Here is a 57,671-nt window from a genome sequence, read left to right on the forward strand (position 1 = left end):
ATGCTTTGGACGGACTGCTTAAATCGCCTGCGACAAGAGCTCTCTGGAAATGTCTTTACCATGTGGATTAGACCATTGGTGGCAGAAGAGCTCACAGACACTCTCAGATTATATGCACCTAATCCTTACTGGACGCGTTACATTCAAGAACATCATCTGGAACTGATTACGATTCTGGCAGAACAGTTGTCTGAAGGACGGGTACGCAAGGTCGAAATTTTAGTTGATTCCCGTCCCGGTGCGATTTTATCGGCCAGTGAACAGCCCGCGACCACCACGGCAGCCCTGACCTCAACCCCGATGCCGGTACCAAAACCGAAAAAAGAAAAAGAAGAGACGGCTAAAAATAGCCGCAAACGTCAGTTAAACCCGTTGTTTACCTTCTCGCTGTTTGTAGAAGGTCGTTCCAACCAGATGGCGGCTGAAACCTGTCGCAAGGTGCTGACCCAGCTGGGTGCTTCACAGCACAACCCGTTATTTTTATATGGACCAACCGGTTTGGGTAAAACCCACTTGATGCAGGCCGTAGGCAATGCACTGCTGCAAGCCAAGCCGAATGCTCGCGTGATGTACATGACGGCAGAAAGCTTTGTACAGGATTTTGTCAGTTCCTTACAGCAAGGCAAAGTGGAAGAGTTCAAGAAAAACTGCCGTTCGCTGGATTTGTTGCTGGTGGATGACATCCATTTGCTGGCCGGCAAAGAAGCTAGTCTGGTAGAGTTTTTCTACACCTTCAATGCGCTTTTAGATGAATCCAAGCAGATTATCCTGACCTCGGATCGTTATCCAAAAGAGCTGACAGAGCTGGATCCACGTCTGGTTTCACGCTTTTCCTGGGGCTTGTCGGTGGGTGTGGAACCTCCCGATATCGAAACCCGAATTGAAATTCTGCTGAAAAAAGCCGAAAGCAACCAGGTCGATTTACCACGTAACTGCGCCCTGTTTATTGCCCAGCAGGTGGTGGCCAATGTGCGTGAACTGGAAGGTGCATTGAACAAGGTGGTGGCGATCTCTCGTTTTAAAGGCACACCGATCGATCTGGATGTAGTACGTGAATCCCTGAAAGATGTACTGGCGATTCGTGCCCGGACCATCAGTACGGAAAATATTCAGCGCGTGGTCAGCGAATATTTCCGCATTCCCTTGAAAGAGATTGTCGGCCCGAAACGTACCCGAATTTATGCCCGTCCACGTCAGTTGGCGATGGGGTTGGCACGTGAGCTGACCGGTGACAGTTTCCCGGAAATTGGCATGGCCTTTGGCGGCCGTGATCACAGTACCGTGATGCATGCCTGCGAGAAAGTACAGAGCCTGCGTGAGGAAGATCCGATCTTTAACGAAGACTATAAAAACCTGCAACGTCTGTTGCAAAGTTGACCTAAATCGCTCAAATTCTATTCTTGCTATGCGGCTGCTTTTGCCGCATAGTAAACCGTTAAAAATTCACTTTTTCTATATTAATCTTCAGCTTTAGAGGAATGCACCGTGCGTTTAAAAATCGCGAAAGAAAGCTTACTGAATGTTCTCTCACATGTCGTAGGAGCGGTTGAACGTCGCCATACCTTGAATATCTTATCTAACCTGAAAATTCAGGTGACTGCGCAAGCATTGACGGTGACCGGTTCTGACCTGGAGGTTGAACTGGTGGCCAGTACCGCGCTGGCTGAAGGTGCATGTTTGCAGGCCGGGGAGACCACGGTTCCGGCGCGTAAGCTGATTGATATCTGTAAGTCACTTCCTGCCGCGGCATTGGTGGATTTGCATATTACTGAAGATCAGCGCTGCATTCTCAAATCAGGTAACAGCCGTTTTGTGCTGGGCACCTTGCCGGCTGATGATTATCCGTTACTGAATACTGAAAACACCCAGGGCACGCAAGTAACGGTGACCCAGCGTGAGCTGAAGCGTTTATTCGAGAAAACTGCCTTTGCCATGGCCGTGCAGGATGTACGTTTTTACCTGACCGGTACCTTGCTGGAAATTGATGCCAATCAGCTGCGTGCTGTGACCACCGATGGCCATCGTCTGGCGCTTTGTGAAACTGTTGCACAATCTACTGCAACCCAGCCTATTCAGGCGATTGTGCCACGTAAAGCGGTTGCAGAATTGCAGCGTTTATTGAGCGTCGAAGATGAACAGTTATCATTGTTGATTGGCCGTGAACTGTTAAACGTGACCATCAACATGCCAAGCCGTGACAAGGAACAGGCTGACATTACCGTACGTTTTACTACCAAACTGATTGATGGTAAATTCCCGGACTATCGTCGTGTGATTCCACGTGGTGGTGACAAAGTGGTGATGATTGCGCATGACGTATTCAAGCAGTCTTTACAGCGTGTTGCGATTCTCAGTAATGAAAAACTCCGTGGTGTATTCCTGAATTTTAATGCCGATTCTTTGCAGCTGCGCGCCAATAACCCGGAGCAGGACGAGGCGATTGAAGACCTGGCAATTCAGTATGCAGACTCGCCGCTGGAGATGTCGTTCAATGCGCAGTATCTGATTGAAGTACTGGGTGTACTGGATGGCGATGATGTATCAATGACCATGACTGAAGCCAACCAGTCTGTACTGGTACAGGATCCGGCACATACCGATCAGACTTATGTCGTGATGCCGATGCGTGTCTAAGCGGCTAGAGATACTCGTATAAATCATGCATATAACGCGTTTACATATTGAGCGTGTACGGAATTTAAAGACGGTTGCTCTCCACGGATTGCAGCCGTTTAATGTTTTTTATGGCCAGAATGGTTCAGGAAAAACTTCGATTTTAGAGGCCATTCATTTGCTGGCTGCCGGTCGTTCCTTCCGTACCCATATCCCGAAAAATTATATCCAGCAGGGTGCACAGGATGCGATTGTGTTTGCACAGTCGGCCACTGAAAAAATCGGCATGCAGAAAATGGCCAGTGGCGAGCAGCTGATCAAGGTCAATGGCGATCTGGTTGCTACCCAGGGTCAGCTGGCTAAATTATTGCCCTTGCAGCTGCTTGACCCGCAAAGTACCGATATTATTGATCATGGCGCCAAGCCGCGACGTCAGCTGTTAGACTGGTTGATGTTCCACGTGGAACCTGAGTTTTATCATGCCTGGCAATATTATTCGCGCGCCTTAAAACAGCGTAACAGTCTGCTGAAAAGCAAACGCTTTCTGAGCCTGTCTGATCTGGAACCCTGGAACCAGATGCTGAGCGAATATGGTGAGTTGCTGCATTCGCAACGGGTCGGCATCGTGGAACAGTGGAAGCCATTTTTTGCGGATGATCTGCAGCAGTTATTGCCCGATTTAGAGATTAGTGTGGAATACAGTCCCGGTTTTCATGCTGATACAGGCCTGCTCAACGATCTGACCAACCAGCATGAAAAAGACTGTGAGCGACGCTATACCGAATACGGCCCACATCGCGCAGATTTGCGTTTAAAGACCCCTTTGGGGGATGCCGATGTGATCCTGTCACGCGGACAGAAAAAGCTGCTGATGATGGCGCTAAAACTGTCGCAAATCGCAATGCTGCATTCTTGTAATAAGGAAACTGTGGTATTATTAGATGATGTGACAGCAGAATTAGATTTAACCGCACAACAACGTTTAATTGAGCGATTGAGCCAACTTGGTAGTCAAGTTTTTATTACCACCTTAGACCATGAATCAGTACAAAAGCACTTACATGATTTGTCTATCTCATATCAGTTATTCAATGTTGAAAACGGTACAGTTCAGGTTGTTGTGCAATAGTATTTTTTTAGTTTTACCCATCTTGGGATAGACCTATTTTTCACTAGGGAGAAACCATGAGTTCAGAAGATCAAGCTGCTTCTCAAACAGAACAAACCATTGGAAAGGCTTATGATTCCTCTAGCATCAAGGTATTACGTGGTTTAGACGCAGTGCGTAAGCGTCCGGGCATGTACATTGGTGACACAGACGATGGTACAGGCTTGCACCACATGGTGTTTGAGGTAGTCGATAACTCGATTGATGAAGCCCTGGCAGGCCACTGTGATGAAATTTTAGTGACGATCCATGAAGATGAATCGGTTTCAGTTTCTGACAACGGCCGTGGTATTCCGACCGATATTCACCCTGAAGAAGGGGTGTCTGCAGCAGAGGTGATTTTAACCATTCTGCATGCCGGCGGTAAGTTCGATGACAACAGCTATAAAGTCTCTGGCGGTCTGCATGGTGTTGGTGTTTCAGTCGTCAATGCGCTGTCTGAAAAACTCCTGTTGAATATTCGTCGCGCGGGTAAAACCTATGAACAGGAATATCGTCATGGTGATCCGATTTATAAGTTACGTGAAACAGGTACGACTGAAACATCGGGTACTACCGTTCGTTTCTACCCAAGCGCTGAAACTTTTAGCCAGACCATATTCAATGTCGATATTCTGGCGCGTCGTTTGCGTGAACTGTCGTTCCTGAACGCCGGTGTACGTATCGTGCTTCGCGATGAGCGCGTCAATCTTGAACATGTTTATGACTATGAAGGTGGTCTGTCGGAATTTGTTAAATATATTAACGAAGGCAAGACGCACCTGAATGATATTTTCCATTTTACTGCTGCACAGGCTGATACCGGGATTACGGTAGAAGTGGCATTACAGTGGAACGATTCCTATCAGGAAAACGTGCGCTGCTTTACCAATAACATCCCGCAAAAGGATGGTGGTACGCATCTGGCCGGTTTCCGTGCGGCGCTAACCCGTGGTTTAAACAACTACATGGACAGCGAAAATATCCTGAAAAAAGAAAAAGTTGCAGTGTCCGGTGATGATGCGCGTGAAGGTTTGACTGCGATCGTATCGGTAAAAGTGCCTGATCCGAAATTCTCTTCGCAGACCAAAGAAAAACTGGTCTCGAGTGAAGTGAAAACTGCGGTTGAGCAGGCCATGAACAAGGCTTTTTCTGAATATCTTCTAGAAAATCCACAAGCAGCCAAATCGATTGCCGGCAAAATTATTGATGCCGCACGTGCGCGTGATGCGGCGCGTAAAGCCCGTGAAATGACCCGCCGCAAGAGCGCACTGGATATTGCCGGTCTACCAGGAAAACTGGCAGACTGTCAGGAAAAAGATCCAGCACTGTCTGAACTGTACCTGGTCGAAGGTGACTCTGCGGGTGGTTCTGCCAAACAGGGCCGTAACCGTAAAATGCAGGCGATTTTGCCGCTGAAAGGTAAAATCCTGAACGTGGAACGTGCCCGTTTTGATCGCATGATTTCGTCTGCCGAAGTGGGTACTTTAATTACCGCCTTGGGCTGTGGTATTGGTCGTGAAGAATATAATCCGGACAAGTTGCGTTATCACAAAATCATCATCATGACCGATGCTGACGTGGATGGTTCGCATATTCGTACGCTGCTGCTGACTTTCTTCTTCCGTCAAATGCCGGAACTGGTCGAACGCGGTCATATCTATATTGCCCAGCCACCTCTCTACAAGCTGAAAAAAGGCAAGCAGGAACAGTACATCAAGGATAATGATGCACTGGAAACTTACCTGATTTCTAATGCGATTGACGAACTGGAACTGCATATCAGTGCTGAAGCGCCTGCGATCCGTGGTGAAGCACTGGCCAATGTGATTGCCGATTATCAGACTTCACAGAAGAGCCTGGCGCGTTTGACCCAGCGTTATCCGGCAAGTCTGCTAGATGCTTTGTTATCACTGGAAGGCTTTAAACTCGATCAGCTTGAAGATAAAAGCTATGTGGAGACTTGGGGTGAAAACCTGCGTGCAGCGATTGAAGTAATTCAGCCGACGCTACGCCCTGAATTAACCCTGGAATCTTTTGAGAAAGAACTGGCAGATGGTCAGAAAACTCAAAGCTGGTTGCCACGAATCACCATCTATGTGCATAACCTGCCGCATAGTTATCTATTAGACTCTGTGCTTTTAGGTTCAAGTGAATATGCACGTTTATTAAAGAATTCGAAGAGCTGGTTTAGCCTGCTTGAAGAAGGTGCTTATTTGCAAAAAGGTGACCGCAAGATTCAGGTCAGCAATTTCCATCAGGTCTGGCAGCATATTCTGTCTGACTCACGCCGCGGCATGATGATCCAGCGTTATAAAGGTCTGGGTGAGATGAATGCGGAGCAGTTGTGGGAAACCACCATGGATCCGGACAACCGCAACATGTTGCAGGTAACGGTAACCGATGCGATTGAAGCAGACCGCATGTTCTCTTGTTTGATGGGCGATGATGTAGAACCACGTCGTGCCTTTATCGAAGAGAATGCCTTGAATGCAGACATTGATACCTGATTGAGATAAGTTAAAAAAGAGCGCCTTTCGAGGCGCTTTTTTAATGCAAATTTGATGTGAATATGCTCTGAGTCATACAGAATTTCTTGTAATCCAGAACATATTTTAAATACCAGATGAGCTGCTTTTAGTTATTAAAATATTGAATTAAGCGGGAGCTAGGCGGCCTGAAACAAAGCATTGTCGATGAGTAGCCAACCTGAAGACAAGGGTCAGATCTGCATAAAGGTACTTTCTCATGCTGATGACAATATATTGCTGGCTCTATGAAAATGAAGATTTGAGTGCGGGTGAGAGCTGTGGTCGCTGTAATGATCCATGCTATATACGCTACAGCATGGCGTATAGAGAGCATTTAAATCAGGATGGGCATATAAAGAATATCAGTGCAGCCAAGACCAGGTTGCATGACGCAGCCTGATTAAACTGAAAAATAGTAAATAGCAGCAGATTGAATTGCAAAGACTGAAGTCATCATTTTTCAATGACTTATTACAAGATCTGTCTTTGGTTAAATACTATGTGAATAGTGTTCTTTTTGAATCTGCTATAAATATGATCAAACGTGTGGATAACTATCAAGTTATCCCTATTAAATTATGTGAATAAGATATTATTTATCCACAAGTGATTTTCTCAGAACCCCGTTCTTGTTTTTAAATTTAAAATGAATGCCTTATAGCTTGTGGATAAATGCTTTTGAATTTAAAATGGGGTTTTAAATTTAAAGTATTGTTTAGCTTTTTAGCTTTATATTTTTGCTGTTATACAGCACTACAAAAATCGATAACGACGCATTATTCTGGTTGGTTGGTTATTTTTATCCAATATTAAAAAAAGAATTTTAAATTAATTATTTATATATCCATTGTAGTTTTATTTAATAGTAAGCGTGGAACATATTCCGGTTGGAAATTAGGAGTTGTAGTTAAACTACACAATTGATTTAATAATCAAGTGAATCTTCATTTTTTAATTTGAAATCATCAGGTTATACCTGCTGTTTAGATCAGGCTAGGAAGGGACATGCAGATGTTCTAGGTTGAAAATAGAAAAAATAGCCTTGATAAAATGCTGTAAAAAAAAGCGCCTGATGGCGCTTTTTTAGCGCTTAACGCTCTATGGTGTCAGGATAATCTTGCGGCAGTCTTCTTCACGTTTATCAAAAATACGATAGCCTTCCGCTGCTTGTTCCAGCTTCATGCGGTGAGTAATAATCAGGTCTGGTGAAAGATCACCATTTTCAATATGTTCCAGTAATTGTGGCAGGAATTTATGTACGTGGGTCTGTCCCATTTTAAAGGTCAGACCTTTATCAAATGCATCGCCGAACAGGAAACCATGAATTGGACCGGCATAAACTCCCGGCACACTGACCACACCGCCACGGCGCACTGCTGCAATACATTGTCTCAGGACAGAACCACTCGAGCCTTCTAATTTTAAGTTGGTCATTACAGTTTCCAGCATGCTGCCTTTGGCTTCGAAACCTACGGCATCAATTACCGCATCGACCCCCCGATAGCCTGCCGTATTTTGGATAATAAATTCGGCTGCATCTACTTCATCAAAGTTGACCGGAATCGCGCCATAGGTCTGATGAGCAAAGCGCAAGCGGTAAGGATGATGGTCGACCATAAAGATCTGTTCGGCACCGAGCATTCGCGCGCAGGCAGCCGCAAGCAGACCGACAGGACCGGCACCATAAATGGCCACACTGGAACCCCGACCAACTTGGGCATTGGTCACGGCCTGCCAGGCGGTTGGCAGAATATCGGTCAGGAATAATACTTTTTCATCAGGCAGGGAACCTGGTACTTTAAAGGGCCCGACATTGCCTTTGGGAATGCGTACATATTCGGCCTGACCGCCCGGCACCCCGCCATACAGATGGCTATAACCAAACAGTGCTGCCCCCGGTGGAATCTGTTTTTTATTAATAATTGCACCGCGTCCGCTATTGGTATTTTCGCAGGCTGCGGTGAGTTCATGCTCACAGAAAAAACAGTGTCCGCATGCAATCACAAAGGGAATAATCACCCGGTCGCCTTTTTTCACCGATGTGACTTCAGGGCCGACTTCTTCAACCACGCCCATAAATTCATGACCGAAAATATCGCCTTGTTCGGTTGCTGGAATTTTCCCACGATAAAGATGCAGATCTGAGCCACAGATGGCGGTGGCCGTTACTCTAAGAATGACATCATCTGCTTCCTGAATGACCGGATCAGGAACGGATTCAACTCGTACATCGCGAGTACCGTGATAAGTAAGAGCACGCATGCGGATTTCCTCTCTCTAGTTCAACATTAAACAGACTCAAATCAAGACTGCTGAAAATTAAAAAACACTTGTATTAGAGCCCCAGGATGCAAGCTGACGCTGTAAATTAATGTATGAAAAAAGCCACTCGACTGTTTAAAAAATAAACTTATATTGGATTTGCGTAATTCGCTTCAAAATGTGTCGAATAGGCAGGAGAGAACAAGATCAAAGAACCATCTAGAAATAGATGAAAAAATACAGACAAGAAAAAACAGCTGAAAACATCAACAACAGGGAATAAAAAAAGAGATGAGTAACACTACTTACTCATCTCTCTGGTCTAGGATTTTACTGAAAGCGCTTTAGAAAGACTGCTCTAGCGTTTCCAGTTCCATCATCAGTTCCAGCATCTGTTCCTCGGCTGTTTCCAGTTTGGCCTTTAGCTCGGTTTGTTCATTCATCAGTTTCAGCAAGTCATTTTTACGTGAGGCATCATATAAGGCACTGTCTCCAAGCAAGCTTTCAATTTCAGCCAGTCGCGGTGTCAGCTTTGCAATCTGTACTTCGCATTTTTCAATATTCTTGCGAATCGGGCGGCTCAGTTCCCGCTGGCGTGCAGCTTCCTTACGCTGTGCTTCTTTATCCAGTTTGGAAATGCTTGCTTTGACTTCAACCTGAGATTTCACCGGTTCGGCCGGCTTTTGCCCATTTTTGATCATTTCGATCCGGGCCTGGCGTAACCAGTCGGCATAAGCGCTCAGATCGCCATCAAATTCACGGCACTGGCCATTATGTACCAGCAGCAATTCGTCACAGACGCTGGCAATCAGTTGGCGTTCATGCGACACCAGAACCACAGCACCCTGAAAATCCTGCAAAGCCATGGTCAGCGCATGACGCATATCCAGGTCTAAATGGTTGGTTGGCTCATCCAGAATCAGCACGTTTGGACGCTGCCAGACAATCAATGCCAAAGCCAGACGGGCACGCTCACCGCCCGAGAAACTTTCACTCGGGGTGTCCATACGTTCGCCGCTAAAACCGAAGCTACCCAGGAACGACCGCAGGCTGGCCTCACTGATTTTCTTGTCGGCAATACGGGCCAGTTGTAACATCGGGCTGGCAGTGCCATCCAGGGCATCCATCTGATGTTGGGCAAAATAACCAATATTGAGCAGTTCCGAGTCTTTGCGCAGACCCTGAAGCAATTTTAAGTCACCGACCAGCGATTTAATCAGCGTCGATTTACCGGCGCCATTCATCCCGAGCAGGCCAATCCGGCTGCTTGGCGTGATCTGTAAATTGACATTGGTCACAATCAGCTTGTCGCCATAACCAATATCGGCATGTTCCAGTTGCAATAAGGGTGAACTCATTTTGGTCGGTTCACGGAAACTGAAGGTAAACGGCGTATCGACATGCGCAGCAGACAGTTCCTGCATCCGTTCCAGCTGTTTGATCCGGCTTTGTGCCTGTTTGGCCTTGGTGGCTTGTGCTTTAAAACGGTCAATATATTTTTGCAGATGTGCACGGGTTTCCAGCTGCTTTTCATAAGCCTGTTGCTGCTGCGCCAGACGTTCACTACGGGTACGTTCGAAGGTCGAGTAGTTACCGGTATATAAAATCAGTTCCTGATTTTCGATATGTAAAATATGGTCGGTAATTGCATCGAGGAAATCCCGATCATGCGAAATCAGCACCAAGGTGCCTTCATAGGCTTTGAGCCAGTCTTCAAGCCAGAGAATTGCATCCAGATCCAGATGGTTGGTCGGTTCATCGAGAAGCAAGAGGTCTGAACGGCTCATCAGGGTACGTGCCAGATTTAGGCGCATGCGCCAGCCACCAGAAAAACTGGAGACATCCAGTTGTGACTGATGTTCAAAGAAGCCCAGACCGGCCATCAGTTGCGAGGCTTTGGCCGGTGCAGAATAGCCTGAAATTTCATCAAAACGGCCATATAAATGGGCCAGTTCGGCATCATCCAGCTGATCGGGTTGATCCAGTTTTTGCTGGATATCCCAGTATTCTTCATCGCCGGACAAGACGAAATCAATGGCTTTCATATTTAAGGCTTTAATTTCCTGCGCCATATGTGCCACGGTCCATACCGCCGGACGGGTCAATGAACCGGTATCCGATTCCATACCGCCGAGCAAGGCTGAAAACAGGGTCGATTTCCCGGCACCATTGACACCGGTTAGGCCAATCTTCCATCCTGGGTGTAACTGCATCGACGCTTTTTGAAATAAAACACGTCCACCGCGACGTATAGATAACTGGTCTAACTGAATCATTGAGAAATCAAGGCTAAGAAATAAGATGCGCCTATTCTAAAGGAAAGCCCTGTGAAAATGAAAAATCTTGCGGCTTTTACTGAAATGAGTCGGTTTTAAACTTTTTTAATTTATATATTATGAACATATAAATTGACTATTGGCTCTATTTTCATTCTGCACAGTTGTTTATAGTAGAAGCTGAATAAGCAAAAAATATAATAGAGTAAAATAAAAATGAAAAAGGGATTTTTAGTTTTATCTGCACTGGGTTTACTGGTCTCGACTCCAGCTTATGCCAAAGTAAATATCTGTGTGTTTGATCTGCTGGGCAAGTCTGGCGAATCTTTTAAACTCATGGAGGAATGGGCCTTGGCTGCAAAAAACTGGGGAGCAGAGATTCAACTGCTGAGTTATCAGGATGAAGCCAAAGTTGATCAGGATGCCAAGGCCGGAAAATGTGCCGGCTTCTATATGACCTCCATGCGGGCACGTGCCTATAACAAGTTTGCCGGCTCCATCGATGCGATTGGCGGGGTGCCGAATAACGACATTGCCATGAAAGCCATCAGCTACGTGCTGGACAAACGCAACAGCAAGCGCCTGACTACCCAGATGGGCAAGGAAAAATTTGAAGTGGCCGGTATCGGACAGATTGGGCCGGCTTATATTTTTGTTCGCGATCGTGGGCTGAATAAACTGGAACAGGTAAAAGGCAAGAAATTTGCTGTACTGCATTATGACTATGCACAAAAAATCATGGTCAACCGGATTGAAGCAGTACCGGTAATGTCGGAAATTTCCAATTTCATCCGCAAGTTTAATCAGGGTGAAGTCGATATTGTGGCGGCCCCGGCCTATGCCTTTAAACCGCTCGAACTAGAAAAGGGTCTGGGCAGTAAAGGCGCCATGATTAATTTCCCGGTAGTGAATGTTACCGCCGACCTGATCATTCGTCAGGATCATTTTCCTGAATCCTTCGCAGTGCAATCCAGAGACTGGTTCGTGAAACAGTTGCCGCGCAGTTTTGCCATGGTGAAGCGGATGGAAGCGGAAATTCCAAATAAATATAAGTTGAACTTGAGCCGTGAAGATCGCATTGCCTATCAGAAGATTTTACGCGAAGGCCGTATCGATTTAACCCGGCAGGGAATTTATGATCCCGACATGATGACGGTATTAAAACGTGCCCGCTGTACTGTAGAAAGAACCAATTTTGAATGTTCAATTGGGGGTGAATAAGGCTTAATGATGTATATCTTTGTAACTCTAACCAATTAAATGTAATTATAAGAAACAGCAGCCAAATATTAAAAATTTGATATTTAAGTGAATTTTATAATGTAACTGAAGCATCATTAGCCGATTTATCTTTATAGGCCAAAATACTGCATTAAATTGGAGTAAATGCTCTATTTTTTTTAATTAAACTTGCTTAATATTTGAGCCGTGTATGGACACTCAGCAAACAACAAGATTTCAAAGGATAATACAATGAAAAAAGCACTCTTATCATTGGCTGCATTTTCTACATTTGGTTTTGCTAATGCAGTGCATGCAGAAAAAGTCGATATCTGTGTGTTTGACTTACTCGGTAAATCCGGCGAGTCGTTCCAGATGGCGCAAGAATGGGCATTGGCTGCCAAAGGCTGGGGCGCAGAAATCAATCTGATTGCGCGTCAGGATGAAGCTGTGGCCGACAACGATTTTAAGGCCGGCAAATGTGATGGCGTATTTATGACGGCCATGCGTGCCCGCCAATACAATAAATTTGCCGGTTCTATCGATGCACTGGGCGGTGTGCCGAGTAATGCGATTGCCCAGCGCGCGATCAGTTTTACTTTGGACAAACGTAATGCCAGCAAAATGGTCAGTAATATAGGCGGCAAAAAATACGAAGTTGCTGGTATTGCGCCGCTCGGTTCAGCTTTCATTTTTGTCCGTGATAAGAGCATCAGTTCGATTGAAAAAGCGGCAGGTAAAAAATTCGCGGTACTCGGCTATGACGATGCCCAGAAAATCATGGTGCAACGTGTCGGTGCACAGGCAGTAATCTCCGATGTATCCAATTTTGTGGCCAAATTTAACAATGGCCAGGTAGATATGGTCGGGGCACCAGCCTATGCCTATAAACCGCTGGAAATTTATAAAGGCATCAGCAATAACGGTGCGATGTTCAATTTCCCGGTGCTGCATGTGACCTCTGATTTTGTTATTCGTCCGGAAAAATTCCCGGACGGTTTTGGACAAAAATCACGTGACTGGTTTATTAAAAACCTGCCAAAGAGCATGGCCATGATCAACCGTCTCGAAGCCGGTATTCCGTCAAAATATAAAATGAATCTGAGTGCTGAAGATAAACTCAAGTATCAAAAAATGTTGCGTGATGGCCGCATGGACATGACCAAACGTGGCATCTATGATGCCAGCATGATGTCGGTGTTAAAACGCGCACGCTGTTCTGTCGATAAAGCCAACTTTGAGTGTTCATTGCCGGGCGAGTAATTTGATTTTTAAAGAAAAAGCTTAGACAAGTCTAAGCTTTTTTTTATGGTTGAAGCGGGGCAGATCAGCCATTGTAGCGCTGATAAAAAAGCTTAAGCTTGATATAAAAGGTTGATATAAAAACAATTTGATATAGCTGAACATCGTAATAACAAAAACAAGGCATAAGGACATTAGAATGATGCAGAAAACATGGAAAATACTGGCATTGGCTACAGCGACATTTGCTGTTTCAGGTCTGGTGCAGGCCAAACAGGTGATGTGCGTATTTGATCTGGTGGGCAAAAATGGTGATGTGTATAGCGTCATGAAAGATTATCAGCTGGCAGCGAAAAACTGGGGCGCTGATATTGAGCTGCGGGTCAATACCAATGAAGCCGTCGTTGCAGAAGACTTTAAAGCCGGTAAATGTGATGGAATCAGTGTCACCGGAATGCGCGGGCGTCAGTTCAACAGTTTTACCGGTTCACTGGATGCAATTGGGGCAATTCCAGATCTCAACCTGGCGGTTAAAGTCATGCAGGGACTGGCGAGTCCGACTTTTGCCAAACATATGCTAAATGGTAAATATGAAGTGGTGGGGGTCATTCCTGTCGGTGATGCTTTCCTGTTGGTGAATGACCGTAGTATTAATACTGTGGCTAAAGCCGCAGGTAAAAAAATCGCGGTACTCGACTATGATGAAGCACAAAAAATCATGGTCCAGCAGGTCGGTGCTCAGGCGGTCAGTGCCGATGTTACCAACTTTGGTGCCAAGTTTAACAATGGTCAGGTCGATATCATTGGTGCACCTGCTGCGGTATTTAAACCGCTGGAGCTGCATAAAGGTTTAGGAAGCAAAGGCGCAATTGTGAATTATCCGGTGTTGCAGGTCACGGGCAATATCATTATCCGTCCCGATAAATTCCCGGCAGGCTATGGACAAAAATCACGTGAATGGGTGAGAAGCCAGTTGCCGCGTGCCTTTGGTATTTTGGGTAAAATGAAAGCCGATATTCCTGCAAAATACTGGATGGATATTCCTGCTGCAGATAAACCGGGTTATCAGAAAATGATGCGTGATTCCCGCATCAATCTGACTCAGCGCGGTGTTTATGACAAGCGCATGATGAAACTACTATGGCAATTCCGCTGTAAACAGAATCCACAAAACTTCGAATGTGCATTACAGGATGAGAACTATAAATAATCCTGATAAAATTACTCTGATTTGACTTTTAATCTGTAGAGACTGACCATATATTGAGTATGCTATACTTCAATATGGTCTTTTCTTTTTAAAGACATGCCATTCAACAGAGGAATCCGCCATGAATGCTCAAGCGCTTGTGCTCACCGACAATGCCGCAAATAAAGTACGCCAGTTGCGTGACAGTGAAGGTAACCAAGACTTAATGCTCCGTGTCTATGTGACCGGTGGCGGCTGTTCAGGTTTCTCTTATGGTTTTAACTTTGCAGAAAGCCAGAATGAAGATGATGCAGAATTTGCCAACGGCGATGTCAAAGTCCTGGTCGACTCACTCAGCTACCAGTATCTGGTCGGTTCGGTAGTCGATTATTTAGAAGGGCTGGAAGGTTCACGCTTTGTGGTGCAAAACCCGAATGCAACCACCACCTGTGGTTGTGGATCTTCCTTCTCGATCTAGACAAGCGCAACAAAAAAGTCCTCTTGATGAGGACTTTTTTTATATCTGCAGCGTACTTAGCTTTCCAGTTTTACCGCTTCGAGCAAGTCAAAGATGACGCTCGTTACATCCTGACTCAGATCGCGATTATTAAAAATTTCATAGGCGCTAATGGTGATATCGGTATCACTTGGCAGCAGACGCTGTTCTTCTTCAATCAGGTCATTGATCGGCAATAGGGTCTGTTTGACTTCCAGATGTAAAATATCTTTATATTCCACATTTTCATCGTCCAGTTCAATCAGCTGTTCATTGAAATACGGCAATAAAATCGCATGAAGATGCGGTTGCAGGTTCTCGATATCAAAGATCTCGATATCACGAGTTTCATCAATCGTACTAATGTGGTCATTTACTTCAATTAAAATATGGTAGTAACTCACATGAATCTCCAAAGATGGCCTGAACGATGTAGCCGTTCACAATAACATGAAATCAGAATAGAGTGTTTTTTATAACACTTATATACTTAAATTAATTAAGGGATTAGCAGGGAATAGCTTAACGGTTATAAAGCAGGGTCTTGTCTGCTGGTCTTAACTGGAACTGTTGCAGGTTTTGTTGTGCCAGTACCGGATACATCAGAGCCTCAGGATCATCGTGATGATACAGGCCCAGGGCATGTCCGAGTTCATGGGCCAGCGTCAGGCGCAGATCATCTTCTGCATCAAACTGGTAAATATGAATTTGATGCCCCATAAATACCCCTTTATGAAATTCGCGCGCAGGAAAACGTTGCTGGGCCTGAACGATATTCTGCTGATGATTTTCAAGATTGTGCTGGTATCTGGAAACATCCAGATTAAAGGAGTGTTGCTGTTCCTGGAAATACTGCGCTTCCCGTTTAAAATTTTCCGATTTACGCTGTAAAGCCTGAACTTCATAGTCTAACTGTTGATGTTCATTCGCCGATAAATTCGGCTGCCGGCGTCGTTGTTCTAAGCTCTGAAATTCATGATGAATCTGATCTCTTTGCTGGATCAGGCGTTGCTGCTGGCTGACCAGATGCTGATGGGAGGCTTCCAGATTTTTGACCTGGCGATGATACTGGGCTTCATCTGCCAGCAACTGTTTTTCGACTTTCTTTAAGGCATCATATTCCTGTTGCCGTTGATCATAAATCAGGTGAATACTCAGTTGAGCATTTTCATCATAGACCATCAAATCATCACGATTCGTTCCCTGATGCCAGATCTCGATGGCTTCCTTGCTCAGTTGAATGACCTGATCTTTACTCAGCCCAAAGCCTACATCCACCTGTTCGACCTTGAAGCGTAAGCGTGTGTCAAAAGGATGGCTGAGCCGGTCTGCCAGCGAGTTGTAGCGCAATTGTGGATGGGTTTTGATCTGCATCTGCATATAGGCAGACACGATTAACCCAACAATGACCAGACAGAGTAGAAGGCGCATATTGTTATCAAGATGCTTATTTTTAAAAAATATAGCTTAATTTTAAGGCATTTCCCATGCTTATTTGCCTTCCTGCTCAGCTTTTGGATAAAGTCCTAATTCGGCCAGAGCCTGCTGCAAAATTTTCAGGCGAATTGCCGGATCCATATGACTTTGCATTTGCATATTCAGGGAAAATGCCACGCTGTCAGCTTGGGGTGTTTCGATCCAGCCGGTGAGCCAGCCGACTTGCGGTTCTAGATCCATACCCCAGCCGGATTTGGCATAGAGTCGATAACCCTGTGTTTCCTGTAGCAGTAACATGGCTTTCACCTGCTGCTGAACCTGAGGATCAAAGGCCAGTTGTTCCCGGGCCAGAGCAGCGGCAAATTCGACTTGCTGTTTCGGGGTAATTTTTAAAGGGCCGACCAGCCAGAAGTTGTCGACCTGCTGCCCAATCTGCTGATTGCCGAATTTGATCCGTTGCACTTCCTGTTGCATCAGTTCCAGACCAATACGACGCGCCAGTTCCTGATAGACCGGTACAGCAGAGGCCTGCATGGCTTCGGCCAGGGTCATGTCTTTTTCCCAGGCGGTAAAACTGCGTTTTTTGCCATCCCATTTAAAGATTTCATTGGCAGTGGCTTTGCCATGTTGCAGACCAATCAGGGCATTGAGCATTTTAAAGGTAGAGGCGGGTACATATTCGCTATCGGCACGACTTAAATCATTACCATAGACCTGGATTTGCTGATCACGTTGAATCAATAAAACCCCAGAACTTTGTGCCTGATCAAATAATCTGGCAATCGCCTGTTTAGATTGCATTGCAGTCGTTTGAGATGCAGCAGGTACCACAGGCAGGCTGCAGGCGGTCAGGCTCAGGCTAATGAGTAAAGGCAAAAAAATTAGAATTTTCATGGTTGATGCTATTGTCATGTTGGATTTAACTTAAACAGCTTTGCCTGAAAATACGATCGATTTTTGGTAATTTTACTTTTATTCTTTCAAATTTAGGCATAAAAAAACCGCGCTTTCGCGCGGTTTTTCAGTTAAAGCGACAAATTATTTTTTGTCATCTTTTACTTCAGTGAATTCAGCATCTACAACGCCGTCATCAGCTTTTTGCTGTTGTTGACCAGCATCACCACCGAATGCATTCGGGTCAAAACCTTGCGCACCGCCTTGGCCTTGCGCTGCTTCATACGCACGTTGCGTGATCGGCATGATGATGTTTTGCAACGCTTCAGTCTTCGCTTTGATTTCTTCAACGTCATTTTCTTTAGTTGACGCTTCAAGCTCAGCAACCGCAGTTTCAATTGCAGTTTTTTCCTCTGCAGTCACTTGTTCACCAAGATCTTTTACTGCTTTTTGAGCAGAAGAAACCAGTGCATCCGCTTCATTACGTGATTTTGCCAGTTCTTCAAACTTGCGGTCTTCTTCAGCATTCGCTTCAGCATCACGGATCATCGCTTCAATTTCAGCATCGCTCAAACCTGAGTTTGCTTTAATTTGAATTGATTGTTCTTTACCTGTGCTCTTGTCTTTCGCAGACACTTTCAAGATACCGTCAGCATTGATGTCGAACGATACTTCAATTTGTGGCACACCACGTGGCGCAGGCGGGATATCGCCCAACTGGAAATTACCCAACAGTTTGTTTTGCTGAGCCATTTTACGTTCACCTTGGTAAACCGAAATGTCTACAGCAGGCTGGTTGTCCGCAGCAGTTGAGAACACTTGAGATTTCTTCGCAGGAATCGTGGTGTTTTTCTCGATGATTGCTGTTAACACGCCGCCCATGGTTTCGATACCCAGTGTCAACGGTGTTACGTCAAGCAGAAGTACGTCAGTTTTGTCACCTGAAAGTACCGCACCTTGAATCGCAGCACCCATTGCAACTGCTTCGTCCGGGTTCACGTCTTTACGTGGCTCTTTACCGAAGAATTCTTGTACTTTTTGTTGTACAAGTGGCATACGTGATTGACCACCTACCAAAATTACGTCAGAGATGTCAGAAGTCGAAAGACCAGCATCTTTAAGCGCAATCTTACATGGCTCAATAGTACGCGCAACCAGGTCAGCAACCAGGCCTTCTAGTTTCGCACGTGTTACGTTGATCACTAAGTGTTTAGGACCAGTCGCATCAGCAGTGATATACGGCAGGTTGATTTCAGTTGCATTCGAAGATGAAAGTTCGATCTTCGCTTTTTCAGCCGCTTCTTTTAAACGTTGAAGTGCAAGAGGATCTTGTTTCAGGTTGAAGTTTTGTTCTTTTTTGAACTCTTCAACCAGGAATTCGATTAATGCGTTATCGAAGTCTTCACCACCCAGGAAGGTATCACCGTTGGTAGACAATACTTCGATTTGCTGGTCGCCATCAAGATCCGCGATTTCAATGATTGAAACGTCGAAAGTACCACCACCCAAGTCGTAAACCGCAATTTTACGGTCGCCTTCTTTCTTGTCCATACCGAACGCAAGTGCCGCAGCAGTTGGTTCGTTGATGATACGTTTAACTTCCAGACCTGCAATTTTACCTGCATCTTTAGTCGCTTGACGCTGCGCATCATTGAAGTAAGCAGGAACTGTAATCACCGCTTCAGTCACTGTTTCGCCCAGGTAATCTTCCGCAGTTTTCTTCATCTTTTTCAAGATTTCAGCAGAAACCTGTTGTGGCGCCAGTTTCTTGTCATTAACGTCTACCCACGCATCACCATTGTCAGCTTTGATGATTTTGTAAGGAACCAAACCGATATCTTTTTGTACTGCTTGGTCTTCATAACGACGACCGATCAAACGCTTGATTGCGAACAATGTATTTTTCGGATTTGTCACTGCCTGACGTTTTGCAGATTGACCAACCAGAATCTCGCCATCTTTGTAGGCAATGATTGATGGGGTAGTACGCGCGCCTTCAGCGTTTTCGATTACTTTAACTTTGTCGCCTTCAAGTACTGCAACACATGAGTTTGTAGTACCTAAGTCAATACCAATGATTTTAGCCATTTGGATGTTTCCTCAAAAATTCTTTTATTCCCAAATTTTTCCCTTTATCAAAGGGAAGTTAAAAGGGATTTACTTGTTATCCGATATGAGAGCCGTTCGACTTTTTTCAAGTAAAATTTTTAAAAAATTTCACAAACTCCCGAATTTATTTGGCTTAAGCGCCAACCATAACCATGGCAGGACGCAATAAGCGACTATTCAGCGTGTAACCTTTTTGCAAAACAGTCCCAATTTCATTGGCTTTGGCATTTGGATCAATTCCGACAGCCTGATGCAGGTCAGCGTTAAAACCGTTATCGGTATCTACTGCCACCACCCCAAATTTCTCTAAGGTATGCAATAAAGATTTTAGGGTCAGTTCCACCCCTTCACGTAATGGAGTTTGCTCATCACCTGCCGCAACAATTGCACGTTCCAGGTTGTCGACGGTTTCTAAAAGCTCTTTAGAGAACTTTTCTAAAACTGTATCTTTATGCTTTTCAGATTCACGCTGAATACGTTCCACACTTTTCTGTGCTTCATAGACTGCATTGGCTGTACGTGCTTTTTCTAGCTTTAAATCGCCTTCAAGTTGCGCAATCTGCTCTTGCAAAGATTCAACGGAAACTTCTGCCTGCTCGGTTTCAGCTTGAGTTTGCGCTGTATCCTGTTCCGCTTGCTCTTGCTCAAGTTGTTGAGCTTGCTCGTTTTGCTCAGTCGCCATTGATTTACTCCGTTTAAATGGGTTCTTAAACATGTACAGTCCTTAGGCCTCAGTGTTCACTGCGTTAATGCTGAACTGCCATGGTTGTGAAGTTCTTGATTACCTAAAGAAATCGGGGCAGGGTGTAAAAATTCAAGCGTCGACCCAGATTAAATTTAAGATTTATGCGAAATCTTCACTAAAGCGGGTAGGTCAAGCAGACAACAGCAAGCGGTTTAACCAGAAATCTACTGTACTGCCTAAAAAAATCAGGCTCAGCTGAATCCAGAAAAAGCCATATTTTTAGCTTTATGAGCTTGCTTGGGTGTAAATGTAGAAGCTTAATAGATTGAAAATAAATATAAAAAATTAAAAATCGTATTTTTGAATAAATTTAATAATTTTAATCTGTTTTAAATATTGGTAAAAAAACGACATGATGTTCCTATAAACAGCGACCTTGTTCAGAAGAGAGAGCCGAACCAGGTTGCTGTTGCCCTATTTAAGCTTGCTTTTTCAGGCTGAGTTCCCCCAAGACTCAGCTTTTTTTTGCCTGAATATTTATTAGACATAAAAACGATTAATATCTAAACAATAAAGTATTTCTCAATAGGTGAAATTTTGATTAATATTTATTCCAGATTCTATCGCTGTAGTTTCTTCTTATTTTGAAATGTGTTTTCGTGGCTTATCTTTTTCTCTAAGATAAGCCTTTTTTTTAGCTAAAATTTAGCATTGCTGATCGGCTGAAACTGAAAATTATGGCTTGGCGGATAAATCCGCTATGTATATAAAAATACTGGTGACCAAATCAGCTTGATGAAATTTTTCCATAAAAAAAAGCCCGATACAGGCTTTTCAGTAGAAGGTTGTGCTAAGGAATCAGTCGCGACGATCACGTGGACGTTGTTGCTGCTGTTGCCGTCGGTTTTCGTTCCAGCGTGAGTTAGGTGAACGGTTTGGCTGTGCTTTTTTTGCACGCTGATCGCTTGCACGTTTACGGTCTTGCTCTTGGCGACGTTTGCGTTCTGCTTCAGCCTGTTTTTGCCGTTGGCTCATGATGTTTTTACGCTGCTGTTCCTGACGTTGACGCTCCAGCTGGCTTTTACGTCGGTCCAATTCCAGCTGTCTTTTACGATCCTGCTCCCAGTTACGACGTTGTACTTCCTGTTTACGTCGATCCAGTTCAAGGCGTTTACGCTGTTGTTCATATTCCCAACGCTGCCGATCATAGCGACGCTGTTGCTCATAACGCCGATCCTGTTCATAGCGACGGTCATAACGCTGATCATAACGGCCGTCATAATAGCCACCATCTTCAGGAAAAGCGACACAGCCTACAGCCAAAAATGCAGTTGCCAACGACAGAGCTATAATTTTACCAGCCATAGGCAGTCTCCCAATTTACAATAAAAAAAATATACTTAAGCTCGCAAAAGTGCGTCAAAAATATCATTTAAACTGTCAATGACATCTTCTATAAAGCAGGGTAACGTATTGGCTAAAACTGTATGTACATAGATATTGAGACTTCTATAAGAATATGGTCACTAAAATACTAATCGTGTAGAAACTATGAAGAATTAAGAGAATAAGGACTAAAAATAATGACTCTGAATCATCCAGTACTGAAAACTGTAATGGAAAAAGGACAAGGGCCGGCAGCCCGGATGCTGGACCGCTTACCTGGTATTGCACAAGATGCATTGGTTAAGGCCCTGGATTATCCTCATCTCTATCCTGATTTAGATCCCATGGTCAAATGCCTGATGGCAATCCAACTTAAACAGGGGCATGGCAGCTTCTTGAGTGAAGATGTTGCACAGGCACGGACTGTATTTGATGCCCGCATGAAAACTATTCAGGCCAAGCCGACTGCAGTTAAAATGGTAGAAGACCTGCGTCTGCCTTTACAGAGCGGTACTATTTTTGCCCGGCATTATCATCCTGCACCGCAGAAAAAGTTACCGATGGTGATTTTTTATCATGGCGGGGCCTTTATGGTGGGTGGTCTGGACAGCCATGATGAATTCTGCCGGTTACTGGCAGTACACGCCAAAGTACAGGTACTGAGTGTGGCCTATCCGCTGACTCCGGAATTCAGTCCGCTGCAGATCGTGCAGGTCTGTGAAGATGCCTTGGCCTGGGCGCATCAACATAGCAAACAGCTGAAAGTCTATAAAAACCGGATTGCTGTGGCGGGAGACAGTGCCGGTGGCAATCTGGCGACAGTGGTGGCCCAGCGCAGTGCCGGAAAATCCTATGCGGCACATGCCCAGTTGCTACTTTATCCGGCAGTTGATTTTAAAAGCCGTCATCCATCTTTCTATGCTTATAAAGATGGTCTGGTCTTGTCCGAGCAGGATATTGATCTGGTGACTTTGATGTATGCAGAAACCCACCAGATTGCACTGGATGACCCACTGATTTCACCCACTTATGGTGAATTACGTAACTTGCCACCTGCCTATGTGATTACTGCACAGCATGATGTTTTACATGATGAAGGCTCTATCTATGCACATAAATTACGTCAACATGGGGTAAGGGTGCATTATGCTGACTATACCGATCAGGCGCATGGTTTTATCAATTTAACCCCTATTTCCCGTCGTGCTAAAAAATATGTAATCGAGATCAGCAAGGGCTTTCGTAAATTTTGGGATAAACGTAACTAAAGCCAGCGCATTGATGCAAAAGGGTGTTGCTCATCATTGCAACCCCTTTTTATAGCTGGCTTGATTGCCTGTTAGGACTTGGTTGCAATCTTTGCTTCAGGAAAAATCAGGTTAAATTTGGGTACATAAAAGCTTTGTAGCAACTTGGCCTTAGAAAAGTCTGGAAATATATTATCGGCATCTTGCCATTCTACCTGGGACAGCTTGGACAGGTGGCCGCGAAACTGTGGACTGAACTGAAAGCGCTGACCTTTCCAGGCTTGCTGGATCTTGAGCATAGAGGCTGGAATATGATGACTATTAATATAGAACTTGCGTGCAGATTTGGTTTTTTTTAGCCGGATACTCATGCGCTGGTGCTGATGCTGAACATGACACAGCACTTCCTGATCCTTTTCCTGCCATTCAAATTGCGCATGTTCTTTGGGAATTCCCCATAAATGCTGGCCATGTACTACAGATTCGTGGGTAGATACATAAATTTTAGCAATAGAACTCAAACGTCGTTTACTAATTAAAGGATGATCCAGGATCAGCAGTTCATCATAAGGGCCAATCGGCGACGAGTGATAACGCACCAATAACACTTGAATCATACGACCCAGTGGAGACGGGGCGATACGGAACTGTTTGGCTTGTTCAATAAAACCTGGGGTCAACCAGTAATTCAGAATAAATCCCTCACCTTGTAAATGCCAAGGGGGAAACTGGTGGATAGTTTGCTCCTGTAATGTATGTTCCATTCTTATTCTCTTGTGTTTAGTCAGCAGGTCACTGCATTATGGGCTATAAAAGATTAATATATAGTCATTCACAACCATTACTTGTAAGTAGATGAGTTAAAAAATGTTAAAGAAATCATTATATGCGATCGCAGTTGCTGCAATCAGTTTGCCCAGCTTTGCCGCCAATACCATTATTGAGATGAAGACTTCATCAGGAAATATTGAAATTGAGCTGTTCAATGACCAGGCACCAGTCTCGGCAAAGAACTTTGAAGACTATGTAAAAAGTAACTTCTATAAAGACACCATCTTTCACCGGGTGATTCCAGGTTTTATGGTGCAGGGTGGTGGCTTTGATGTAAACATGCAGGAAAAGGCCAATACAAAAGCCCCAATCAAAAATGAATCGTCAAATGGTCTGCAAAATAAACGCGGTACTTTAGCCATGGCCCGTACCAATCAGCCAGATTCTGCACGAGCTCAGTTTTTCGTGAACCTGGTCGACAATAACTTTCTGGATCGTTCTGCCCGAAATGCCGGTTATGCGGTATTTGGTAAAGTCACTAAAGGTATGGACATTGTTGATCAGATTGCCAAAGGACCAACTCGCAACTATGGAATGCATCAAAATGTGCCGGTGACGCCAGTAAAGATCAACAGTGTGAGTATTAAAGCACCGGTTGTAAAAAACTAGCTATAGAATAAAACAGAAATATTTAATTTATATTTCTGTTTTAAAAATATGTACTTATGTAACAATTGGTATAAAATTGAACCAATTTGGTGCATAAAAATAAAACAGTCGTGATCGCTGTGCGTTAAAAGCGCTTGCACGTGTAGGAAATTGCCCTATAATGAGCTCATACCGACGAGATAGACGGAAACGAACGAAGCACGAAGTGCTGAGTTGTTGAGTTTGTCGAAGTCCAGCTTCTGGCACTGACGAGGTGTTAGAAAGATCATTAAGAGATTATGAAGAACAACTTGTGTGGATTTTTACTGGTTGATCGATCGAAATTATTTTCATTGATTGATGGTAGAAATTACTCGAAGTTTATTTGAGAAATATTTGTCAGAAAATTGATGAGCCAAGATTGGTACCCTTTAAAGGTACTACTGATTTTAAACTGAAGAGTTTGATCATGGCTCAGATTGAACGCTGGCGGCAGGCTTAACACATGCAAGTCGAGCGGGGAAAGGTAGCTTGCTACCTAACCTAGCGGCGGACGGGTGAGTAATGCTTAGGAATCTGCCTATTAGTGGGGGACAACATCTCGAAAGGGATGCTAATACCGCATACGTCCTACGGGAGAAAGCAGGGGATCTTCGGACCTTGCGCTAATAGATGAGCCTAAGTCGGATTAGCTAGTTGGTGGGGTAAAGGCCTACCAAGGCGACGATCTGTAGCGGGTCTGAGAGGATGATCCGCCACACTGGGACTGAGACACGGCCCAGACTCCTACGGGAGGCAGCAGTGGGGAATATTGGACAATGGGGGGAACCCTGATCCAGCCATGCCGCGTGTGTGAAGAAGGCCTTTTGGTTGTAAAGCACTTTAAGCGAGGAGGAGGAGCTCTTGGTTAATACCCAAGATGCTTGGACGTTACTCGCAGAATAAGCACCGGCTAACTCTGTGCCAGCAGCCGCGGTAATACAGAGGGTGCAAGCGTTAATCGGATTTACTGGGCGTAAAGCGCGCGTAGGTGGCCAATTAAGTCAAATGTGAAATCCCCGAGCTTAACTTGGGAATTGCATTCGATACTGGTTGGCTAGAGTATGGGAGAGGATGGTAGAATTCCAGGTGTAGCGGTGAAATGCGTAGAGATCTGGAGGAATACCGATGGCGAAGGCAGCCATCTGGCCTAATACTGACACTGAGGTGCGAAAGCATGGGGAGCAAACAGGATTAGATACCCTGGTAGTCCATGCCGTAAACGATGTCTACTAGCCGTTGGGGCCTTTGAGGCTTTAGTGGCGCAGCTAACGCGATAAGTAGACCGCCTGGGGAGTACGGTCGCAAGACTAAAACTCAAATGAATTGACGGGGGCCCGCACAAGCGGTGGAGCATGTGGTTTAATTCGATGCAACGCGAAGAACCTTACCTGGTCTTGACATAGTAAGAACTTTCCAGAGATGGATTGGTGCCTTCGGGAACTTACATACAGGTGCTGCATGGCTGTCGTCAGCTCGTGTCGTGAGATGTTGGGTTAAGTCCCGCAACGAGCGCAACCCTTTTCCTTATTTGCCAGCGGGTTAAGCCGGGAACTTTAAGGATACTGCCAGTGACAAACTGGAGGAAGGCGGGGACGACGTCAAGTCATCATGGCCCTTACGACCAGGGCTACACACGTGCTACAATGGTCGGTACAAAGGGTTGCTACCTAGCGATAGGATGCTAATCTCAAAAAGCCGATCGTAGTCCGGATTGGAGTCTGCAACTCGACTCCATGAAGTCGGAATCGCTAGTAATCGCGGATCAGAATGCCGCGGTGAATACGTTCCCGGGCCTTGTACACACCGCCCGTCACACCATGGGAGTTTGTTGCACCAGAAGTAGGTAGTCTAACCGTAAGGAGGACGCTTACCACGGTGTGGCAGATGACTGGGGTGAAGTCGTAACAAGGTAGCCGTAGGGGAACCTGCGGCTGGATCACCTCCTTAACGAAAGATTGACGATTGGTAAGAATCCACAACAAGTTGTTCTTCATACGATGTATCTGAGGGTCTGTAGCTCAGTTGGTTAGAGCACACGCTTGATAAGCGTGGGGTCACAAGTTCAAGTCTTGTCAGACCCACCACTCTGCAAACTTACAGAAATCAGAAACATTGACTTATTGATAAGCTGGGGACTTAGCTTAGTTGGTAGAGCGCCTGCTTTGCACGCAGGAGGTCAGGAGTTCGACTCTCCTAGTCTCCACCATCATTTAAGACTAAGTTGCTAGATTATAGAATTTAGTAAGTTTAAGCTTATTAACTTCTGTGATTTATCACAGCGTCTAGACCTGACGAAGGCTAGATCAATCATTAACAGAATATATTTGAGTTGAAATAAATTGTTTAAGGCTCAGAACTAAATTGATATTTAAGTATGACACGCAAGTGACATAGTTGAATGGAGATGAAGAACTGAGAAACTAGCGATTAACTGAATCAAGCGTTTTGGTATATGAATCTAATTGAAGCTGTACAGTGATTAAGTTCACGAGACACTAAACTGAATGTTGGTTGATCTACTTGTAGGATCAAGCGACTGTTTGGGGTTGTATAGTCAAGTAATTAAGTGCATGTGGTGGATGCCTTGGCAGTCAGAGGCGATGAAAGACGTGATAGCCTGCGAAAAGCTCCGGGGAGGCGGCAAATATCCTGTGATCCGGAGATGTCTGAATGGGGAAACCCACTTACCATAAGGTAGGTATTGCAACATGAATACATAGTGTTGCAAGGCGAACGAGGGGAAGTGAAACATCTCAGTACCCTTAGGAAAAGAAATCAATTGAGATTCCCTCAGTAGCGGCGAGCGAAAGGGGAAGAGCCCATTAAGTCATATAAGTTCTAGTGGAACGCTCTGGGAAGTGCGACCGTAGACGGTGATAGTCCTGTACACGAAAGGGCTTATATGATGATGTCGAGTAGGGCGAGGCACGTGAAACCTTGTCTGAATATGGGGGGACCATCCTCCAAGGCTAAATACTCCTGACTGACCGATAGTGAACCAGTACCGTGAGGGAAAGGCGAAAAGAACCCCTGTGAGGGGAGTGAAATAGATCCTGAAACCGCATGCATACAAGCAGTGGGAGCCGGCATTGTGTCCGGTGACTGCGTACCTTTTGTATAATGGGTCAGCGACTTATATTCAGTAGCAAGGTTAACCGAATAGGGGAGCCGTAGGGAAACCGAGTCTTAATAGGGCGTTTAGTTGCTGGGTATAGACCCGAAACCAGGTGATCTATCCATGAGCAGGTTGAAGGTTGGGTAACACTAACTGGAGGACCGAACCCACTGTCGTTGAAAAGCCAGGGGATGACTTGTGGATAGGGGTGAAAGGCTAATCAAACTTGGTGATAGCTGGTTCTCCCCGAAAGCTATTTAGGTAGCGCCTCGGACGAATACCATTGGGGGTAGAGCACTGTTTCGGCTAGGGGGTCATCCCGACTTACCAAACCGATGCAAACTCCGAATACCAATGAGTACTATCCGGGAGACAGACTGCGGGTGCTAACGTCCGTAGTCAAGAGGAAAACAATCCAGACCGCCAGCTAAGGCCCCAAAATTATAGTTAAGTGGGAAACGATGTGGGAAGGCATAGACAGCTAGGAGGTTGGCTTAGAAGCAGCCACCCTTTAAAGAAAGCGTAATAGCTCACTAGTCGAGTCGGCCTGCGCGGAAGATGTAACGGGGCTAAAACTATATGCCGAAGCTGCGGATGCATAATTTATTATGCGTGGTAGGGGAGCGTTCTGTAAGCCGATGAAGGTGGATTGAGAAGTCTGCTGGAGGTATCAGAAGTGCGAATGCTGACGTGAGTAACGACAAAGCGAGTGAAAAACTCGCTCGCTGAAAGACCAAGGGTTCCAGTCCAACGTTAATCGGGGCTGGGTGAGTCGACCCCTAAGGCGAGGCCGAGAGGCGTAGTCGATGGGAAATTGGTTAATATTCCAATACTTCTGTGTAATGCGATGAGAGGACGGAGAAGGTTAAGTCAGCCTGGCGTTGGTTGTCCAGGTGGAAGGTTGTAGGCATGCATCTTAGGCAAATCCGGGGTGCTCTATGCTGAGAACTGATAGCAAGCTGTACTTGTACAGTGAAGTGGCTGATACCATGCTTCCAGGAAAAGTCTCTAAGCTTCAGTTACACAGGAATCGTACCCGAAACCGACACAGGTGGTCAGGTCGAGTAGACCAAAGCGCTTGAGAGAACTCTGCTGAAGGAACTAGGCAAAATGGTACCGTAACTTCGGGAGAAGGTACGCTGCTTTTGGTGATGGAACTTGCTTCCTGAGCTGAGAGCAGCCACAGAAACCAGGCCCCTGCAACTGTTTATTAAAAACATAGCACTCTGCAAACACGAAAGTGGACGTATAGGGTGTGATGCCTGCCCGGTGCTGGAAGGTTAATTGATGGGGTTAGCGTAAGCGAAGCTCTTGATCGAAGCCCCAGTAAACGGCGGCCGTAACTATAACGGTCCTAAGGTAGCGAAATTCCTTGTCGGGTAAGTTCCGACCTGCACGAATGGCATAATGATGGGGGCGCTGTCTCCAGCAGAGACTCAGTGAAATCGAATTCGCCGTGAAGATGCGGTGTACCCGCGGCTAGACGGAAAGACCCCGTGAACCTTTACTGCAGCTTGACATTGAACTTTGATCTTACTTGTGTAGGATAGGTGGGAGGCTTTGAAACCGAGACGCTAGTTTCGGTGGAGCCAATCTTGAAATACCACCCTGGTAATATTGAGGTTCTAACTCTGCTCCATAATCTGGAGCGAGGACCATGTCTGGTGGGTAGTTTGACTGGGGCGGTCTCCTCCTAAAGAGTAACGGAGGAGTACGAAGGTGCGCTCAGCGTGGTCGGAAATCACGCGTAGAGTATAAAGGCAAAAGCGCGCTTAACTGCGAGACCCACAAGTCGAGCAGGTACGAAAGTAGGTCTTAGTGATCCGGTGGTTCTGTATGGAAGGGCCATCGCTCAACGGATAAAAGGTACTCTGGGGATAACAGGCTGATACCGCCCAAGAGTTCATATCGACGGCGGTGTTTGGCACCTCGATGTCGGCTCATCTCATCCTGGGGCTGAAGCAGGTCCCAAGGGTATGGCTGTTCGCCATTTAAAGAGGTACGCGAGCTGGGTTTAGAACGTCGTGAGACAGTTCGGTCCCTATCTACCGTGGGCGTTGGAAATTTGAGAGGATCTGCTCCTAGTACGAGAGGACCAGAGTGGACGAACCTCTGGTGTACCGGTTGTGACGCCAGTCGCATCGCCGGGTAGCTATGTTCGGAAGGGATAACCGCTGAAAGCATCTAAGCGGGAAGCCTACCTCAAGATAAGATTTCCCCAGGACTTTATGTCCTCTAAAGAGCCGTTGAAGACTACGACGTTGATAGGTTGGATGTGGAAGTGCAGTGATGCATGAAGCTGACCAATACTAATTGCTCGTGAGGCTTGACTATACAACACCCAAACAGTTGTTGTATAAAGCATCAATTGATTCGATATTCAGCAAAACGACTTGATTCAGTATCTCGTTAGTAAGACAATGTTCAACTCAGATGTACCTGTTAATAACTCATTTGGAAAAAGCATTGGCATACACTGAAAAGTGACTAGATAAGACCAAAGCAAGTATCCATAAACAGTTGTGCTGGCGACAATAGCAAGAGTGAACCACCTGATCCCTTCCCGAACTCAGAAGTGAAACCTCTTAGCGCTGATGGTAGTGTGGGGTTACCCATGTGAGAGTAAGTCATCGCCAGCTCATTATTCGAAACACCCCCTGCATCAGCAGGGGGTGTTTTTTTATGTGCGGGAAAAAGAAAAATAGCGGAAATTATAAATAAAGGTCCAAACTAATGCGCTCTACAACTTTTAAAATATATCCATTTACCTTTCTCTGCTGAATTTAGCTCAAAAACTCTGTATCTTGATTTTAATTTGAACAATAAGTCAGTATGGAGAAGATAATGTTATCGCAATTTAAAATAAAAATTTTACTCAGTTGCTGTGCCTTGGCATTTACTGCCTGTCATGCAGAAAATTCATCTTCTAGTTCTAGTAGTGCTCAACAGGCGACTACAGCAGCCAGCTCTCCTGATTCAGTCTCTTCGCATGTGCAAAAATATAAGGTTGAACAGGTTGCTCAATTTAATGAACCTTGGGCAATAACTACTTTGAATGATGGCCGGCTGCTGATTACTGAGCGCAAAGGAAAATTGCAGCTTTTTGATCCAAAAACCCGGAAAAAAATCGAAGTCAAAGGCATTCCTCAAGTGGCTTATGGTGGGCAGGGTGGCTTAGGTGAAGTGGCTTTACATCCGGATTTTGCAAAGAATCAATGGCTCTATCTGAGTTATGCTGAACAAGGTCAGGGTGGTTATGGTGCTGTGGTGATTCGGGGTAAACTAGATTTAAATCAGGCTACCCCGCAGTTGACCCAAATTGAGCGCATCTGGACTCAAGTACCTAAATTTTCAGGGCAGGGGCATTATGGACACCGCATCGTGTTCGGGCCGGATGCGAAACTCTGGATCAGTTCAGGGGAACGTCAGCAGTTTGATCCTGCACAGGATATGCAGTCTAATGCCGGTAAAATTATTCGCCTGAATCAGGATGGTTCAATTCCTGCAGATAATCCATTTATGAATCAGGGCAAAATTGCTCAGCAGGTCTGGAGTCTTGGACATCGTAATCCTTTAGGCATGGCTTTTGATCCACAAGGACAGCTCTGGGTGATTGAAATGGGTCCCAAAGGTGGCGATGAACTCAATAAGATTATCAAGGCTAAAAACTATGGCTATCCAGTGGTATCTAATGGAGATCACTATGATGGCAAGCCGATACCCGATCACAATACCCGTCCAGAATTTGAAGCACCCGTACTGGATTGGACACCGGTGATTTCTCCTTCAGATCTATTGTTTTATACAGGAAATGTATTCCCACAATGGAAAAATAAAGCGATTACGACCGGTTTATCTTCCAAGGCGATTGTGATTGTAGATACCCGCCCATCTACAGCCAAAGAAGTTCAGCGTCTGGATATGAAAGAGCGGATTCGTGGGGTTGCTCAGGCACAGGATGGTACATTGTGGGTGATTGAAGATGGTTCACGAGCTGGCCTGTTAAAGATGACTGCACCTTAGTCTGTTGCTTGAAAGCTTGTCCTTTAAACAATAGAACTTAAAAGTAGAAGGGTGATTTTAATCACCTGGCTTGATAGCATTTTTTAATATGATCCTGACATAAAAGAAAAGGCCTCCACATACTGTGAAGGTCTTTTCCTATTCTGGCAAAGGTATAATGACTGTTATAGCGATCAGCATCCTGCTCTATGAAGTTTTTTATTTTTCTTAGCAGACTTCCTGTCTGGGTGTGATCTGAATATAGCCTGAAGTAATGCCGCTCAATAGGGCTGTTTGACTGCACCACCTGTAAGTCAATGTCGACATACAAGCTCACTAAAATGGGTTAAGCGTGATGATTCAAGTAAAGCCGAGGCTAAGCTTATGCCGTATTTGAGAAAAATATTATCTTGATTATCATCATCAAGTCATTTGAATAGAGCTGCTATAAAATAATAAACAGGGCATTCTATGTTGAGCATTGAAAGCCTGATCTGAGCTTTGTATTTATCTGTGTACATATAAAGCTATTTTGCCTGTTCTACAAAAGTGTTTGGGGAACAGGGAGAGGAATCTGCTAGAGAGCTGCCCGTGATGTCAACTGAGGAAGCCGAATGATAGTTTGATGCATCCAGATCTTGACCCATGCCTAAAACAAAAAAGCCTCAACATCCTGTTGAGGCTTTTCTGGATTTGCTTCTCAGATCTGACTCCTGTCTAATCTGTCAACGTCCTGTCGATTTGCGCTTTTTATCGTTGTAGTATCGCTTTGCAGACTTCCTGTCTGTCTATGCACTTACTATAGCCTGGTAGAAAAATAACGCATAGCGGCTAAACTCTGCGCTCCATGTAGGCTAAAACCTACACGGCTGTCATCTAGCCATTAAGCACTGACATATTGAATCAGTCTATCCACCACAGTTTTTAAATTTTTATTATCAAATTCATTACCCTGGAAAGAATAATCTTGGTTACGTGCAAAAATGTCCCGAATTTCAATCACGGCATTGGTATCTACTAATCCAAGTTGAGTCCCCACTTGACGAATCTGGTCAATCGAACGTGAACCGTTGGTTGCACCATAGCCAATATAAGCTGCCGGTTTGCCTTGCCATTCTTTGCCCAAATAATCCAGGGCATTTTTCAGGGCAGGGCTGTAGCCATGATTATATTCAGGGGTAATAAAAATAAAGGCATCGCCCAGCGCAATCTTGTCTGCCCAGTCTTGCTGTTTGGGCTGATCATAAATCCCGGTTAATGGCGGATGAGCACCGCTAAAAAGTGGCAGATCCCACTCTTTTAAATCAACAATTTCAATTTCGAGTGTACTAAAAGCATAGCTTTTAATTTCCTGCAGAACCCAGTGGGCCACTTTGAGTGCAGTACGCCCCTCACGTATACTGCCCACCACAATATAAATTTTCATGTTTTATCCTTTGTTCAGGTCTTATCATCAAATTAAATTAATCAGATTTCAGAGAGGTGACTAGACATGATTTGTATCCGGAATATAAAAAAGCTCCCGAAGGAGCTTTTTTAAAATCAGGCAATTAGCGGATGCTTTACATCAGTTTAATGCCTTGCTGACCGGCAGGGGTGACTTTAAAGATTTCTACTTCAAAAGTAATATTCTTGCCTGCCAATGGATGGTTAAAGTCCACTTCGGTAATGTCATCATTGACTGAACGAACCACACCATACAAGGTCGCTTTGGCTTTATCTTCAAACTCGATCATGTGGCCTTCGATCGGACGTTCTCCGAACTTTACCGTGTCAAATTTCTGGATATTTTCCGGATTCCACGGACCAAAAGCATCTTCAGGAGGCAGGCTCACGGTACGGCGGTCACCGGCACGCAGGCCAAACAGGGCTTTTTCAAAGCCCGGTAATAAATTGCCATCGCCAATCGTGAGGCTGACTGGTGCTTCACGGCTACGGGTATTGTCAATTTCTACGCCATTTTCGATCGCGACAGAAAAGTGCAGCTCGACTTTAGAACCGTCTGCAACCCGGGTTTCTTCGTTAGGATGAATAAAATCAGTCATGTTGTGCTTGCGCCCGTTGAATTCGATGTTTTTCTAGGAAAAAAGTATCAATCAGCATCAGAATCGTGCCTAAGGTAATGGCACTATCTGCGATGTTGAAAGCAGGGAAGTGGCTGTTCTGATAATACACATGAATAAAATCGACCACATAGCCGAGACTGACCCGGTCGATTAAATTACCGATTGCACCGCCCAGAATCAGGGCAATCGCCAGCGGTAAAATCTTGATGTCTTTTGGCATACGCATCAGCCAAAAGACAAAAATTAGCGACACTAAACCTGCCAGTGAAGTAAAGAAATAGCGTTGCCAACCACTAGCATCAGACAGAAAACTAAAGGCAGCGCCATAGTTATGCAGCAGTGTCCAATTTAAAAAGGGCAGCACAGGGACAGGATCTGCATAATTCAGATTCGTCACTGCAATCCATTTGGTCCACTGATCCACAATGATCGCCACAATGGCCAGACCTATCCACCATAAATTATGTGGATAGAACTGGAATAAGCCCTTTTTAGTGTTGGGATTAGGCATATTTTCTCTCTTCGCCTTGGCCTGTAGGAAGGTTAATAATACAACGGCCACAAAGTCCTGGATGTGATGCATGTGTATTCACATCCGGAAGCACATGCCAGCAGCGTACACATTTTTCGCCATCTGCCGCAGAAACTTTCACATTCAGACCTTCAAGATCCGAAGCTTCACCTTGTGCTGCATCAAAGTCATTCACGATCACTTGTGAAGTGATCAGTACGAAACGTAATTCGTCATCAAGGCGGTCGAGAACAGTTTTCAGTTCGGCTGTGGCCCAAAGTTCAACTTTCGCCGACAGGTTTGAGCCAACTGTTTTGGCACCACGTGCAGTTTCAATGAACTTGTTCACCGCAGATTTCACGTTAATCAGAGTTTGCCATTCTGCTTCTGAAATTACATTGGCGGTTGAAGCCACTGGAATGTCATACCATTCCGCAGTAAAGACATATTTCTCTGACTGCTCAGGAATCAGTGGCCAGGCTTCTTGAGCGGTAAAGCTCAGGATTGGTGCCATCCAGCGGACAAAAGCCTGTACCAGGTGATACAACGCAGTTTGAGCCGAATGACGCGCTTTTGAGTCCGCTTTGGTGGTGTACTGACGGTCTTTGATGATGTCGAGATAGAAACCACCAAGGTCATTAATACAGAAGTTGGTTAAGGCGCTGGTGACGATATGGAAGTTCATATCTTCATAAGCTTGCTGAACAGTTTTCTGAACTTCAGCCGCACGTTGCAGGATATACTGATCCAGTGCAATCAGTTGGTCGACTGGCAAGGCATCGGTAGACGGTTTGAAGCCATTCAGGTTGGCCAGCAAGAAACGCAGCGTATTACGGATACGGCGGTAACCATCAGAGGCACGGCTAAAGATTTCTTTACCTGCGGTCATTTCATAACGGTAATCCGCAGAAGCGATCCAGAAACGTAAGCCATCTGCACCCATATCTTTAATGATGTCTTGCGGTGTGATCACGTTACCGATCGATTTCGACATCTTGCGGCCTTTTTCATCGACCACGAAACCGTGTGTGAGCAAGCCTTTATACGGTGCACGTTCATTAATCGCAATCGAGGTGAGTAATGAAGACTGGAACCAGCCACGGTGCTGATCTGAACCTTCAAGATACAAATCGGCAGGATCAGTCAGTTCTTCACGTTCACGCAGCACGGCAAAGTGGGTTGTACCCGAGTCAAACCAGACGTCCAGTGTGTCACGGACTGCGTTGTAGTGTTCAGCATCATCACCGATAAACTCAGAGGCATCACGGTTATACCAGCCGTCAATCCCTTCCTGTTCAATCAGTTTAGCAACTTCTTCAATTAACTCAGGCGTACGAGGATGCAATTCGTTGGTGTCTTTATGCACGAAGAACGGGATCGGCACGCCCCACGTACGTTGACGTGAGATACACCAGTCCGGACGACCTTCAATCATCGCCTGAATCCGGTTTTTACCCCAATCCGGTACGAAACTGATGTCGTTTTCAATAGCGTTGAGTGCACCTTGACGTAAACCCTTCGCATCCATGCTGATAAACCATTGTGGCGTGGCACGGAAGATAATCGGGGTTTTATGACGCCAGCAATGTGGATAGCTGTGTTTGATTGGCTTATGCGCCCAAAGCTTGTTAGCTTCACCCAGTGCTGCAATAATTTGCGGATTGGCTTTATAAATGTGTTCGCCTGCAAATAGTGGCGATGTTGGTAAATACACTCCATTCCCGCCGACCGGGTTTTCAACTTTCAGGTTGTACAACAAGCCCACTTTATAATCGTCCACACCATGGCCCGGTGCGGTATGAACTGCACCGGTACCGCTGGTGGCAATCACGTGTTCGCCCAAGATCACTGGTACTTGACGATCGTTAATCAGTGGATGTTGTAGAATCAGATTTTCAAGTGCGCTACCGCTAAAGTCAGCAAGAACTTCAATGGTGGTGAAGCCATAACGTTCAGTTGCAGATTCCACCAGGTCTTTGGCCAAGATGAAGTTTTGTGCTGCTTTTTCGTCACCACGTGCTTTCACCAGTTGATATTCGATATCGGCATGTACAGCAACGGCCTGGTTGGCAGGTAGGGTCCACGGCGTGGTGGTCCAGATCACGATGTCTGTAGCATCAGCCACCTCTACACCCACACGTTTCGATAAATCTGCTAAATCGACAACAGTGAAACCAACATCAATCGCATCGGATTTTTTATCTTCATATTCAACTTCAGCTTCAGCCAGTGATGAACCACAGTCCAGACACCAGTTCACAGGTTTCAGACCTGGCTCGATATGACCGGCTTTGGCGATCGCACCCAGTGAACGAACGATGTCGGCTTCCTGTTTGAAGTTCATGGTCAGGTATGGATTGTCCCAATCACCGAACACGCCCATACGCACGAAATCTTTCTTTTGCAGTTCAACCTGGGTGTAGGCATATTCACGGCAAGCTTTGCGGAAAGTAGAAGCATCTACTTTTACGCCGACTTTACCGACTTTTTCTTCAACTTTAAGCTCGATTGGCAAACCGTGACAGTCCCAGCCCGGTACGTACGGTGCATCAAAACCATCCATGACACGGCTTTTGATGATGATGTCTTTCAGGACTTTATTGACTGCATGACCCAAATGGATTTGACCGTTTGCGTACGGAGGGCCATCGTGAAGCACATATTTTTTCTTGCCAATACGCGACGCACGAATCTGCTGATAAATGTTGTCGGCATACCACTCTTCTAACCATTTCGCTTCACGTACTGCCAAATTTGCTTTCATTGCAAATTCAGTACCTGGGAGGTTTAGCGTGGCTTTATAGTCCACTGCATTTTCAGGAGTTTGCTTATCGCTCATGCAAGTCGTCTTCCAATCTAATCAGTATGTCACTGACACGTTTTACAATAAAAATATGGGATATTAAAAGGGAAATGTCGGATGATTTCGACGAAACTCAAGCAGTTTCTCGACATCATCATCAATTCCGGCTTTTAGCGCTTCAAGCGAAGGATAGTCCTTTTCGCCATGTAAATAGTTTAAGAACGTCACCCGCATTAACAGGCCATACAGATTAGCAGAAACATCTGGAAAATGTACTTCTAATCGCCATTCTGGATCGGCTTGTTTGATGGCTGGGCGTGTGCCGACATGACCTGCACCAAACAGGGCAGTCGGGTCATAACCCGCAATACCCGTTTTAGTCGGATGGTCCTGTCTGACCTTATCTTTAAGGGATTCGGTTTCACAAATGACTTCAACCCCATAAATGCCATTCAGGCAGGGTTTATGCCGGTTTAGCCGTACATTAATGGTCGGGAAATCAATGGTTCGGCCAATCTGGTCACCGTATTGTACCCGTCCGGTAATACTATAGGGACGGCCGAGTAATTTGGCAGCAAGGGCCAAATCGCCTGCTTGTAAAGTCTGGCGAATCCGGGTGGAACTGACCCGTTCACCATCTAAAGCAATGGTGGTTAAATTGGTGACTTCGAAACCATAATTGCGCAGGAATTCGCTATTGCCCTGGCGGTTTTTACCAAAGTGAAAATCATCACCGAGTACCAGATGCTGGGCATTGAGTTTTTGTTTTAAAATGTTGGCAAATGCTTCTGCGGTCAGGCTACGAAAAGTATGGTCAAATTTCGCCACCGCAATATAGTCCACACCCAGTTCAGTCAGGTATTCGACTTTTTCACGTAAGGAGGAAATGCGTGGTGGTGCTTCATAAGCTTTAAAATATTCAAGCGGTTGCGGCTCGAAAATCATCACCACAGATTTTAAGCCCTGTGCTTTGGCCACCTGTTGCAGCTGACGGATCATGGCCTGATGACCCAAATGCACGCCGTCAAAATTACCGATCGTCACGGCAGTTTTGGGTAATTCAGAATGTGACGCTAAAGCATTTAGACGGAGCAGCTGCATGGGCAAATCGAGTGCTTGTAAATATCGAGAGGCTATATATTGCCATAATCTCGCGCTTTCGTCTTGTTGTTGTGTTTTTATGCAATATTTTTCTTGAATATTCCTTTTCCACAACATCAGGCCAGATTGTTTTTTGATGCTTTAAATGGATCGGATCAGCGCATTCCTGCTTTTCATTACACGGATTTTGTTTTCTAATGTCAGCAATTTTCTGTGTATTCGAGATTTTGAATGTCCGATCTGGCGCTTATCATGGCATTAGCCAATGAATCCAAAGGCTTGTTTGAAGCTCAAGGCATAAATGTGCATTACAGCGGGATTGGTAAAGTCAACGCGGCCTTTAAAGCCTTTGAAGTAATTCAAAAAACCGGTTGTAGTACCTTGCTGAATCTGGGTACAGCCGGCAGTTCGCATTTTAATGCTCATGACCTGATTGAAGTGACTCAGTTTGTACAGCGCGATATGGATGTATCACCACTCGGCTTTGAGGTCGGTGTTACCCCGATGGATCAGGATTATCCTGCCGCGATTGAACTGGAGGCTTTTTTTGAACATTTACCCAAAGGGATTTGTGGGACAGGCGACAGCTTTGAAACCGGGATTTCGAAAGTGGCGTGTAATCTGGTCGATATGGAAGGTTATGCTTTGGCAAAAGTCTGTAAAAAGTTGGGTGTTCGCCTGATTTCAGTCAAGTATATTACTGATGGGGCCAATGAAACTGCGCATCTGGATTGGGAAGAAAATCTGCTATTGGGTGCGCAAAAATTATTATCTTTATATCAAATGGTAAAATAGTAGATTAAGTCAAGCTTGCTCGGCGACCATAGCAGCTATGGTCGTATGCCAATCAGAAGCTAGCGCTTATTTATCCGGACGCGGGATCACGCCATATAACATCATGTGTACCGTATGCTGGATAATGCGCTGCTGCATGCTACGATTACGCAAGGTTTTTCCAGTGACCATTTCCATTTGAGTGGCAAAATCTGCATAGTTCTGGGTAATCGCCCAAATATTCAGAATCAGTAACTCAGGATCGATATCTGCGGAAATCTTGCCCTGTTCCTGCCAGTTAGAAATGACTTTGGCTTTACGCTTTACCAGTTTCTTTAGCGGACCTTTTAAAATTTCCAGTATATGCGGTGCGCCCTGAATTACTTCCAAAGCAAACAAGCGCGATGCTTTTGGCTGGGTGCGCGACACTTCAATTTTTTGCATTAAATAATTGGTAATCGCTTCTTCAGGCTCCAGTTCGGCCTCAAGTGTTTGTAAAGGTGCCAGCCATTTTTGTAGAACGGTGGTCAATACCTCGACATAGAGAGCTTCTTTATTTTCATAATAATAGAAAATATTCGATTTATGCATTTCTGCAATCTGTGCAATTTCATCTAGACTTGCCCCATTAAAACCGTACAGGGAAAATACATCTAGTGCAGCATTCAGCAGCTGGTTGCGTTTTTGAGTACTCTTTTTTTGTTCCATTAGCAAATATAAAAAACAATGAAAAAATGGGAATCCTCAATTGTACGGCAAATCATCAGATTTGTGCACACAGTCAATGTCTAATTTTTTGAATAATGATGATTTATTCTCTAGATCGACCTTTAAAAACAGCATAAATGCACCCTAACAGAATAAGGTTACAAGTTTGTGAAAATGCTTGAATTATTAAGTTTTTTTATTTTAAAGAGCATGAGAAAATTAACGCTTTTATGACCGGGATATAGCTGCAGTTTAAATCCGGTTCAGGATTTAGTTCCCAGATGAAACCCGGAACAGCCATATTCCGGGTTTTATCTATAGTTCAGGTTGCCAAAATTGCTTGCAGTACCTGCTGTTCCAGTTCTGTAAATTTCACACTTTTTTGGCGAGGACGTGGTAAGTCGACCTGAAATTCTTTGGCAATATGGCCTTTATCCAGCAGGATAATCCGGTCGGCCAGCTGCACTGCTTCACTGACATCATGCGTGACCAGAATGGCGGTAAAGCCTTGCTCGGTCCATAAGCGTTCGATCAGGCTTTGCATCTCCAGACGGGTCAGGGCATCCAAAGCACCAAGCGGTTCATCCAGCAGCAGAATACGCGGCTGATGCGATAATGCACGTGCCAGAGCGGTACGTTGACGCTGACCACCCGACAATTGTGATGGCCACAATGCGGCTTTTTCTTTTAAGCCCACTTTTTCCAGCATTTGCGAGGCTTTGGCATGCTGGTCTTTGGCCAGACCCAGTTGCACATTCTGTTCGATGCTACGCCATGGCAGCAGACGCGGGTCCTGAAACATGACCCGGATATCATCTGCAGTAATTCCTTCACGGATATGCCGCGCGGACTTGAACTTGATTTCGCCATAGCTCTGTTTTTCCAGATCGGCAATCAAACGCAGCAGGGTACTTTTACCACAGCCACTACGCCCGACAATCGCCAGAAATTCGCCCGGTTGAATATGCAGATCCAGATCTTCCAGAACTTTAACGGAACCATAAAACTTGTGCAGCTGTTCAATAATAATTTCGGCACCAAGCACCGCATTCGGGTTGATATCTGCCGCAGGTTGCCCGGATGGCGCAATAGGCTCATTGGCATGACGGCCTAAACTGAGATCAGTCATCAGATGCTCCTTATTTTAAATTATTTTTGATAACCCGCATGCCAACGCAGCAGGAATCGTTCTAAGGCCACCGCCAGGACATCGGCCAGTTTGCCGAGTAGGGCATACAGTAAAATACCGACTAAAACGATATCGGTTTGTAGGAATTCGCGTGCATTCATGGTCATATAGCCAATACCCGACTGGGCAGAAATGGTTTCTGCAACGATCAGAAGCACCCAGACCAGACCCAGAGAGAAGCGTAGTCCAACCAGAATCGACGGCATTGCTCCCGGCAGAATGATCTCTTTATACAGCTGCCAGCGCGTAAGCCCATAGCTTTTCCCCATTTCGATCAACTGCGGATCGACTGAACGGATGCCGTGATAGGTATTGATATAAATCGGGAAAAATACCCCAATTGCAACGAGAAACAGCTTGGCAGATTCATCAATCCCGAACCAGAGAATCACCAATGGAATCAGCGCAAGCGCAGGAATGTTGCGGATCATCTGCAAGGTGGTATCGAGCAGGGTAGAGGCAATTTTGGATGAACCATTTAACAGCCCTAGTAACAGGCCCAAACCGCCTCCAACCAGCAAGCCACTGATAGCACGTCCTGCACTGACTTGTACATGCGTCCACAGCTCACCGCTTAACAATAATTTCCAGAATGCCAAAATCACTGCACTTGGTGCAGGCAGAATCCGGCTTTCCAGCAGACCAGTGCCAGAAGCAATTTGCCAAATGGCAATCAAGAAAATCGGAACCAGCCAGGGCAGCAAATGCCGCCCCAGAATTGTTCCACGTGAAACCTGCTTTTGTGCCAGGGTTTCAACGGAAACGACTTTCGACATTAAGCAGACTCCTGAACTTTCTCAGCTTTCTTGTTTTCATCCGGAGTGTAGTTGTTCGCTACGATTTCACCGAATGGACCTGTCAGGTTCGGTTGAGCCAGTTTTTTCTGGGTTTCCAGTGGAAGTAATGGGAACACCAGTTCAGCAAAACGGATGGACTCTTCCAGATGCGGGTAGCCAGAGAAGATAAAGGTACTGATTCCCAGATCCGCATATTCCTGAATACGTGCTGCGACAGTTTCCGGATCACCCACCAGTGCTGTACCTGCACCGCCACGTACCAGGCCAACACCGGCCCAAAGGTTTGGCGATACTTCCAGCTTGCTACGGTCGCCATTGTGCAATTCAGCCATACGGCGCTGACCGACCGAGTCCATGATTTTAAACTTCGCCTGAGCTGCTGCAATGGTGGCATCATCGACATACTGGATCAGTTCTTCTGCTGCAGCCCAGGCCTGTTCATTGGTTTCACGCACGATCACATGCAGGCGGATACCGTAGTTCAGTTCACGACCTTTAGCAGCGGCCTTAGCACGCACATTTTCAATCTTTTCCTTCACTGCTGCAGGTGGCTCGCCCCATGTCAGATAAGTATCGACCTGGTCTGTTGCCAGCTCAACGGCATCATCTGAAGAACCACCAAACCATAACGGCGGATGTGGTTCTTGTATTGGTGGATAGAGCAGTTTGGCATCATCGACACTTAAGCGTTCGCCGTGGAATGTAAAGCTTTCGCCAGTATGCGAACGCTTGAGAATTTCACGCCAGATGGTGGTGTATTCGGTGGCAGTTTTATAGCGGGTTTTGTGATCTTCATAGACGCCGTCGCCTTTTAGCTCTTGCTCATCACCGCCAGTGACCAGGTTCAGCAAAACACGGCCACCAGAGAGACGGTCAAATGTTGCAGCCATACGTGCTGCCAAAGCAGGCGTGGTCACCCCGGGACGAAGTGCCACCAGGAATTTTAGTTTTTTGGTTGCATCAATCAGGCTGGCAGCAGTTAACCAAGGATCTTCACATGAACGACCTGTAGGAATCAGTACACCTTCATAGCCCAGGTTGTCGACTGCCACAGCAATCTGTTTCATGTAGGCATGATCGACCTGGCGTGCACCTTTGCTGGTACCTAGGTAACGGCTGTCGCCATGTGTCGGGATAAACCAGAAAATTTTCATGTGAAATTCCTTAAATTAAGTAATTGTGCTCGGTAATCAATGTGTAGCTGCTGGCGTCCAAATGTGTTGCTGGACACTTATTTTGTTGGGAATCAGTTGAACCTGCTGGAACAGATCAGCAATATGCTGTTGCGCTTCGACCACTTCTGCAGTTAATGGCAGTACAGGGGAGGGTTTAAGGCGACGTTCAAAGGCAATTTTTGCCACTTCTGGTTTGAGACCGGTACTTTTCTGATAAACATCTAAAGCTAAGGACTGATTTTTAATAATCCATTGATCTGATGCATTTAAAGCCTGAATAAACTTTTCCGGGCTGTCTGGATGCTTTTGAATAAATTCTGGATTGCCAATATAAAAGGCATAAGTCTGTGGAAAGACACTGGATTCAATCAGCACTTTTACGTTGCTGTCGACTTCAGCTGCACCCAGAAACGGATCCCAAATCGCCCAGGCATCAATGGCTTTTTTATCAAAAGCAGCGCGGGCATCTGCAGGTGGTAGCCAGACCGCTTGAATCTCTGACCAGCTTAATCCGGCTTTTTCTAAAGTTTTTGCCAGAAGTTCATGTGCACTTGAACCTTTCTGAACGGCAATGCGTTTACCTTTTAATTGCTGGATGGTCTGAATATCACTGTCGTGGGGTAAGATCACAGCTGAGGAGTTGCCAGCCACTTTTTCAAATGCCACGTAGTTCAGGGCTTTATCTGCCGCTTGAGCAAAGATGGGTGGGGTATTGCCGACATAACCATAATCGACCGCACCCACTGCTAGAGCTTCCAGCATTTGCGGACCGGCAGGAAATTCCTTCCATTCAATTTTGGTATTTGGAAACTGCTGTTCCATCAGTTTTTCATCACGCGCAACCAGCAGATTTAAAGCCGATTTTTGAAAGCCAATGGCAATAGCCTGAACCTGTGGTGGTACTGCAGTTTCTGCAGCAGTGTTTTGCTGTGGCTCCTGTTTTTGGCAACCGCTCAAAGCAAAGCCCAATAACGCTAAACTGATAGAGGAAACCGTTTTTAAATTACTCATCTTTATTCTCGAATTATTCTGGCGTTATTTAATAATCGCTGCATCAATATTCAGCTTCTGTGGAATCAGTTGCTGACCATAAAAAGCATCTGCCACCTGTTGTTGTTTTTGGATGACATCGTTAGATAAAGGTTTTACTCCAAAGCCCATACGGGAAATTGAAGTTTTCAGGACATCAAAAGCCAGACCTGTCGGTTTTTCCAGAAGTTTGGCTGCTTCATCCTGATTTTGTGCCACCCACTCTGTAGTCAAGTTAAGTTCATTCACCACCGCTTCCACGATCTGAGGGTGGCTTTCTGCAAACTTGCGATCTGCCAGATAGAACTGGTGATTACTGACGATATTCTCACCTGTGGCAATCACACGCGCGCTAATTTGGTGTTCAGCAGCAGCAAAGAACGGATCCCAGATCACCCAGGCATCGACTGCACCGCGTTCAAAGGCAGCACGTGCATCAGAAGGCGGCAGGTAAATCACTTCAATATCGCTGAGTTTCAGATTGTTGGCTTCAAGAATCTTCAACAGTAAGTAATGCACGTTAGAGCCTTTATTCAGGGCAATACGCTTACCTTTCAGCTGCTGAATGGATTGAATCGGCGAGTCTTTCGGTACAATTAAGGCTTCCGCTTTCGGTGCTTGTGGCTGGTTCGCGACATAGACCAGATTGGAATTTGCAGCCTGGGCAAAAATTGGGGGTGCTTCACCTGCTTCACCAAAAGACACGCTGCCGACATTCAGGCCTTCTAGTAACTGTGGCCCGGCCGGAAATTCTACCCATTTCACATTGACGCCTTGTTGTTTTAATGAGGTTTCTAAGGTGCCGCGTTCTTTCAAAATCGGTAATACGCCGTATTTTTGGAAACCAATATTTAGGGTGAGCGTTTCTTCTTGTTTTGAACAGCCAGAAAGCATCATGACGCCAGCAATTGCAGTACTCAGTACTGCAGTCTTTGCTAAAAATTGGACAGTAGATTGGCGCATGAATCAAAACTCCCGACGGAATAGATAGATAATGAAAAACTTAGGCATACGCTAATCGTTTTTGTTTTTCTAAAAAAATAACTATTCAGGAATTTCTAATGAAGAAAAAAGATAAGTAAAAAAGTGCAAAACTTATGCAAAAAAGTGATGTGCAGAATAGTGAAACTTTATTGTTAAAATTACTTAAACTAATGAAATATAAAATAAATATTTTAAATAAGATATAGTGATATGCTTAGCTGCAAAGCAGCAATGTATTTCTTGAATTTAATTCGGTATTTAAAGATATATTTATCTAAAATTAAGCTAAAACATCCAAAAAAAAGCCACTTTAAAGTGACTTTTTACATACGATTGAGTTACGCTGATAATTATAAAAGGCCTGACGGGCATCAGGTAAGTCATCCACCGAAGCCGGTTCAAAGCCCTGCTCCAGAAACCAGTGTGCGGTACGCGTGGTCAAGATAAACAGCTGCTGAATCTGCATGCTTTTGGCTTTTTCTTCCAGATAATGCAGGATCTGGCTACCCCGATTGGACTGGCGATAACTTGGATGTACTGCGACACAGGCAATTTCTGCGGAACGTAATTCATTGCCCGTGGTGGGGATCGGATAAAGCGCGGCACAGGCCAGAATCATACCGTCCCGTTCAATCACGGCAAACTGGTTAATTTCATTTTCCAGACGTTCACGGGAGCGATAGATCAGAATCCCTTCTTCCTCTAGCGGTCGCAGCAAACCGATCAGGCCGCCTACATCCTGAATATCGGCCATCCGCACGTCTTCATAATGTGCGTCGGTAATCAGGGTGCCGGAACCATCCCGGGTAAACAGTTCTTCAAGTAGGGCGCCATCATAGGCATAGGAAATCAGATGCACCCGATGGACACCGTTCATGGAAGCCTCTTGTGCCGCCTGCAGCTGCAAGCCTCTTTCGATGGCATCCTGCGGTTCTGCCGGAATATAGTCATCCAGCTGTTGCGGCGTCACTTCACGTTTGAGCTGGCCCTTAGCATCGAGTAGACCATGTTGCTTGCCCAGAAAAATCAGTTTATCGGCCTTGAGTCGAATTGCAGTTTTGGTCGCAACTTCTTCGGCCAGCAGGTTAAAGACTTCACCTGTGGTGGAATAACCGGTCGGGCCAAGTACCACAATATTATGGCTGTCCAGATGGCGCTGAATTGCATCGGTATCGACCGCACGGACTTCACCGGTCAGCTGAAAGTCCACGCCATCGCGAATGCCATAGGGTTTGGCAGTGATAAAATTGCCCGAAACCGTATCAATGCGGGCACCATACATCGGTGAATTGGCCAGTCCCATGGAAAGCAGGGCTTCAATTTGCAGACGGATCGAGCCAACCGCATTCATCACACAGCTTAAGGATTCACGGGTAGTGATCCGGCGCTGCTGGTGAAAAGGCGTACTGATCTGGCTCTGGGCCAGATTCTGGTTAATCTGCTGACGTGCCCCATGTACCAGAATCAGCCGGATACCCAAGGAATGTAACAGGGCAATATCGTGAATAATATGCTGAAAGTTATCGTGCAGGACCGCTTCGCCATCAAACATGATCACAAAGGTTTTGTTGCGGTGCGCGTTGATATAAGGCGCAGAATGGCGAAACCAGTGCACATATTGCAAGGTTGTGCTGTGTGAGGTTTCTGCTGAGCTCATGCCTGTGCCTATTTCAATGCTTAAAGATCAAGCTTTGATTCTAATGAAAAAAAACGCAAGTGGAAGTGCAGATATAAAAAAACACCTGAAGGGGACTTCAGGTGTCTGCAAGACGCGCAGTAATGGAGAAAGATTAGTTGATAATGCGTACAATTCTATTGCTACGTTCATTGACTAGAACGTAATCATTGTTGATCTTGTACCATTGCTGGAAACGGCCAGTATTCGGTAAACGGCGGGCTTCACGATCACTCACTTTAAAACGTTTGTTATCGTATTGACGCGGCAGAACTTGTCCTGAGCGCCAGTCACGGCTTGGATTGACCTCACGGTTGTTATGACGACGGTCATCATTCCATTTTTTACTATCTTTGGCATTCCAGTGCGGTGCCGGTTTATGCGGATTATGGTTATAGCGTGGATCATGCTGTGGCGCTGCCATGGCAGAAGTAGCCAACAAAGCACTTAGGGATAACGCAATTGTAGTTAGGACTTTTTTCATGGCTCTCACCTAAAAATGTAGATCTGTATTTGATGAGACTAAATTAGCCAATAAGTAGATAGAAAGCGTGGGGGCTATTTAGTTAAATTGTTAAATTTATGAAGAAATTTAGAAGATGCATCACTTCAATTAAAAACTGGAATAGCAGCCAGCGCTGCACTTGTCGAATTTTTGATGATTCAAATAAAAAAGACTCAACCAGGGTTGAGTCTATCAGGGTTTCAGGTCAGCAAAGAGGCGGACACATTAATCGCCGACAATGCGGATAATACTATTGGTTTCAGAATTGACCAGAATATAGTCATTATTGACTTTATACCATTGCTGTTTGCGGTCAGGTCGAGGCAGGCTATGTTCTTTGTATTCGACTTTATAGCCATTACCCCGATAATGCTGCGGCATCACATAGCCCGGCTGCCATCTGAGCTGTTGCAGGCGCTTCACTCCACGTTCCTCACGCATACGGCGATTATCGTGTTGGTCCTGATCCTTTTCGCGGAACTCACGGCCTTTCTTGCCATGTCCCTGACGGCTATCCATTTGTGATTCATCATGGAAATGAGGGGCCGCGATTGCAACCTGACTCAGCATGAATGTACTGCAGGAGATCGCCAATGCCACCAAAACCTTTTTCATGTTGAACCCTCATTAAATTGTTCAATTTCTACTGTATCCAATATACGGAAAGATTACAGAGAAACTGTGAAGAACAGGCACAAGTTTTATAACAAATGCAGAGATATTATGATTATGTCATGATTTTACATGACCTTAGACTATGCATGTACCTTATGGCCCGGCATGCCGAGCTTGGTTCTTATCTCATCAAAGTGAGGCTCAACATGCAAGCTAAAATCAATGATATCGCTCAAAAAAGCAGCATTGAGACCGCCAGCAAAATATGGATGCCCCGCTTAAAGCGCAGACCATGTTAAAGAGCTTTTAAGCTTAATTCCATTGTTCGGTCAAACCTTGCAAGGACTGGATTGCTGCCGCCACAGATTCGGCTTGAACTGCATCATCTAGCGCCACAATCAAGGCTTCGGACAATTGCAAATGCTCAATCCGGCGAATGGTGTCAATTTTACGTTTATGGTCAGCCATGCTGTGCTCCTGATCTTGGTGTATGGGAATCAGCACAGCATAGTGCAAAACAAGTTATTTAAAAAACCGAATAATTTTATAATTTTGATAAGTAAATCCGATTTTAGATTCTGTCAAGAGCACACGGCTCAAAAGGGCACCTGTTAACATGTGCCCTAAAGATCTCCATAGCCCGGCTATTAATAAGCGTAATTCAGATCGGTATAATCATTCAGGGCTTTCTGTACATGTGCCTGGATAAAGTTACGCACGTCTTCGGTAGTCATGGCTTTGCCCTGATTACTGATGATATGTTCGATTTCCGGTTGTCCTTCGATTTTAATGCGATAAACAAAATGCTTGGCCAGGCGGTAGCTATCGTCCAGTTTTTCAATGCCGGTCACATAATAATAGGCATGTTCAAAATTCAGATCCGTATGTGAAAAAACGAACTGCTCGAATAATTTGAGTTTATGACCATTTTCGAGTGCCTTGAGGTCTTCCACAATGCTGGCTTCAAACTTGGTACCGTATTTTTCTGAAATCGGCTGCTGATCGATCAGCAGTGACACCATGCCATCGTCTAAGTTGGTCACCGTAATATTGTTTAATTCAGTCATGATGCACTCGAGTGAAATTTGTTGGGGCTTAGTATGCGGTAATTTGGGTGAAATTCAATGTGATCTGGCCAGCATTACTCCAGATTGAGGCGCTGTTTAAGACGTACATGCATAGAAAAAGGGAGCTATCGCTCCCTTAGTTCAACCTGGATAATATTAATCCTGGGCATCGATACTCTGACCATTCATATGCAGGCTGTCATCGCCCATCAGATACAGATAGGCCGGCATAATCGAATCTGGTGTTGGCAGGGTCTTGGGATCTTCATTGGGATAGGCCCTGGCACGCATGGCAGTCCGTGTTGCCCCGGGATTGATGCAGTTATAGCGGATATTCGGATGTACCTGTTCCTTGGCAAATAACTGGTTTACGGCTTCAATCGCGATTTTAGATACCGAATATGCACCCCAGCGTTCCCGGGCTTCGCGGCCTACACCCGAGCTGGCAAATACCACCGAAGCATGTTCAGATTTGGATAAGAGCGGTAATAGCGCCTGGGTCATGACAAAAGGCGCCCGCAGATTGACTGCCATGACATCATCCCAGACCTCAGGCGAATAATGCGCCAGTTCTGTACGCTCACCAAGGATGCCGGCATTGTGCAAGATCCCATCCAGACGGCCAAACTGACGGTCCAGGGTGTCGAGCAGAAGCTCATAATCCTGTTCCGAAGCACTGGAGAGCTGTAGCGGCAAGATGGCAGGTTGCGGTGCACCTAAACTTTCAATTTCATCATAGATGACTTCCAGTTTATTCAGGGTACGTCCATGCAGCACCACGGTTGCACCATGCAAGGCATAACTGATTGCTGCCGCACGTCCAATGCCATCGCCCGCACCTGTGATCAGGATAATACGATCCTTGAGCAGATCGGGGCGAGGTTGATAGGCTGAATATTTCATTATCTACCTCCTTATTTGTTATTGTTCAGTTTTAAGCGTTCAAGATACTGCAGTCTGCTGTTTGCGTAGTAAGGTCTGAATCAGCTGTTGTAATTCTGCCACCGTGTTCACTATATAGTCGGCTTGCCAGGCTGTTAAGTCATCTTTGTATTGCAGTGGTAAATAACCGTAAGCTGCCAGAATGGTAGGCATTTTGGCATGGCGTCCTGCATCAATATCGCGCGGATGATCGCCAATGTAGATACAGTCTTCTGCCGCAAGCCCCAGTTGCTTGGCAGCCAGATACATCGGTTCAGGGTCGGGCTTGGTACGGGTCACATCTTCCGGACAGACCAGCACGGCACAGCGCTCGGTCAGGTTTAATGCTTTTAATAAAGATTCACTGAGCCAGCGTGGTTTATTGGTGACGATGCCCCAGGGAACATCCTGTGCTTCCAGCTGTTCCAGTAACGGATACATGCCCTTAAACAGATCGGTATCGACTGCAATGTCTGCGCCGTACATGTCCAGAAAGCGCTGACGATGTTGCAGAAATACCGGATCTTCCAGTTCCAGTTCCGGATAGACCAGTTTCACCATGGCGCGCGCGCCTTCGGAGACCTGCGTCCGGATCAGCTCGGGCTCGACCGGCATCCGGCCTTCTTCACGGCACATCTGCTGGATAATCCGGATAAAATCGGCTGCGGTATCAATCAGGGTACCATCGAGGTCAAACAGAACGGCCTTCATGCTGTGGTCTCTGCTGCGCTATCTTTCACGGTATAGACCATATAGTTGACATCGACATTCGGTGCCAGCCAGTAGCGTTTGGTCAGCGGATTGTAGTGCAGACCGGTCATGTCTTTGAGTTTCAAGCCGGCATTGCGAATATCGTGCGCCAGCTCGGAGGGCTTGATAAATTTGCTGTAATCATGCGTGCCTTTGGCCAGCATCCGCAGCACATATTCTGCACCAATAATGGCAAATAAATACGATTTCGGATTACGGTTAATGGTCGAGAAGAACACATGGCCGCCTGGCTTGACCAGCTTGTGACAGGCCTGAATGATCGAGGCCGGATCGGGTACGTGCTCCAGCATTTCCATACAGGTCACGATGTCGTATTGGCCAGCCTGTTCATCGGCCAGTTGTTCAACCGGGATCTGACGATATTCGATATTGGTCACGCCTTCCTGTTCGGCATGAATCCGCGCCACATTCAGCGGCGCAGCACCCATATCAATCCCCAGTACATCGGCACCGCGACGCGCCATGCTTTCGGCCAGAATGCCACCGCCACAACCAACATCGAGGATTTTCTTGCCGCTCAGGCCACCCGCATGTTCATCAATCCAGTTTAAACGTAGTGGATTAATCATGTGCAAGGGGCGGAACTCGGAATGCTGATCCCACCATATAGCTGCAAATGCTTCAAACTTGGCAATTTCTTGTGGATCAACATTCAATTGCGACATCGTGGTCACCTCAATCAGTTGTGATTAGCTAAAAATATAGAGGCCAAATGGCCAGAGAAACTGATTTAACCTTGAAAATCAGTCCGATGCTTTAGTGTAGCGTTTCTGGCAGAAAAAGCGATAAAAGCAGCAAAAAAGTTCACAGAATGAAAACGAAATCGGCATAATTGATTTATAGTGAACCCATACACTAAACATAATGATTTAGAGGACGATAATCCCAATGAAAAAATTCCTTTTAGGCGCTGTTGCCGCATCTGTTTTGGCCTTTTCTGGCAGTGCGATGGCCAATTTTGTGGCAGGTCAGGACTATCAGGTGGTCGCAAAACCAGTCAAAGTCGAAAAACCGGGCAAAATTGAAGTACGTGAATTCTTCTGGTATGGCTGTGGCCACTGTTTCACGCTTGAGCCACATATGCAAAGCTGGTTGAAAAAATTACCAAAAGATGTGCGTTTTGTGCGTACGCCTGCTGCAATGAATCCACTCTGGGAACAGGCAGCGCGTGCTTATTATGTGTCTGAAGCCTTGGGTGTGCGTCAAAAAGCCCATTTGCAGCTATTCCATGATATTCATGACAAGCAGCGTCCAATTTTGGAACAGGCACAACTGGCCAAGTTCTATACCCGTTATGGTATTTCTGAAGCGAAATTTAACACAACTTATAAATCATTCCCGATTTCGTCAAAAATTGCACAGGCCAAAAATCTGGCTGCTCAATATCAGTTAAGCGGTGTACCGGCGGTCACTGTAAATGGTAAATATATTGTGCAGGGCGATGATGCCAAAGTGATTCAGGTGGTGAATTACCTGATCGAAAAAGAGCGTAAAGCCAAATAAGCCATAACCGAATATCTATAAAAAAACCTGCATACATCATGCAGGTTTTTTTATTCAGATGGGTGGAGTAGTTGCTTCTGTACGGATTGCCGGATCTGCTGTCTCTGTCGGGAGCCGATACCAGTGCAAAATCCCGCGCAGTAAAAGCTGAAGCTGTAAAATGCATTGGGTTTTAAAAGTACGTGATTCAATTCGGCGCAGCTCAGGATCTGGCTGACGTTGCAGGTGAATCCAGCTCATGGCCCAGTTCAGAGCCAGGTCAAGCAGCATCTGTGCCAATGCCTGCAAGTCTTGTGAGGACTGAATATGCTGAGAAGACTGCATCTTGGCCAGTTCATGCATGACATCTTCAGTCAAGAAACGAATTTCCCGTGCAATCCCGGCACGTAATACTGCCGAGCCGCCCCAGCGCTCTGCAATAAAAAAAATCCAGGGTTCAGGGTGAGATTCGACCGCCTGAAAAAAGAGTTCAATGCTGGTTTTAGTTCGGGTATTGGGCTGATACAGATAGGCCTGTCCCAGTTGATTGAGTACCCCCTTGAGCTGAATTGCGGCCTGATCCAGCAACTCCAGTCCCAACTGCTCCATATCCTGGAAATGCCGGTAAAATGCCGTCGGTACCAGTCCGACTGCATTGGCGACTTCACGCAGGCTGATCGTACTGAAAGCGCGGCCCTGACTGCTTAATGCCAGGGTGGCATCCAATAGTGCCTGATGACTTTGCTGCTTGCGATCTTCACGTAAGGGCATAACTTGGCTTCCTCCGGGGGAGCTTTAGTCTAGCAAAAAATAAGGCAAATCCTAGTGTCACAGATCGGCAGAATTTGCTCCTTGGGGCAGCGCCCGGATACATCGATTTTGTAAATCAGTGAGCCGGCTGCCTAATCTTGGCAAAGGCTTCTGTTATACTGGGCCGCAATTATTTTTAGCCTAGACAGGACTTATTATGCGTATCGACCAACGAGCATTAGATCAATTACGTGAAGTGAAAATTACCCGTAATTATACACGTTATGCCGAAGGTTCAGTCTTGGTTGAGTTTGGTCATACCAAAGTGCTGTGTACTGCCAGCGTAGAGAGTTCTGTACCACGTTTTCTAAAAGGTCAGGGCCAGGGCTGGGTGACTGCTGAATATGGCATGTTGCCACGTTCTACGCATACCCGTAGTGACCGTGAAGCGGCACGTGGCAAACAGAGTGGCCGTACCCAAGAAATCCAGCGTCTGATTGGCCGTAGCCTGCGCTCGATGGTCGACCTGAAAAAACTGGGTGAAAATACCATTACCATTGACTGTGATGTGATTCAGGCCGATGGTGGTACCCGTACTGCAGCGATTACCGGTGCTGCGGTGGCTCTGGTTGATGCCATGAACGTATTGCTGGAAAGAAAGAAAATCAAACATGATCCATTAAAGGGTCTGGTTGCGGCAGTATCTGTCGGTATTTTCAAAGATGAAGTTTTACTGGATCTTTGCTATGAAGAAGATTCCAACTGTCAAACCGATTTGAACGTGGTGATGACGCAGGCTGGTGAATTCATTGAAATTCAAGGCACTGCAGAAGACAAGCCATTTACCCGCGCCCAATCGGATGCCATGCTGGAAATGGCCGAGAAAGGCATTCAGGAACTGGTAAAAAAACAGCAGCAAGCTTTAGGCTGGTAAGTCCTGCCCAGATAAGGCGCATCTCCGGATGCGTTTTTTTATGTCTGAAATTTCATTGTGTAGCTGTATGACAAAGCACTTCCCAAAGTTTCATCACAAAAAGCCGACATGAATCGGCTATATATGAACCGGTTTTGCATCGATATTGGATCAGGCGAGATCAGAATGAGGAATGCGAAATGAAACAGTGGATTTGTGCAATTTCATTGCTGGGCATGTTTGGACTAAGCGCCTGTGACTGGGGCAACCAGCGGGAGGATGATGAGCGTTCAGTACTCAATCAGGACCGCGATGAGGACAACCGTCGTGATAACGACCGTGATGGTGACGATAATGATCGAGATCGCCGAAGTGACCGCGACGACGATGATGATTGAGGGCTAAAATAGGAAATTGAACAAAATATATGCGAAAAAATTTCTAAAAATAAAAAAAGGGTGCTTCGCACCCTCAATAGTTATCCATGCAACTTAAGCTTCAGGATTAAATCGCATCGACAGATCAATGGCTTTGACATCTTTGGTCAGTACACCCATGGAAATATAATCTACACCAGTACTGGCGACTTCACGTAAATTTTCAATGGTGATATTGCCAGAGGCTTCCAGTTTGCAGCGGCCGGCCACATGTTTGACTGCATCAATCATTTGCTGCTGGCTGAAATTATCCAGCATCACGATATCCGCGTTGGCAGCTAATGCCTGATTGAGTTCATCCCAGGTTTCCACTTCGACTTCGACCGGTTTGCCCGGGGCAATCTGCTGCGCCTTGGCAATCGCCTGGGTAATGCCGCCAGCAGCCATAATATGATTTTCTTTAATCAGGAAAGCATCGAACAGACCCAGACGATGGTTCTGTCCGCCGCCCACCGTAACTGCATATTTTTGTGCGATACGCAGGCCTGGCAGGGTTTTGCGGGTATCCAGCAGCTTGGTGGTTAAACCGTCCAGTTGCTTGACATAATGCGCCGTTTTGGTGGCAACCGCAGACAGGGTCTGGACAAAATTCAGGGCAGGGCGTTCTACAGTCAATAAACTCCGTGCGGAACCGGCCAGTTTCAGAAAGGTTTCATTGGCCTGTACCCGATCACCATCATTTTTTAGCCAGATCACTTCAACATCTGGATCATAGGCCTGAATCAGGGCATTTACCCAAGGTTGCCCGGCCAGTACCATATCTTCACGGCTGATAATCGTCGCAGTGGCCTGTTCATCTTCAGGGGTCAGCAGGGCGGTAATGTCACCGTCACCAATATCTTCTGAAAGTGCCTGTTGAATATTGATCTGAATCGACTGTTCTAGCAACGCTTGAGATATGCTCATGAATATTTCCGTATCTTTTAAGCCGTGAAAATTGCGCATTATCTTAACATTGTTACATAAAAAATGAGCGATTTTTCCTGCAGTCTGCCGGGATGAATTGAGATTTGTTGCTGAAAGTTTTAGCATGAAGCCGGCTGCCATCCTGATCGTGCAGATTTTATTTTTAGAGAGAATGATTTTATGCAACAGGCAGCTGAGTTTCAGGTCAAGAATGGACAATTGATCGGTGCACGTCAAATTCCGTCTCCCAATTTTAACCAACGCCCGGAACATAGCGAGATTCAGCTGCTTGTTATCCATAATATCAGTCTGCCACCCTCGCAGTTTGGCGGAGGCTATATCGAGCAGTTTTTTCAAAATCAGCTGGACTGGTCAGTGCATCCCTATTTCCAGACGATTCAGGGCATGCAGGTATCGACGCATCTGCTGATTTTAAGAACCGGAGAAGTACTGCAGTTTGTCAACTTTAACGACCGTGCCTGGCATGCCGGACGTTCGACCTACTTGGGTAAAAAAGAATGTAATGATTATTCGATTGGCATCGAGCTGGAAGGCAGTGATGACCTGCCTTTTGCACCGCTGCAGTATGAGGCCCTGATCAAGGTCACTGCATGTTTACAGCAGTATTATTCTAAAATTCAGCAGCATATTGCCGGACATTCAGATATTGCGCCGGGCCGTAAGACCGATCCGGGTCCATATTTTAACTGGGCCGATTTTCGTAGCCGGTTACAGCATTATAAAAATACCTCAACCTCGCTTGAGGGATCAAATTAAGCAATGAACTTCTGACAGAGGTTTCATTACAATGAGCATAAATTTATACATTAGGTGAATAGGATGGCGCTTTGGCGTTCGACCGTCATTGTCAGTGCGATGACCATGTTGTCACGTGTACTGGGATTGGTTCGAGATATTGTTTTACTGAATGTCTTTGGTGCGGGTAAGGACTTCGATACCTTCGTGGTCGCATTTCGTATTCCAAACTTTTTCAGGCGATTATTTGCTGAAGGAGCATTTTCACAGGCGTTTATTCCGGTTTTGACTGAATACAAAAACAGTCGTACCCATGCCGAAGTACAGATTCTGATTAGCCGGGTATTTGGCTGTCTGGCTACAGTCATGAGTACCCTGACCATGGTCGCAGTGATTGCTGCGCCAGTGATCATGTATATCTATGCGCCCGGTTTCCATAGTGATCCGGAAAAATTCGCCCTGGCGACCGACATGTTCCGCCTGACCATTCCTTATCTGCTGTTCATGTCATTGACGGCTTTTGCCAGCAGTATCCTGAACAGTTATGGGTCTTTTAGTACTCCGGCCTTTGCTCCGGTTTTGCTCAATCTGGCCATGATTGCGGGTGCGCTCTGGCTCACGCCGTATATGGCCGAGCCGATTATGGCCTTGGGCTGGGCGGTGATCATTGCCGGGATTTTACAACTGGCGATCCAGATTCCGGAGCTATGGCGTAAAAACCTGCTGATTCCACCAAAAATCGACTTCAAACATGAAGGCGTGGATCGCATCATGAAGTTGATGCTGCCGGCTTTATTTGGTGTATCAGTCACCCAGATCAATCTGCTGCTGAATACCATCTGGGCATCCTTCATGCAGGATGGTTCAGTGTCCTGGCTGTATAGTGCCGAGCGCATGACCGAATTGCCCTTGGGCCTGATTGGTGTGGCCATTGGTACGGTGATTCTGCCGGCTTTGTCTGCCCGGCATACGGAAAAAAGTCCGGAAAAATTCCGTGGCATGATGGACTGGGCTGCCAAAGTGATTGTGATGGCAGGCCTACCGGCCAGTATTGCGCTGTTTATGCTGTCGACCCCGATCATTCAGGCCCTGTTTGAACGCGGCCAGTTCAGCTTTGAAGATACCCAGATGACCGCGCTGGCGCTGCAATGTATGAGCGGTGGTGTGATTGCCTTTATGTTGATTAAGGTTTTTGCACCCGGTTTTTATGCACAGCAGGATACCCGAACCCCAGTACGTGTCGGTCTGATCGCGGTAGCGGCCAATGCCATTCTAAACGTGATTTTTATTGGTTTCTTCAAGCTGATTGATTGGGAAGCAGAACATATGGCACTGGCACTGGCCTCGACCGGTTCCGCCATGGTCAATGCCGGCCTGCTTTATTATTATCTGCATAAACGTGATATTTTCCGCTTTGGTGCGCACTGGAAAAAAATCTTCCTGCAATTCATGTTTGCCAATGTGGTGATGATTGCGGCTTTAGCTTATGCACTGAGCTGGTATAACGCCGATGTATCGCAATGGATGCGGGTGGCAGAAGTATTAATCTTATGTGTCATTGGTGTGGTGGCTTATCTGGCAGCCTTGCTGGTAGCAGGTTTTAGACCGCGTCATTTAAAACCTTAACTGCAATTCAACTCGGCATTTGTGATGCAGCGAGCATGAAGACAGCCATAAAAAAACAAGAGCCGTAAGGCTCTTGTTTTTTTCGAAAGCTAACACTTCGGACAAGTCTGGGATAAATCTAGACTTTGCCGCGAGAAAGAAAACCAACGATCGCAAGAATCACCGCAATCACCAACAAGATAATCGCAAAATCCTTAGATAAGCCTGCAACACCACCAAAACCGAGTAGACTCGCAATTAGTGCAATAACAGCAAAAATAATAGCCCAGCGAAACATATATATTCTCCATGTGTTTTTTTTTTCAAATTTAGTATAGAAATAAACGATTCTAGCGACTGTTAGTGTTTTGTTGATGAACTGTCTATGATTTAACAATAGTTTACGTGATGGTAATAAGAATTTGAGCGATAGGTCTGCGAGGTTCGGGCTGCTATAATAAGCTGATTTTTTAGCGCACAGACCCGATCATGAGCGATACTTTACGTCCCGAATTCTGGAAAAACTATTCACTGGCTGAACTGACGCAAGTCGAGTGGGAAGCCTTGTGTGATGGTTGCGGATTGTGTTGTCTGATTAAACTGGAAGATGAAGAGACTCAGGAAGTCGCCTATACCAAAGTGGCCTGTAAACTGCTGGATTGCAGCACGGCACGTTGCTCCAATTATCCGGAGCGTCTGCACTATGTACCGGACTGTATTCAACTCACCCCTGAGAAACTGGAAACGATTCACTGGTTGCCTTCAAGTTGTGCCTATCGTCGGGTGGAGCAGGGTAAAAGCCTGCCAGCCTGGCATTA

The 57,671-nt window shown here is 45.7% G+C and carries 49 protein-coding genes, 2 tRNA genes and 3 rRNA genes (1 of these 54 running past the window's edge); 23 read left to right on the plus strand and 31 right to left on the minus strand.

Annotated elements, in window-relative coordinates; genetic code table 11:
* The 4 genes from dnaA (at nt 1) to gyrB (ending at nt 6,270) form a co-directional block, all read left to right on the plus strand.
* Nucleotides 1-1,377 carry a chromosomal replication initiator protein DnaA gene (dnaA, locus tag AC3IT7_RS00005; RefSeq protein ID WP_489248982.1) on the plus strand — a complete coding sequence of 459 codons (1,377 nt, stop codon included), beginning with the start codon at nt 1-3 and terminating at the stop codon, nt 1,375-1,377.
* Between the two features lie 108 nt (nt 1,378-1,485).
* On the plus strand, nt 1,486-2,634 hold the full coding sequence (gene dnaN / locus AC3IT7_RS00010; RefSeq protein ID WP_253160678.1) for a DNA polymerase III subunit beta: 1,149 nt from the start codon (nt 1,486-1,488) through the stop codon (nt 2,632-2,634).
* A gap of 25 nt (nt 2,635-2,659) precedes the next feature.
* A complete protein-coding gene (recF, locus tag AC3IT7_RS00015; RefSeq protein ID WP_475653640.1) occupies nt 2,660-3,742 on the plus strand; it encodes a DNA replication/repair protein RecF in 1,083 nt (360 codons plus the stop codon).
* Between the two features lie 56 nt (nt 3,743-3,798).
* Complete coding sequence (gene gyrB / locus AC3IT7_RS00020) at nt 3,799-6,270, plus strand: DNA topoisomerase (ATP-hydrolyzing) subunit B (RefSeq protein WP_475653641.1); 2,472 nt, start codon at nt 3,799-3,801, stop codon at nt 6,268-6,270.
* 1,119 nt (nt 6,271-7,389) lie between these two features.
* Here gyrB and AC3IT7_RS00025 read toward each other — a convergent pair.
* Both AC3IT7_RS00025 and AC3IT7_RS00030 read right to left on the minus strand, forming a co-directional pair.
* Complete coding sequence (locus tag AC3IT7_RS00025) at nt 7,390-8,553, minus strand: zinc-dependent alcohol dehydrogenase (protein ID WP_475653642.1); 1,164 nt, start codon at nt 8,551-8,553, stop codon at nt 7,390-7,392.
* 344 nt (nt 8,554-8,897) lie between these two features.
* Complete coding sequence (locus AC3IT7_RS00030) at nt 8,898-10,829, minus strand: ATP-binding cassette domain-containing protein (RefSeq protein ID WP_475653643.1); 1,932 nt, start codon at nt 10,827-10,829, stop codon at nt 8,898-8,900.
* Between the two features lie 216 nt (nt 10,830-11,045).
* Here AC3IT7_RS00030 and AC3IT7_RS00035 point away from each other — a divergent pair, with 216 nt between their 5' ends.
* The 4 genes from AC3IT7_RS00035 to erpA all read left to right on the plus strand — a co-directional run bounded on the left by AC3IT7_RS00035 (nt 11,046) and on the right by erpA (nt 14,959).
* On the plus strand, nt 11,046-12,050 hold the full coding sequence (locus AC3IT7_RS00035; protein WP_475653644.1) for a putative solute-binding protein: 1,005 nt from the start codon (nt 11,046-11,048) through the stop codon (nt 12,048-12,050).
* Between the two features lie 252 nt (nt 12,051-12,302).
* Nucleotides 12,303-13,313 (plus strand): putative solute-binding protein, encoded by a 1,011-nt coding sequence (locus AC3IT7_RS00040; RefSeq protein ID WP_489248983.1) that lies wholly within the window; start codon nt 12,303-12,305, stop codon nt 13,311-13,313.
* Nucleotides 13,314-13,494: 181 nt separating this feature from the next.
* Entirely contained in the window at nt 13,495-14,502 is a 1,008-nt protein-coding gene (locus tag AC3IT7_RS00045) for a putative solute-binding protein (RefSeq protein ID WP_475653654.1), read from the plus strand.
* Nucleotides 14,503-14,623: 121 nt separating this feature from the next.
* A complete protein-coding gene (gene erpA / locus AC3IT7_RS00050) occupies nt 14,624-14,959 on the plus strand; it encodes an iron-sulfur cluster insertion protein ErpA (protein ID WP_004281944.1) in 336 nt (111 codons plus the stop codon).
* A 56-nt stretch (nt 14,960-15,015) separates the two neighbouring features.
* Here the strand turns inward: erpA and AC3IT7_RS00055 are convergent, their stop codons facing one another.
* From AC3IT7_RS00055 to AC3IT7_RS00080, 6 genes are all read right to left on the minus strand, one after another.
* The gene (locus AC3IT7_RS00055) at nt 15,016-15,393 is read right to left on the minus strand and encodes a hypothetical protein (RefSeq protein ID WP_475653646.1); all 378 of its coding nucleotides are present in this window, start codon (nt 15,391-15,393) and stop codon (nt 15,016-15,018) included.
* A 106-nt stretch (nt 15,394-15,499) separates the two neighbouring features.
* Nucleotides 15,500-16,408 carry a matrixin family metalloprotease gene (locus AC3IT7_RS00060; protein WP_475653647.1) on the minus strand — a complete coding sequence of 303 codons (909 nt, stop codon included), beginning with the start codon at nt 16,406-16,408 and terminating at the stop codon, nt 15,500-15,502.
* 60 nt (nt 16,409-16,468) lie between these two features.
* Nucleotides 16,469-17,308, minus strand: a complete 840-nt coding sequence (blaOXA, locus tag AC3IT7_RS00065) for an OXA-134 family carbapenem-hydrolyzing class D beta-lactamase (protein ID WP_475653648.1) — start codon at nt 17,306-17,308, stop codon at nt 16,469-16,471.
* Between the two features lie 144 nt (nt 17,309-17,452).
* Nucleotides 17,453-19,396: a molecular chaperone DnaK gene (dnaK, locus tag AC3IT7_RS00070; RefSeq protein WP_489248984.1), complete on the minus strand. Its 1,944-nt coding sequence runs from the start codon at nt 19,394-19,396 to the stop codon at nt 17,453-17,455.
* Nucleotides 19,397-19,550: 154 nt separating this feature from the next.
* Complete coding sequence (gene grpE, locus AC3IT7_RS00075) at nt 19,551-20,099, minus strand: nucleotide exchange factor GrpE (protein WP_475653650.1); 549 nt, start codon at nt 20,097-20,099, stop codon at nt 19,551-19,553.
* A gap of 861 nt (nt 20,100-20,960) precedes the next feature.
* Nucleotides 20,961-21,467, minus strand: coding sequence for a hypothetical protein (locus tag AC3IT7_RS00080; protein WP_489248985.1), 507 nt, complete (start codon nt 21,465-21,467; stop codon nt 20,961-20,963).
* A gap of 218 nt (nt 21,468-21,685) precedes the next feature.
* Here AC3IT7_RS00080 and AC3IT7_RS00085 point away from each other — a divergent pair, with 218 nt between their 5' ends.
* The gene (locus AC3IT7_RS00085; protein ID WP_475653652.1) at nt 21,686-22,756 is read left to right on the plus strand and encodes an alpha/beta hydrolase; all 1,071 of its coding nucleotides are present in this window, start codon (nt 21,686-21,688) and stop codon (nt 22,754-22,756) included.
* Between the two features lie 71 nt (nt 22,757-22,827).
* Here the strand turns inward: AC3IT7_RS00085 and AC3IT7_RS00090 are convergent, their stop codons facing one another.
* Entirely contained in the window at nt 22,828-23,499 is a 672-nt protein-coding gene (locus AC3IT7_RS00090; RefSeq protein ID WP_489248986.1) for an acetoacetate decarboxylase family protein, read from the minus strand.
* Nucleotides 23,500-23,602: 103 nt separating this feature from the next.
* On the opposite strand from AC3IT7_RS00090, the gene AC3IT7_RS00095 reads away from it, so the two are divergent.
* The 7 genes from AC3IT7_RS00095 (at nt 23,603) to AC3IT7_RS00125 (ending at nt 31,334) form a co-directional block, all read left to right on the plus strand.
* The gene (locus AC3IT7_RS00095; RefSeq protein ID WP_489248987.1) at nt 23,603-24,175 is read left to right on the plus strand and encodes a peptidylprolyl isomerase; all 573 of its coding nucleotides are present in this window, start codon (nt 23,603-23,605) and stop codon (nt 24,173-24,175) included.
* 430 nt (nt 24,176-24,605) lie between these two features.
* Nucleotides 24,606-26,143, plus strand: a 16S ribosomal RNA gene (locus AC3IT7_RS00100).
* A 60-nt stretch (nt 26,144-26,203) separates the two neighbouring features.
* A tRNA-Ile gene (locus AC3IT7_RS00105) sits at nt 26,204-26,280 on the plus strand.
* A 46-nt stretch (nt 26,281-26,326) separates the two neighbouring features.
* Nucleotides 26,327-26,402 (plus strand) — tRNA-Ala (locus AC3IT7_RS00110).
* A gap of 346 nt (nt 26,403-26,748) precedes the next feature.
* Nucleotides 26,749-29,645 (plus strand): 23S ribosomal RNA (locus tag AC3IT7_RS00115).
* A gap of 190 nt (nt 29,646-29,835) precedes the next feature.
* A 5S ribosomal RNA gene (gene rrf, locus AC3IT7_RS00120) occupies nt 29,836-29,950 on the plus strand.
* Together the 16S, 23S and 5S rRNA genes with 2 tRNA genes alongside form the textbook arrangement of a ribosomal RNA operon.
* Before the next feature lie 205 nt (nt 29,951-30,155).
* The gene (locus tag AC3IT7_RS00125; RefSeq protein WP_489248988.1) at nt 30,156-31,334 is read left to right on the plus strand and encodes a PQQ-dependent sugar dehydrogenase; all 1,179 of its coding nucleotides are present in this window, start codon (nt 30,156-30,158) and stop codon (nt 31,332-31,334) included.
* A gap of 862 nt (nt 31,335-32,196) precedes the next feature.
* Here AC3IT7_RS00125 and AC3IT7_RS00130 read toward each other — a convergent pair.
* The 5 genes from AC3IT7_RS00130 to ribF form a co-directional block, all read right to left on the minus strand.
* Entirely contained in the window at nt 32,197-32,739 is a 543-nt protein-coding gene (locus tag AC3IT7_RS00130) for an NADPH-dependent FMN reductase (protein ID WP_074383805.1), read from the minus strand.
* A gap of 136 nt (nt 32,740-32,875) precedes the next feature.
* Nucleotides 32,876-33,358: an FKBP-type peptidyl-prolyl cis-trans isomerase gene (locus tag AC3IT7_RS00135; protein ID WP_074383806.1), complete on the minus strand. Its 483-nt coding sequence runs from the start codon at nt 33,356-33,358 to the stop codon at nt 32,876-32,878.
* Nucleotides 33,351-33,890 (minus strand): signal peptidase II, encoded by a 540-nt coding sequence (gene lspA, locus AC3IT7_RS00140; protein ID WP_489248989.1) that lies wholly within the window; start codon nt 33,888-33,890, stop codon nt 33,351-33,353. Before lspA ends, AC3IT7_RS00135 begins: the two co-directional genes overlap by 8 nt.
* A complete protein-coding gene (gene ileS / locus AC3IT7_RS00145; protein ID WP_489248990.1) occupies nt 33,883-36,729 on the minus strand; it encodes an isoleucine--tRNA ligase in 2,847 nt (948 codons plus the stop codon). Before ileS ends, lspA begins: the two co-directional genes overlap by 8 nt.
* Before the next feature lie 63 nt (nt 36,730-36,792).
* Nucleotides 36,793-37,794: a bifunctional riboflavin kinase/FAD synthetase gene (ribF, locus tag AC3IT7_RS00150; RefSeq protein WP_489248991.1), complete on the minus strand. Its 1,002-nt coding sequence runs from the start codon at nt 37,792-37,794 to the stop codon at nt 36,793-36,795.
* A 231-nt stretch (nt 37,795-38,025) separates the two neighbouring features.
* Between ribF and AC3IT7_RS00155 the strand changes: the two genes are divergently transcribed.
* Entirely contained in the window at nt 38,026-38,589 is a 564-nt protein-coding gene (locus AC3IT7_RS00155) for a 5'-methylthioadenosine/S-adenosylhomocysteine nucleosidase family protein (RefSeq protein ID WP_100534569.1), read from the plus strand.
* A gap of 66 nt (nt 38,590-38,655) precedes the next feature.
* Here the strand turns inward: AC3IT7_RS00155 and AC3IT7_RS00160 are convergent, their stop codons facing one another.
* The 14 genes from AC3IT7_RS00160 to ubiG form a co-directional block, all read right to left on the minus strand.
* Nucleotides 38,656-39,276, minus strand: a complete 621-nt coding sequence (locus AC3IT7_RS00160; RefSeq protein ID WP_100534568.1) for a TetR family transcriptional regulator C-terminal domain-containing protein — start codon at nt 39,274-39,276, stop codon at nt 38,656-38,658.
* Between the two features lie 322 nt (nt 39,277-39,598).
* On the minus strand, nt 39,599-40,405 hold the full coding sequence (locus AC3IT7_RS00165; protein WP_489248992.1) for an ABC transporter ATP-binding protein: 807 nt from the start codon (nt 40,403-40,405) through the stop codon (nt 39,599-39,601).
* A gap of 20 nt (nt 40,406-40,425) precedes the next feature.
* On the minus strand, nt 40,426-41,241 hold the full coding sequence (gene ssuC, locus AC3IT7_RS00170) for an aliphatic sulfonate ABC transporter permease SsuC (RefSeq protein WP_100534566.1): 816 nt from the start codon (nt 41,239-41,241) through the stop codon (nt 40,426-40,428).
* Nucleotides 41,241-42,416, minus strand: coding sequence for an FMNH2-dependent alkanesulfonate monooxygenase (gene ssuD / locus AC3IT7_RS00175; RefSeq protein WP_100534565.1), 1,176 nt, complete (start codon nt 42,414-42,416; stop codon nt 41,241-41,243). Before ssuD ends, ssuC begins: the two co-directional genes overlap by 1 nt.
* A 36-nt stretch (nt 42,417-42,452) precedes the next feature.
* Nucleotides 42,453-43,448 (minus strand): aliphatic sulfonate ABC transporter substrate-binding protein, encoded by a 996-nt coding sequence (locus AC3IT7_RS00180; protein WP_489248993.1) that lies wholly within the window; start codon nt 43,446-43,448, stop codon nt 42,453-42,455.
* A gap of 24 nt (nt 43,449-43,472) precedes the next feature.
* Entirely contained in the window at nt 43,473-44,429 is a 957-nt protein-coding gene (locus AC3IT7_RS00185) for a sulfonate ABC transporter substrate-binding protein (RefSeq protein ID WP_489248994.1), read from the minus strand.
* A 331-nt stretch (nt 44,430-44,760) separates the two neighbouring features.
* A complete protein-coding gene (argA, locus tag AC3IT7_RS00190; protein ID WP_489248995.1) occupies nt 44,761-46,107 on the minus strand; it encodes an amino-acid N-acetyltransferase in 1,347 nt (448 codons plus the stop codon).
* Nucleotides 46,108-46,240: 133 nt separating this feature from the next.
* The gene (locus AC3IT7_RS00195; protein WP_100534562.1) at nt 46,241-46,609 is read right to left on the minus strand and encodes an RcnB family protein; all 369 of its coding nucleotides are present in this window, start codon (nt 46,607-46,609) and stop codon (nt 46,241-46,243) included.
* A gap of 246 nt (nt 46,610-46,855) precedes the next feature.
* On the minus strand, nt 46,856-47,245 hold the full coding sequence (locus AC3IT7_RS00200) for an RcnB family protein (protein WP_475655133.1): 390 nt from the start codon (nt 47,243-47,245) through the stop codon (nt 46,856-46,858).
* A 312-nt stretch (nt 47,246-47,557) separates the two neighbouring features.
* Entirely contained in the window at nt 47,558-47,713 is a 156-nt protein-coding gene (locus AC3IT7_RS00205; RefSeq protein WP_179999540.1) for a hypothetical protein, read from the minus strand.
* Between the two features lie 179 nt (nt 47,714-47,892).
* Complete coding sequence (locus tag AC3IT7_RS00210) at nt 47,893-48,312, minus strand: hypothetical protein (protein WP_100329550.1); 420 nt, start codon at nt 48,310-48,312, stop codon at nt 47,893-47,895.
* A 156-nt stretch (nt 48,313-48,468) separates the two neighbouring features.
* Complete coding sequence (locus tag AC3IT7_RS00215; protein WP_005173370.1) at nt 48,469-49,215, minus strand: YciK family oxidoreductase; 747 nt, start codon at nt 49,213-49,215, stop codon at nt 48,469-48,471.
* Between the two features lie 39 nt (nt 49,216-49,254).
* A complete protein-coding gene (locus tag AC3IT7_RS00220) occupies nt 49,255-49,944 on the minus strand; it encodes an HAD family hydrolase (RefSeq protein ID WP_100534559.1) in 690 nt (229 codons plus the stop codon).
* On the minus strand, nt 49,941-50,669 hold the full coding sequence (gene ubiG, locus AC3IT7_RS00225; protein ID WP_180040721.1) for a bifunctional 2-polyprenyl-6-hydroxyphenol methylase/3-demethylubiquinol 3-O-methyltransferase UbiG: 729 nt from the start codon (nt 50,667-50,669) through the stop codon (nt 49,941-49,943). Before ubiG ends, AC3IT7_RS00220 begins: the two co-directional genes overlap by 4 nt.
* Before the next feature lie 223 nt (nt 50,670-50,892).
* On the opposite strand from ubiG, the gene AC3IT7_RS00230 reads away from it, so the two are divergent.
* The gene (locus AC3IT7_RS00230; protein WP_443612214.1) at nt 50,893-51,507 is read left to right on the plus strand and encodes a thiol:disulfide interchange protein DsbA/DsbL; all 615 of its coding nucleotides are present in this window, start codon (nt 50,893-50,895) and stop codon (nt 51,505-51,507) included.
* 54 nt (nt 51,508-51,561) lie between these two features.
* On the opposite strand, the gene AC3IT7_RS00235 is transcribed toward AC3IT7_RS00230, so the two are convergent.
* Entirely contained in the window at nt 51,562-52,257 is a 696-nt protein-coding gene (locus AC3IT7_RS00235) for a TetR family transcriptional regulator (protein WP_475655132.1), read from the minus strand.
* A 196-nt stretch (nt 52,258-52,453) separates the two neighbouring features.
* Here AC3IT7_RS00235 and rph point away from each other — a divergent pair, with 196 nt between their 5' ends.
* Together rph and AC3IT7_RS00245 are read left to right on the plus strand one after the other, a co-directional pair.
* Complete coding sequence (rph, locus tag AC3IT7_RS00240) at nt 52,454-53,170, plus strand: ribonuclease PH (protein WP_005173362.1); 717 nt, start codon at nt 52,454-52,456, stop codon at nt 53,168-53,170.
* A 179-nt stretch (nt 53,171-53,349) separates the two neighbouring features.
* Nucleotides 53,350-53,547, plus strand: coding sequence for a hypothetical protein (locus tag AC3IT7_RS00245; protein WP_489248996.1), 198 nt, complete (start codon nt 53,350-53,352; stop codon nt 53,545-53,547).
* A 93-nt stretch (nt 53,548-53,640) separates the two neighbouring features.
* On the opposite strand, the gene nadC is transcribed toward AC3IT7_RS00245, so the two are convergent.
* Nucleotides 53,641-54,492 (minus strand): carboxylating nicotinate-nucleotide diphosphorylase, encoded by an 852-nt coding sequence (gene nadC / locus AC3IT7_RS00250; RefSeq protein ID WP_475655130.1) that lies wholly within the window; start codon nt 54,490-54,492, stop codon nt 53,641-53,643.
* 180 nt (nt 54,493-54,672) lie between these two features.
* On the opposite strand from nadC, the gene ampD reads away from it, so the two are divergent.
* Both ampD and murJ read left to right on the plus strand, forming a co-directional pair.
* Complete coding sequence (ampD, locus tag AC3IT7_RS00255; protein WP_475655129.1) at nt 54,673-55,269, plus strand: 1,6-anhydro-N-acetylmuramyl-L-alanine amidase AmpD; 597 nt, start codon at nt 54,673-54,675, stop codon at nt 55,267-55,269.
* 54 nt (nt 55,270-55,323) lie between these two features.
* A complete protein-coding gene (gene murJ, locus AC3IT7_RS00260) occupies nt 55,324-56,874 on the plus strand; it encodes a murein biosynthesis integral membrane protein MurJ (RefSeq protein WP_489248997.1) in 1,551 nt (516 codons plus the stop codon).
* 118 nt (nt 56,875-56,992) lie between these two features.
* Here murJ and AC3IT7_RS00265 read toward each other — a convergent pair whose 3' ends face one another.
* Nucleotides 56,993-57,151, minus strand: coding sequence for a DUF1328 domain-containing protein (locus AC3IT7_RS00265; protein ID WP_004647174.1), 159 nt, complete (start codon nt 57,149-57,151; stop codon nt 56,993-56,995).
* 191 nt (nt 57,152-57,342) lie between these two features.
* Between AC3IT7_RS00265 and AC3IT7_RS00270 the strand changes: the two genes are divergently transcribed.
* Nucleotides 57,343-57,671: the 5' portion of a YcgN family cysteine cluster protein gene (locus AC3IT7_RS00270; RefSeq protein WP_489248998.1), read on the plus strand. Its footprint extends 124 nt past the window's final position; 329 of the gene's 453 nt are visible here — the first part of the coding sequence; the start codon lies at nt 57,343-57,345; its stop codon lies beyond the right edge, outside the window.

Source organism: Acinetobacter sp. KH_038 (genome assembly GCF_057839405.1).

Coding starts and splice junctions, on each gene's coding strand:
- grpE (WP_475653650.1), bottom strand. CDS start 20,099: ATGGCGACTGAGCAAAACGAGCAAGCTCAACAACTTGAGCAAGAGCAA.
- ileS (WP_489248990.1), bottom strand. CDS start 36,729: ATGAGCGATAAGCAAACTCCTGAAAATGCAGTGGACTATAAAGCCACG.
- AC3IT7_RS00185 (WP_489248994.1), bottom strand. CDS start 44,429: ATGCGCCAATCTACTGTCCAATTTTTAGCAAAGACTGCAGTACTGAGT.
- blaOXA (WP_475653648.1), bottom strand. CDS start 17,308: ATGAAAATTCTAATTTTTTTGCCTTTACTCATTAGCCTGAGCCTGACC.
- AC3IT7_RS00085 (WP_475653652.1), top strand. CDS start 21,686: ATGACTCTGAATCATCCAGTACTGAAAACTGTAATGGAAAAAGGACAA.
- AC3IT7_RS00035 (WP_475653644.1), top strand. CDS start 11,046: ATGAAAAAGGGATTTTTAGTTTTATCTGCACTGGGTTTACTGGTCTCG.
- AC3IT7_RS00030 (WP_475653643.1), bottom strand. CDS start 10,829: ATGATTCAGTTAGACCAGTTATCTATACGTCGCGGTGGACGTGTTTTA.
- AC3IT7_RS00160 (WP_100534568.1), bottom strand. CDS start 39,276: ATGGAACAAAAAAAGAGTACTCAAAAACGCAACCAGCTGCTGAATGCT.
- rph (WP_005173362.1), top strand. CDS start 52,454: ATGCGTATCGACCAACGAGCATTAGATCAATTACGTGAAGTGAAAATT.
- AC3IT7_RS00205 (WP_179999540.1), bottom strand. CDS start 47,713: ATGGCTGACCATAAACGTAAAATTGACACCATTCGCCGGATTGAGCAT.
- ssuD (WP_100534565.1), bottom strand. CDS start 42,416: ATGAAAATTTTCTGGTTTATCCCGACACATGGCGACAGCCGTTACCTA.
- AC3IT7_RS00125 (WP_489248988.1), top strand. CDS start 30,156: ATGTTATCGCAATTTAAAATAAAAATTTTACTCAGTTGCTGTGCCTTG.
- AC3IT7_RS00265 (WP_004647174.1), bottom strand. CDS start 57,151: ATGTTTCGCTGGGCTATTATTTTTGCTGTTATTGCACTAATTGCGAGT.
- AC3IT7_RS00165 (WP_489248992.1), bottom strand. CDS start 40,405: ATGACTGATCTCAGTTTAGGCCGTCATGCCAATGAGCCTATTGCGCCA.
- AC3IT7_RS00215 (WP_005173370.1), bottom strand. CDS start 49,215: ATGAAATATTCAGCCTATCAACCTCGCCCCGATCTGCTCAAGGATCGT.
- AC3IT7_RS00095 (WP_489248987.1), top strand. CDS start 23,603: ATGTTAAAGAAATCATTATATGCGATCGCAGTTGCTGCAATCAGTTTG.
- ubiG (WP_180040721.1), bottom strand. CDS start 50,669: ATGTCGCAATTGAATGTTGATCCACAAGAAATTGCCAAGTTTGAAGCA.
- AC3IT7_RS00025 (WP_475653642.1), bottom strand. CDS start 8,553: ATGCGTGCTCTTACTTATCACGGTACTCGCGATGTACGAGTTGAATCC.
- AC3IT7_RS00200 (WP_475655133.1), bottom strand. CDS start 47,245: ATGAAAAAGGTTTTGGTGGCATTGGCGATCTCCTGCAGTACATTCATG.
- AC3IT7_RS00180 (WP_489248993.1), bottom strand. CDS start 43,448: ATGAGTAATTTAAAAACGGTTTCCTCTATCAGTTTAGCGTTATTGGGC.
- AC3IT7_RS00090 (WP_489248986.1), bottom strand. CDS start 23,499: ATGGAACATACATTACAGGAGCAAACTATCCACCAGTTTCCCCCTTGG.
- AC3IT7_RS00235 (WP_475655132.1), bottom strand. CDS start 52,257: ATGCCCTTACGTGAAGATCGCAAGCAGCAAAGTCATCAGGCACTATTG.
- AC3IT7_RS00045 (WP_475653654.1), top strand. CDS start 13,495: ATGCAGAAAACATGGAAAATACTGGCATTGGCTACAGCGACATTTGCT.
- gyrB (WP_475653641.1), top strand. CDS start 3,799: ATGAGTTCAGAAGATCAAGCTGCTTCTCAAACAGAACAAACCATTGGA.
- ssuC (WP_100534566.1), bottom strand. CDS start 41,241: ATGTCGAAAGTCGTTTCCGTTGAAACCCTGGCACAAAAGCAGGTTTCA.
- ampD (WP_475655129.1), top strand. CDS start 54,673: ATGCAACAGGCAGCTGAGTTTCAGGTCAAGAATGGACAATTGATCGGT.
- nadC (WP_475655130.1), bottom strand. CDS start 54,492: ATGAGCATATCTCAAGCGTTGCTAGAACAGTCGATTCAGATCAATATT.
- AC3IT7_RS00195 (WP_100534562.1), bottom strand. CDS start 46,609: ATGAAAAAAGTCCTAACTACAATTGCGTTATCCCTAAGTGCTTTGTTG.
- erpA (WP_004281944.1), top strand. CDS start 14,624: ATGAATGCTCAAGCGCTTGTGCTCACCGACAATGCCGCAAATAAAGTA.
- dnaK (WP_489248984.1), bottom strand. CDS start 19,396: ATGGCTAAAATCATTGGTATTGACTTAGGTACTACAAACTCATGTGTT.
- AC3IT7_RS00060 (WP_475653647.1), bottom strand. CDS start 16,408: ATGCGCCTTCTACTCTGTCTGGTCATTGTTGGGTTAATCGTGTCTGCC.
- AC3IT7_RS00130 (WP_074383805.1), bottom strand. CDS start 32,739: ATGAAAATTTATATTGTGGTGGGCAGTATACGTGAGGGGCGTACTGCA.
- dnaA (WP_489248982.1), top strand. CDS start 1: ATGCTTTGGACGGACTGCTTAAATCGCCTGCGACAAGAGCTCTCTGGA.
- AC3IT7_RS00155 (WP_100534569.1), top strand. CDS start 38,026: ATGTCCGATCTGGCGCTTATCATGGCATTAGCCAATGAATCCAAAGGC.
- AC3IT7_RS00245 (WP_489248996.1), top strand. CDS start 53,350: ATGAAACAGTGGATTTGTGCAATTTCATTGCTGGGCATGTTTGGACTA.
- AC3IT7_RS00135 (WP_074383806.1), bottom strand. CDS start 33,358: ATGACTGATTTTATTCATCCTAACGAAGAAACCCGGGTTGCAGACGGT.
- ribF (WP_489248991.1), bottom strand. CDS start 37,794: ATGCAGCTGCTCCGTCTAAATGCTTTAGCGTCACATTCTGAATTACCC.
- recF (WP_475653640.1), top strand. CDS start 2,660: ATGCATATAACGCGTTTACATATTGAGCGTGTACGGAATTTAAAGACG.
- AC3IT7_RS00080 (WP_489248985.1), bottom strand. CDS start 21,467: ATGGCTGGTAAAATTATAGCTCTGTCGTTGGCAACTGCATTTTTGGCT.
- AC3IT7_RS00040 (WP_489248983.1), top strand. CDS start 12,303: ATGAAAAAAGCACTCTTATCATTGGCTGCATTTTCTACATTTGGTTTT.
- AC3IT7_RS00220 (WP_100534559.1), bottom strand. CDS start 49,944: ATGAAGGCCGTTCTGTTTGACCTCGATGGTACCCTGATTGATACCGCA.
- AC3IT7_RS00230 (WP_443612214.1), top strand. CDS start 50,893: ATGAAAAAATTCCTTTTAGGCGCTGTTGCCGCATCTGTTTTGGCCTTT.
- argA (WP_489248995.1), bottom strand. CDS start 46,107: ATGAGCTCAGCAGAAACCTCACACAGCACAACCTTGCAATATGTGCAC.
- AC3IT7_RS00210 (WP_100329550.1), bottom strand. CDS start 48,312: ATGACTGAATTAAACAATATTACGGTGACCAACTTAGACGATGGCATG.
- lspA (WP_489248989.1), bottom strand. CDS start 33,890: ATGCCTAATCCCAACACTAAAAAGGGCTTATTCCAGTTCTATCCACAT.